Source organism: Bacillus cereus group sp. BfR-BA-01355, from assembly GCF_022663675.1.
Classification (GTDB): domain Bacteria; phylum Bacillota; class Bacilli; order Bacillales; family Bacillaceae_G; genus Bacillus_A; species Bacillus_A thuringiensis_S.
This window is the reverse complement of the sequence record NZ_JAKUFY010000030.1, coordinates 1-57,671: the sequence shown is the minus strand read 5'-3', so window position 1 is coordinate 57,671 and position 57,671 is coordinate 1. Positions and strand designations below refer to the sequence as shown.

Below are 57,671 nucleotides of genomic sequence, written 5' to 3'. Positions count from 1 at the left end.
CCAACACAAGAAGTTTGTGATGCATTTGTACATCGCATTGTAGAAGTTGTGAAAGCTGAAGTTGGCGCTGAATAATTAGCTGAATTTATATGAAAAAGGAGCACAATAAGTGCTCCTTTTTCATATGTTTTATAGACGATGAAAAAAATTTCATTGACGGTTTATCCATGTTTGTTATAAGATGGTCTTGTTCTTTTTCTCAAAGGAAATATTGTAAATTATAAAAGCGCCAGAACTACAAATAGTGTAGTTGACGAGGTGGGGTTTATCGAGATTTCGGCGGATGACTCCCGGTTGTTCATCACAACCGCAAACTTTTACTTAAATCATTAAGGTGACTTAGTGGACAAAGGTGAAAGTGTGATGAGAGAAGAGGAACGGATGAAAACTAGCTGTATAAGTATATACGGACTTAAACCCAATCGAGAGGAAGGTGAAAGCCGTTACAAGCTTACAGGGCTAGCAATATGTAATCCGTTTTTTAGTATAAATAAAAATGGTATCGGACTATGTCGTTACATGTTCGCAGAGCAGTGTAAGCATTTGTAACGGCGACTAAACATGTGTGGAATCGTAGGATTTATTGGAGAGCAAGATGCAAAGGAAATTTTATTAAAAGGTTTAGAAAAGCTAGAATATCGTGGATATGATTCAGCAGGTATTGCAGTACAAGCAGAGAACGGTGTTGTTGTATACAAAGAAAAAGGCCGTATCGCAAAACTTCGTGAAATCGTAGATGAGAACGTAGCAGCAAGCGTAGGTATCGGACATACACGCTGGGCTACACACGGTGTTCCAAGTAAAGTAAACGCGCATCCGCATCAAAGTACATCAAAACGCTTTACACTAGTTCATAACGGTGTAATTGAAAACTATGAATTAGTGAAAAAGGAATATTTACAAGATGTAACGTTCGTAAGTGAAACAGATACAGAGATTATCGTACAGCTTATGGAACAACAAGTGAGCACAGGATTAAGTGTAGAAGAAGCGTTCCGTAATACGCTATCTCTTTTACATGGCTCTTATGCAATCGGATTACTTGATGCTGAAAATCCAAACATGATTTATGTTGCTAAAAACAAAAGCCCGCTATTAGTAGGTGTTGGTGACAACTTTAATGTTGTGGCAAGCGACGCTATGGCGATGTTACAAGTTACAGATCAATTTATTGAGTTAATGGATAAAGAAATCGTAATCGTAACGAAAGAAAGTATTACAATTAAAAACTTACAAGGTGAAACGATTGAACGTGCACCTTTTACAGCGGAATTAGACGCAAGTGATATTGAAAAGGGAACATATCCTCACTTCATGCTTAAAGAAATCGATGAGCAACCACTTGTAATCCGTAATATAATTCAAAAGTATCAAGATGAAAATGGCGAAATTGAATTAAATCAAGACATCCGCAATGCGATTTTAGATAGCGATCGTATTTACATCATTGCATGTGGAACGAGTTATCATGCAGGTCTTGTTGGAAAACAATTTATCGAGAAGTTTGCAAAAATGCCAGTTGAAGTACATGTAGCAAGTGAATTCTCTTACAACATGCCATTATTAACAGAAAGACCATTCTTCATTTACATTTCACAAAGTGGTGAAACAGCTGATAGCCGTGCAGTACTTGTACAAACAAATGAAATGGGTCATAAAGCATTAACAATTACAAACGTGCCTGGTTCTACTCTTTCTCGTGAAGCTGATTATACACTTCCATTATACGCTGGACCAGAAATTGCAGTTGCATCAACGAAAGCTTACACAGCACAGCTTGCAGTACTTTCAATTTTAGCAGCTGATATTGCTAAAGCAAAAGGTGAAGTTCTTGATTTCGATTTAACACACGAACTAGGACTTGTAGCAAATGCAATGATAGAACTTTGTGATCAAAAAGAAGAAATGGACGCATTAGCAAAACAATTTTTAGCAACAACGCGTAACTGTTTCTTCATCGGACGTAGCGTAGACTTCTACGTAGGATTAGAAGGTGCGTTAAAACTAAAAGAAATCTCTTACATCCAAGCAGAAGGATTCGCTGGAGGAGAGTTAAAACACGGTACAATCGCTTTAATCGAAAATGGTACACCAGTTATCGCACTTGCTACACAAGAGCACGTAAACCTTGGAATTCGTGGTAACGTGAAAGAAGTAGTAGCACGCGGTGCTAACCCATGTATCATCTCAATGAAAGGCTTAGAAATGGAAGGTGACAGCTTCGTATTACCAGCTGTCCATGAAGCACTAGCACCGCTAGTAGCAGTTATTCCATTACAACTTATCTCATACTACGCAGCACTTCACCGCGAGTGTGACGTTGATAAGCCACGTAACTTAGCTAAATCTGTTACTGTTGAGTAGGAGATTGGTAGGTTAATAAATATAGTTATAGCTTTAAAATAAATTTACAAATTTGCACCCCTTTAGATATTTTATCTAAAGGGGTGTTTTTGTGCCGAAAAAGAACATCTAGAATTGGTAAGTGGATAGAACCCTATAGATTAATGTTTTACTTTTATTTATCTGAATTTTCCGTTATCGTTTTAAGTATCTGTGAAAAATCTCCTTTATTACGACAAAAAGAGACGAGAGATTTATGGACATTTCAAGGGGGGATATTGATGAAAGTGAATAAAAAAACATATCTAAGTATAGAAGAGATTATTTCATTACCAACCTTATCAAGTACAAACATAAGTGATGATGGTAAAAACGTAGCGTTTGTTAAGAAGACGGCTAACTGGAAAGACAATACATATAGGAATCATGTATGGATATATGGAAAAGAAAAGGGACAGAGTTGTTTATTGATAAATGGAGATATAGAAAGTATATGCCCATTATGGTCTCCAAATTCTAGGGATATAGCATATCTTAGCCCCGTTGGTAATGGGAAAAATCAGATCTTTGTTAAGTCACTAGATGGTTATGAAGGGGTTCAAATTACTGATGAGAAAGAAGGAGTCAGTACATTCAAATGGGGTCCTACTGGCAAGGGTCTTTATTATGTTACGCAGTCAAAAGAATGTGTGGAGATAAAGAAGCGTAGGGATCTATATGGAGAGTTTCAACATATAGGTAAGGAACACCAGAATAATTGTTTATATTACATTGAAATAGAAAAGGTGATACAAAGTGATACATATGAACACGAGAAAAGAGTTGTTTATCAATTAACTGATGGTAAGGATTTTCATATCCATGAATTTGATATTTCAAATGATGGGAAGAAGATTGTGTTTATGGCGACACCAAGCTCAAATATGGCGGATTATATAAATGGAGATTTATACATACTCCATACTAAAGCTGGAGAGCTACAAAAGCTGAATGTGGATAAGTTGTTGGGCGGTAGCGTCTGCTTTTCTCCTGAAGGCAGTAAAATATGTTACACAGCAAGCATAAGAGAGAAGGATTACTATAGAAACCATATACAAGACAGTACGTTAGAGGTATATGATATAAATACAGGAGAGGTAATTCAACCTGTAACAGATTTTGATAGTACTGTTATGCCATTACAGTGGACAGCTAAAGGAATTTTAATTAGATGGCAGGATAAAACGAATTATCGTATTGGATTACTAGCTGAAGATGGTACTGTAGAAGCATTAAGCGAAAAAGTAGATGGCTTTATAATGGATGCTTCTATAACAAAGGATGGAAAACATATATCCTATAATAAGGCTATAACAAATGAAACCTTTGAAATCTATTTAGACGATAAAAAAATAACGGATGAAAATAACTTTTTCAAAGGGAAACTTAAAAGTAACAGGGAAATCATCTCATGGAAAAGTAGTGATGGTCTTGAAATAGAAGGTGTTTTATCAACGCCAGTAGAGTTTGACGTAAATAAAAAATATCCTTTATTAGTAGTAATTCACGGCGGTCCGGCTTGGGCATCCTTTCCGATATTTTCAGACTGCTTCAATGAGAAATATCCGATTGAACAGTTTATCGAAAAAGGCTTTATCGTTTTAGAGCCAAACTACAGAGGAAGTTCTGGTTATGGTAATGAATTTTTAAAAGCAAACTATAGAAAACAGGGAATCGCTGACTATGATGATGTTATATCAGGGGTGGATAAACTAGTTGATCAAGGGATTGTAGATAATGATAAAGTAGGAGTTATGGGATGGAGTAACGGGGGATATATATCAGCTTTCTGTTCTACATTTAGTAGCAGGTTTAAAGCTATTTCAGTTGGAGGCGGAATCACGAACTGGAGTACTCATTATGTAAATACAGATATCCCTTATTTTATTAGAATGTATTTAGGAAATACCCCATGGAATGATCGAGAGATATATACGAAGACATCACCTATGACGTATATTAAATCAGCTTGTACGCCTACCTTAATTCAACATGGGGAAAAGGATGCAAGAATTCCAATTACAAATGCATATGATCTATATCAAGGATTAAAGGATATGGAAGTTGATACAGAATTAATTATATTTAAAGGAATGGCATATAGTCCTAATCAGCCGGGAATGAATGTAGCTATTATGAAGCAGAATTTGATGTGGTTTTCACACTATATTCTTGGAGAGAGTGTAGAGGGTTTTAGGACTTTATAATGGATGTTTGTAAAAGACATAAGGTTGAAACGCTCTTCATATTGAGATGATTTATTATAAAATATATACTTAAACTACTATCCGTACACATATCAGGGAGGATTAATATGACAGGAAATAAAAATGACTTACTAGTAGAAAAACGTGAAGAGTTATTGAAAGTATTGAAAGCTCGTTTTGAGAAAAACATGAACCGCCATGAAGGCCTTGAATGGGCTAAAGTTGAAGCGAAGCTGACTACTAATAATGAAAAATTGTGGTCACTTAATGAAATGGAAGTAACTGGTGGTGAGCCGGATGTTGTTGGTTATGATGAAGAAAAGGACGAGTATACTTTCTATGATTGTTCAAAGGAGAGTCCTAAAGGCCGCAGGAGTCTTTGTTATGATCTTGAAGCGTTAGAATCAAGAAAAAAACATAAACCAGAAAATAACGTTATTGATGTTGCAAATGCTATGGGCATTGAACTATTAACTGAAGAACAATATCGGGAATTGCAAAAACTTGGGGATTTCGACATGAAATCATCAAGCTGGGTACAAACACCTTCAGATATTCGAGAACTCGGTGGTGCTCTATTTTGCGATTATCGCTTCGGACATGTTTTCGTGTACCACAATGGAGCAGACTCTTACTATGCTGCCAGAGGTTTTCGTGGCTCGTTAAAAGTTTAAATTAGGATAAATAAGAAAAAGAGCCTATACTCAGGCTCTTTTTCTTATTTATATTTTAAAAGTAAACTGTTACTACGCAGTTTTACTTAATTTATATGTTCCGTGGTTGTTTTTATGGAAAAGTTTAGGGGAAATATAGCCATCTAATCCAATACGTCCAGCGTTCTGCCCTGCAACTAAAATGAATATAGTCAAAATAAGCAGGTTTGGGTTTACACTAACAGTTCCACTTAATAAAAATGAAAGATTCATTATGATTCCGAAAAATGCAGCTGTTTTTGTTAATCCGCCTAAAATTAAACCTAGACCTACTAAAATTTCTCCCCATTGAACTAAAAAGCTAAATAGGTCTGCGTTTGGAAGGACAAAATGTTGAAGAAAATCTGCCCACCAACTTTGTACTGCAGGGTGGTCACCTGATGCTTGAGCAATAGCACCCTTTAGAAAACCACTTGCGTCAAAAGATTGTCCGAAGACTTTGCCTATCCCAGCAGCGAGCCATGTATATCCTATGTAAAGACGTAAAAGTAATAATATGAAAGTAGCACGTTTATCAGTTCTTAAAAAATTGATAATCATTGAAATCCCTCCAATATTGTATTTACAAGTTTATTATATATTCAATGTGAAAAGATTCACAATGGAGAGAATGTGAACAAGGATAGGTTGTGAGTAATTGTTTTATTTTTTGTAACATTTTATCTGTTTTGGTAAACTAAGAATAGAGATATATGTAAAGGGGACAAAGACTTAATATGTGGATGAACTTGTAATGATTAGAAATTAGATAGATGAATTTTTCTCTCATAAGTGAGGGTTTATTTAGCTATCTGTAAATCATTCAAGGACTGCATATTTGGCTTGTACATCCCTTTTGTAAGGATAGATGCCTATTTTATGTATCTGTCTTTTTTTGTGGGAAATTTTATATCTCTTATATAAAGTATGCGCCCTTTAAACTTGGAGGAGTATATGATGAATCAATTAAAAAATAAAGTAGCAGTTGTTACAGGGGTAAGTCGTCTAGATGGTATTGGGGCAGCGATTTGTAAAGAATTAGCTGAAGCAGGATACGATATGTTTTTTACGTATTGGACAGCTTACGATAAAGAGATGCCTTGGGGCGTCGATAAAAATGAACAAATACAATTAAAAGAAGAGCTATTGCAAAACGGTGTTAGAGTATCGAGCATGGAGTTAGATTTAACTCGGAATGATGCACCGAAAGAGCTTATAAATAAAGTTACTGAACAATTAGGGTACCCTTATATATTAATTAATAATGCAGCGTACTCTACGAATAATGATTTCTCTACGTTGACTGCTGAAGAACTAGATAAGCATTACATGGTAAATATCCGTGCGACTACATTGTTAAGTAGTCAATTTGCCCGGAGATTTGATAAGAAATCTGGTGGTAGAATTGTTAATATTACTTCGGGGCAATTTCAAGGTCCTATGGCAGGAGAACTAGCTTATGCGACAACGAAGGGAGCTATTGATGCTCTTACTAGTACATTGTCAGCAGAGGTAGCTCATTTAGGAATAACAGTGAATGCAATTAATCCAGGACCAACCGATACAGGATGGATGACTGAAGAGATAACACAAGGGTTAAAGCCGATGTTTCCTTTTGGCAGAATTGGTGAGCCAAAGGATGCAGCTAGACTCATTAAATTTTTAGTAAGTGAAGAAGCTGAGTGGATTACTGGGCAAGTTATTCATTCAGAAGGTGGATTTAAAAGATAAAAAAAGAAGGCATCTCACCCTGGTGAGATGCCTTCTTTTTTTTAATCTTTCTTCAATCTTCGTGCAACACCATTCCCTAAAGACTGTAATCCTTGAACGAGGATAATTAAAATAAAGACTGTTGCATACATTACTTCAGGTTCATAGCGTAAATGTCCGAAGCGGTATGCCAAGTCCCCTAGCCCTCCAGCACCTACGAGTCCAGCCATTGCTGTTGCGCCAATTAAGCCAATTGTTGCAATTGTTAATCCAAGTACAAGGGAGGGACGAGCTTCTTTCACCATGACGTGCCAAATGATTTTAATAGTAGAGATACCCATTGCTTGATAGGCCTCAATAACACCGCGATCTACTTCTAGTAAGGCTGTCTCCATTAAACGTGCGATATAAGGAGCTGTGAAGACGACAAGCGGTACGATCACACCTTGCACGCCAATGGATGTTCCCATTAGAAACTTTGTAAAAGGTAAGATGAAGAATAATAGAATGATAAATGGAAGAGAGCGAATTATATTAATAATTGTATTAAGAATAGGATAAATGATTTTATTTTCGTGCTGTCCACCAGGTCTTGTTAAAACAAGTGTTACACTAAGTGGCAGTGCAATAAGGATCGAGATGAGTAATGAAATAGATGTCATTTGAAAGGTTTGGATTGTGGCTTCCCATATGACTTTACTCCATTCATCCAAAAAGGACTTGTTTTCCATAGTCTGTTTTCCCTCCCTCTACGATGATACCTTTCTCTTGTAAGAATGCTAAAGCACGGTTTACTTCATTTTTTTCACCTTGCATATGAACGACAAGTTTCCCATATGCCTCATGTTTTAACTGTGTAATATTACCAGATAAAATATTTGGATATACTTGGAAACGTTTTGTGGCGACAGCTAGTGCTGGTTCTCCTGAAGAACTTCCTATAAAAGAAAGTGTTACAATTTCTCCAGTACTTTGTAGTTCTTTCTGTACCTCTTCTGGAATTTTCGCTGCAAATGCGCTATTTACAAATTTCTTCGTTGTTACATGTTGTGGGTTTGTGAAAATATCTTTCACAGTCCCGCTTTCGACTACAGATCCATGTTCCATAACGGCAACGCGGTCGCATATACGTTGGATGACATTCATTTCATGTGTAATGAGTAAAATCGTAATTCCAATTTCTTCGTTAATCTTTAATAACAAATCAAGAATAGAATCAGTTGTTTCTGGATCTAAAGCGCTCGTTGCTTCGTCACTTAATAACACTTCAGGCTCATGTGATAGTGCACGTGCAATTGCAACGCGCTGTTTTTGACCGCCAGAAAGTTCGCTTGGATAAGCATCTTTACGGTTAAAAAGATCCACGATGCGTAAATATTTTTCTACTCTTTTTTCAATTTCCGCTTTTGGAATGCCAGCAAGCCGTAACGGTAATGCAATATTTTCATAGACGGTAACAGTTTTAAGTAAATTGAATCCTTGAAAGATCATTCCGATTTTTTGTCTCGCTTTTGCTAGTTCTTTTGTTGATAATGTTGTTAGGTCTTGTTCGTTTACAATGATATTTCCTGTCGTTGGTTTTTCTAATAGATTTACACATCGAATCAATGTGCTTTTACCAGCGCCACTATACCCAATGATTCCAAATACATCGCCTTTTTCTACTTTAAGGGAAGTAGACTTAAGAGCCTCAACATTCCCTTTTTTTGTTGTAAATACTTTGGATATGTTTTTTAATTCAATCATTATCGTCAGCTCCTACCAAGATGGTAAAACTGAACCATCAAATTTTTTCTCGATAAACTCTTTTACTTCTTTAGATTGATAAGCTTTCTTTAATTTGTTTACAACGGCATCATCTTTATTTTCAGTACGAACAACGACCCAGTTCACATATGGTGAATCTTTTCCTTCGCGGAAAATAGAATCTTTCGCTGGACTTAATTTTGCACCTAATGCAAAGTTTGTATTAATTGCAGCTGCTTTCACTTCACTTAGTTGCGTTGGTAATTGAGAAGCTTCTAATTCAACAATCTTTAAATTTTTCGGGTTTTCAATTACATCTTTCGCAGTCGCTTTTTCTGTAGCCTTCGGATCAACTTTTAAAACCCCTGCTTTTTCAAATAATTTTAAAGCTCGCAGTTCATTCGTTGGGTCATTTGGTACAGCAATTGCATCGCCCTCTTTTAAGTCTTTTACATCTTTTATGTTTTTAGAATATATGCCCATAGGGAATGTTACTGTTGAAAATACTTCAGCTAATTTCATATTGCGTTCAGCTTTAAATACATCTAAATACGATTTTGTTTGGTAGCTATTTACATCAAGGCTTTTTTCATCTAAAGATACGTTCGGCGCTACATAATCATTAAATACTTTTATATCAATTTCGAGACCATCTTTTGCTGCAACTTCTTTTACCTTTTCAAAAATTTGTTCATGTGGTCCACCTGTTACACCGACAGTAATCTTTTTCTCGTCTAATGCTTTTACCTCTTTATCTGAACTCACGCTACAGGCGCCTAATAATAATACTGCTCCGCTTACAATGCTTAATAATACCTTTTTCATCTATAAATCCCCCTTCATATACGTTCCAAAATAAAAAGCACCTCCCAAAAATAAGAGAGGTGCCGAATAGACGAAATAGATTCCTCTCTTATCTTCCAAAACGAAAACTCGTTTTGCAGGAATTAGCACCTTAGCTTATATGTTATAAGCTCGGTTGCCGGGCATCATCGGGCCAGTCCCTCCGCCACTCTTGATAAGAGTATGTGTATGTAGTTTTGAATATGGTACTAATAGTAAATCGTACAAAAAGAATTGTCAATGATATTTTCAGAATATATTTTATTTTAAGGTAATCGAAACATTTCCTTTCTTATGGCCCATTTCTACATACGTATGGGCTTCTACAACTTCTTCTAATCGGTAAGTTCTATCAATAACAGGTTTTAGCTTTTCTGTTTCAGCTAGTTGTTTTAGTAGGTTTATATCTTCTTTACTGACCTTTGCCATCATTCCATTCACAGATACATATTTTCCATTAGGCATTAATGCATCTGTACAAAGAGACTTTTTATATTTTCCAACTGCATCAAATATAATATCGTAGTGCTCGCCCTGCTTAGTAAAATCTTCTTTCATATAATCAATTACGTTGTCTGCCCCTAAGGCTGTAACTAAATCGAAATTCGAACTACTACAAATAGCTGTGACAGTCGCCCCGAAGTATTTAGCAAGTTGTACGGCAGCTGTCCCTACTGAACCAGAGGCGCCGTATATAAGTACTCGTTGCCCTTTTTTTATCTGTCCTTTTCTAAGGAAGTGCAATGCTGAAGTTCCGCCAAAAGGAATAACGGCAGCTTCTTCATATGTCACATTGGTAGGTTTTAATGCTATTAATCCACTTTCATGCACGCATGTGTATTCGGCATAACCACCAAGGTTTAGTTCTGTTAATGCAAAAACTGGATCTCCTTTTTTAAATTGTGTTACATCTGTTCCAATATCTTCGATTTCACCGGATAACTCTACGCCAAGTATAGGTTTCCTCGGTTTTCTGAAACCTAATATGATCCGCATAGGAATCCAAAATAAGAGGGGGCTATTAAAGCCACGTATTCTACAATCTCCAGTCGATACACTTGTTGCGTGAATTTTAACTAATACTTCATTTTTTTTAGGTTTAGGCTTTTCTACATTTTGAATCTGGAGAACATTAGGTGGTCCATACTTTGTGCAAATAATTGCTTTCATAATGACCTCCTGAAATGAGTTGTTATTATTTACATCATATTTAAACTTTTTCTCAAACATGTTGCTATATAGGAAAAAAATTAAAGAAGAATATTACGAATTATATAGATTTCATAGGAAAAGAGATGATATTATTTTTGGGAAGGAGGGGACGTTATGAAAAAACTTATTTTAATTTCAAGTTTAGTACTTGCAGTTGGTCTAGGAGTAGGGTGTAGTAATGAGGAAACAAAAAAGACTGATGAACCGAAAAAAGAAGCTGTGCAGAAAGAAAAGGAATTAACAGCGAAGGATGTTTTCAATAAAGCGAATGAAGCTTTTAAAAACGAAGAAAATGTAACGATGACATATGATGTGGGAATAAAGGCTGAAGGAACAGAGATGAATGTAATGAAGGCTAAAATGCAACTAGAGCCGAAGAAAAAAAACTCTCGTTCTGAAATGAATGTTTCTGGTACAGAGGTTATTGTTTATGATGTGGGTGGAAAAATTGCTGGTCAGGTGAAAAATCCTAATTCGGGTGAAGTTATGTCTGTACCAGAGGAACAATTAAATGCTAACGGAATGAATGCGACTCAAGGAATGGTAGATAATTTAGAGATTCCATCGGAAATTTTAAATAAAGTGAAGATGGAGAAAAGTGGAGATAATTATAAGCTGAAGTTTGCATTAAAAGGGAAAGAGACAGAGAGTATGCTAGCTAGTATGGATGAAAAGCAGAAACAAATGCTACAAGGCCAAAATGCAAAGATAGAAGAAATAGATGGGGAATATATTATTACAAAAGATTTTAAATATGAATCAGCAAAGATAGATATGGTTATGAGTAGCAATGGTGAAGATAAAGCGCACATTATTACGGATGCAAAGTTTACATCGTATGATAAATTTGATCCAATACAATTGCCAGCAGCAAAGTAATCACTGTCAAGAGAGGTACCTGAAAGAACGGGTATCTCTTTTTGTTGCTAATAAGGAGAGTGTCCTTTGAAAAAAAGAAAGATAGCAGTGGTCATTGCGGCATATACGGTTTTGCTTGCAACGTCTGTACATACGTATAAAAAACAAATTGATCATCCTATTATGAGTGATGTAGGTAAATTGCTTCCGACAAAAATAAAACGAGTTGAAAGTGCTACGGAAGAGCACTCGTTAATAAAATTAGTGCGAGATGCAAAAGTTTCAGGAGAGAAAATTTCCATTGCAGGTATGCAACATAGCCAAGGAGGACAGACATATTATCCGAATGGTACGATGCTCGATATGAAAGGATATAATAAAATATTAGAATTTGATCCAGAGAAGAAGCGGATTACAGTTCAAAGTGGTGTCACGTGGAATGATATTCAGAAGAAAATAAATCCATATGGCCTTGCGGTACAGGTCATGCAGTCTCAAAATATTTTTACTGTTGGTGGTTCATTAAGTGTAAATGTACACGGGCGTGATATTCGTCATGAGGCACTGATTGATACAATAGAGTCATTTAGATTGTTAATGGCAGATGGCACGGTACGTAATGTAAGTAGAGAAGAAAATGCAGCGTTATTTCCATATGTCATTGGTGGTTACGGTTTATTTGGAGTTATTTTAGATGTGACGCTGAAGTTAACAGATGATGAATTATATGAAATGCACACGAGAATGATAGATTATAAAGAATACGCATCTTATTTCAAAGAGAAAGTGAAAAGAGATGAGAATGTTCGTATGCACTTAGCACGTATTTCTGTTGCTCCAAATTCATTTTTAAAAGAGATGTATGTGACAGATTATACTTTGGCACAAAATCAAAATATGAGAGAAGAGTACAGTGAATTAAAGGAAGAAAATATTATAGCTGCACCGAAATTTTTACTTGGGTTATCACGTTATAGTGATTGGGGAAAGAATACATTTTGGAATATACAAAGAGGTTATTTTGAACGTACAGATGGAAAGTATGAGACGCGTAATAATGTTATGAGATCAGATAGTGCTTTTATGGAATATGAAAATCCAAATAGGACCGAAGTGTTACAAGAATACTTTGTGCCTATAGATGCTTTCACGGAGTATATAGATGATTTACGTAACGTATTAAATGAAGAAGAGTTTAATTTGCTCAACATTACGATTCGTTACGTGGAAAAGAATGAAAATGCAGTTTTGTCCTATGCGAAAGATGATATGTTTGCGCTGGTTCTTTTAATTAACCAGGGACGCTCAGATAGTGAGATAAAGAAAACAGAGGATGTCATTCGGAAGATGATTGATGTTACTTTAAAGCATAACGGTAGTTACTATTTGCCGTATTATTCTTATCCAACGAAAGAGCAGTTAAAGAAGGCATATCCTCGTATTGAAGAATTTCTCAAGAAAAAGAAGGAAGTAGATTCAGAAGAGAGATTTGTGAATTTATTTTATAGGGAGTATACGAAATGACATATAGAAGATTTGTAGCTTCGCAAAGTATCATCATGATGGCAGGAAGTATGGTATTTCCTTTTTATATATTATTGCTTCGAAACGTTGGAAATAGCTTCTCGCAATTTGGCTGGGCGTATGGCTTATTTGCTTTAACATCAGCACTTGTATATCCACTAGTGGGAAAGGTATCTGATCAAGTAGGTGATAAAAAATTATTAATAATATACGCTTGGTCCATGGCAATCTTAATGCTTTGTTTTCCGATTGCCACGGAAGTATGGCATGTGTATCTTCTTCAAATTGTAATGGGAGTTTTAGGTGCTGTGCAGCGTAATACTGAGAAGACTTCGTTAGCACGAAAGGTTGCGCAGGAAAAGGCTGGTTATGAGATTGGAAAATACCATGTGTGGACATCCATTGGCGGAGCAGTAGCGGTTATTGCCACGGGATATTTAGTAGATTTCTTTACGATTGGTACAATTTTTTATATTGCATCTATTCTATATGTAGTAAGCGGGATTGTATTAAGTAGTAAAAAAATATAACTATTCCTATTTTCACCTTAATACCCTTTATTTGTTATACTAAAAGGGAATACAAAAGAAAAGGGGACAGTGCCTTTGATGAAATTTGTAGTTTTAGCTATTCTTACTTTGTTTTTGATTCCATGGACAAGAAGTAGTAGTAAGCTTCGAGCAGTGGATAAGAAGGGAGATAAGAAGGTTGTAAAGGGTAAGAAATCATCTATTTTAGTTATTCCTGTTTTATTTTGGATAGGTATTGCAATCTATGAATACTTTTGGCTAATTGATGATCGAGTAGATTCGATTCTTACTCATTATTCTGTTGCAGTAGCAATTTTAATTGGGCTTGTTTTATTTTCACAAAATCAAATAGGTAAATTAGAAGGTACGTTAAAAGGACTTCTAATGTTTATTTTACTCGCAAGTTACGGTTACTTTGGTTATTTGCACGATATAGTAATCTCGCAAAAGAAATATGATTCTGTTGTTAAGGTAGAGAAAGATATTTCAGAGCCATTTACTGAAAATGACCAGCCGTTTACAGTGCCGCCAAAGACAGCGGAGAATAAGATGAAAAAAGTATTTGGTGATATTCCGAAAGTAGCTTATTTTGAGCTAGGAGAATTAACGCCACAAATGGTAAACGGCGAAGCTTTATATGTAGCGCCGATTGAAGTTTCAGGATTTTTTAAAGCGCGTAAAGCTGAGACAATTCCAGGGTATGTAACGATGTCAGGTACAAATCCTGATGCGGAAGCGAAACTGCACCTCGGTTATAAAATGAAATATGTGCCAAGCATGTTTTTTGGTAATAATTTAGAGCGTGTGGTAAGGCAAGCAGAACCAGATTTAATCTTTAAAGGAAAACCTAAATTTGAGGTTGATGATAAAGGGAAACCATATTATACAATGACGTATGGTGAATTTATTTCAGGAAGATCTGGATTTGAGGTAGAAGGTGTTGTCGTAGTAGACGCACAAACAGGTGAAGTGAAAAGGTATGATAAAGGAAAGGCGCCTAAATTTGTTGATGGTGTATTAAATCATGAGACTGCATCTACGTTAAATACGTACTTTGGTAAATATATTCACGGATTTTGGAATACGAAATTCTCGCAAACTGATATGAAGATTCCGACTGAGTGGGGAACGAAAGAAGGCGTGACCCCGATCTTTGGTAAAGATGGAACACTATATTATTTTACAGACTTTACTTCTCCAAAAGAAGGAGTAGATTCAGCCCTAGGCTATTCATTAGTAGATGCACGCACAGGCAAGCTATATTACTATAATGGAAAAGAAGTGAAGGGGATTATGGATGGTTCAGCAGCTACAGAAGTAGTGGATAATTCCTTTAAGAGAGAGAAATGGCATGGGACAATGCCTGTCATTTATAACGTATACGGTAAACCAGCTTGGATTATTCCGGTTGTTGATGATGGAGGCCTAGTACGTGCACATACAGTTGTATATGCTGCTAATGCAAAAATATTTGCGACAGGTTCTTCGCAGAAAGAAGCGCTTGAGAATTATAAAAACGTAATGAACGGTAATGGTGATACCTTTAGACCAACCTCAACAGGAAAAGAAGCGCAAAAAGAAGGTATTGTACAACGTGTATATAAAGAGAAATCAGGTGAAAATACAATCGTGTACGTACTTTTAGAGAATGAACAAAAGGTATTTATGATACCGGTGAAGAAATTCCCGTATGCTATGTTTACAGAAGTAGGAGACCCAATTCAAATTACATATTTAGATACAGGAGAGACGATGGCCTCAGTATCTAAATTTACGAATAGCAATGTGAAAAAGTAAAGCGATAGAATTTCTATCGCTTTTTTTACATTATGAAAGAGGAAAATGCGCTGTACTTGACGTATGTTTATGATGTAACTATAATTGTTACGATTCAGTGTGTATAGGAAAGGGTGAATTGAAAAAGTGAATGAAGTTAATCACGAAATATATAAACCTGTAAAGGCAAACAGGTTATGGATGATTCTTGTATTAGGAACACTTACGGCGATTGGGCCATTATCTATTGATATGTATTTGCCTTCATTACCGAAGTTAACGGATGACTTGCAAACAGGTGCATCCCTAGCGCAGCTTACATTAACAGCTTGTCTGCTTGGGCTGTCAGTAGGACAATTATTTGTTGGCTCAATTAGTGACATTTACGGAAGACGCAAACCACTTATTATTGCTCTTATTATTTATGTTGCTTCTTCTTTACTTTGTGCTGTTGCGCCATCTATTTGGACATTAGTGTTATTGCGCTTCCTACAAGGAGCTTCAGGATCAGCCGGGATTGTTATATCACGTGCGATGGTACGTGATATGTACTCAGGTTCTGAAATGACGAAGTTTTTCTCACTGCTTATGTTAGTAAACGGAGCAGCACCTATTTTGGCACCGATTATTGGGGGGCAATTATTACAGTTTACAACGTGGCGCGGTGTTTTCATCGTTCTTGGAGCAATTAGCGTATTCATGTTAATCTCAGCTACTTTTGTATTGCGTGAAACATTACCTCCTGAAGAAAGAGAAACGGGTGGTTTGTCAGGGACTTTGGCGACGTACGGAAAATTGTTAAAGGACCGTCTGTTTATGGGATATGCATTGTCACAAGGATTAGTAACAGCGGCAATGTTTGCATACATTTCGGGCTCACCATTTGTGTTGCAGAACATATACGGAGCATCACCACAGCAATTTAGTTTATTCTTTGCGATTAACGGCATCGGTATTATTATTGCTAGTCAGGTAACGGGTCGTTTAGCGGGGAAAGTGAATGAGAAGACATTATTTGTTGCTGGTATTATTATCGCAGCTGTTGGTGGCCTATCTTTACTACTGACAATCGTACTAGGAATAGGTTTAATCGGTGTTTTATGTTCGTTATTCCTTGTTGTATCAAGTGTCGGGGTTGTATCAACAACTGGGTTCTCATTAGCGATGAGAAATCAGAAGCAAGCTGCAGGAACAGCGTCAGCTTTATTAGGCTTATTACAGTTCATTTCAGGAGCGCTTGTCGCTCCGCTAGTAGGTATTGGTGGGAGTAATACAGCGTTACCGATGGGTGTTGTTATTGCGCTTTGTGAAGTAGGGGCAGTATTATGTTATCTATTTATGGCCAGAAGAAGTGAGAAGCAGTTTGAACTGCAACAAAGGCAAAATTTAGAGGCTTAACAAAAAAGAACTGATTCAAAGGGAATGTTTGAATCAGTTCTTTTTTTCATTTCTTTGAAATACCTCATACATATTATTCATGATCGTATCATATAAAACAGCAAGTTTATCCCACACCCAGCGATTACTATCGACTTCTTTTTCCCCACAGTCGATAATATCGGTATGGTCAGTAATTTTATACGCTTTTTTAACGATAATAGGAGCAATCTTCGGTATACGTGGGATTTCCTTTAAGGTATCTGCAAAGTTTCCAATGTAGACATGACCGATGATTTCGATTGTTAATGATTTATCCGATATATTTAGCACGGTATGAAATTGATTTGTATGTTGTTGTTTTAAATATTGAGCTAACTTAAATGGAGCATGCTTCTTCTTTAATACGCGGCGAAGGCTCTCTGTATTTTCGATATGAAGTGATTTTTCGCGAATAAGGACACGAATATCTTCTCCCATAAAAGGCATTGTGTTGTACATAGATGATTCTCCTTAAAACCTTACATATGTTTGCGTTATGCATATGTAAGTCTAGCATGGTTTGTTCTTTATGTGTGCTTACAGTTTTGTAAGGTGATGTAGTAAAGCATTGCAAAAGTTATTTGTATAAAGTGACGATACTGTGACAAACATGTTGGTATATATATTACGATGTCGTCTTAAGTGTAAAAAGTAGGGCGTTCTCGGTATAATAACAAGTGGAGATAAAAGAAACTATAATGAGTAATAGCTGTAGATAAAAGGAGAAGAAGAGATGAAGAAGGTTTTGGGTATTGCTGTAATGGGAAGTATGATCCTTCTAGCAGGATGTAATGGAAATAAAGATACGAAAGAACCGAAAGAACCGAAAGAAAAGGTAGAGCAATCTACTGAACAAACAGAAGAGATGAAAGAATACCTTGCAGTACATGAAAAATACGATATAAAAATGAATAAAGAAATTAATAAAGCGCTGCAGTTATTTGAAGTGGCAAAAGAAAAGGGCGGTAAGGAAATAACGAATGCAACATATAAAGAAGACGTGCAAAAGGTAACAACGAGCATGTTAGAAGATATTGATCATATACGTAAAGAAATTCGTGTTCCGAAGTCGAAAGAGCAAGAACATGAGGTATATGTTGGTTTCTTGAATGAATCAGAACAAGCGATGAAAAAATTACAGAAGTTAGCTAAAGAAGAAGATTCATCGTTGATTCGTGATATAGAAATTAACTTTGCAACAGCATCGACATACTATAAACGTTTTCAAGCAGAAACGAAAAAATAACCTTGCCTGTGCAAGGTTATTTTTTCTTCTTGCCATCTCCGTCTTCATCCTCAGATACTAATATTTTCTGTTCTTCGTGAAATTCGGAAATAGTTTGCCCGGTAATATTATCGAAAGGAGTATAAAAAGAAGTAATACGTTTCTTTTTAATAAAGAGTTTATAGGAGCCGATGATGACAAGTATAACGATTGTTAAGGGTAATCCTATAGTAGCAAGAAGTAAGGGGTCCATCTTATAACTCCTTTAACATCATTTCTTTTTATGATAAGCCGAAAACTGTAATTTCGATAAATGAATTAAAAACTGATTTTTCTAAATTTATCCAATTCGATTGACTTTTCAATTTTTCAGAATTATAATTCGAAATATACAATTTGAACCAAATAATAATATAGCAATTTACTTATCCAGAGAGGTAGAGGGACTGGCCCTATGACACCTCAGCAGCGGGTTCTGTAATAGGAACACCGTGCTAATTCCAGCAAGCAAGTCTTGAAAGATAAGTGATGGGCCTTTTTTTGTTAAGCCTTGATCTTATTTTTTAAGATCAAGGCTTTTTTTATTCTAAAAAGAGAAAAGGGAGTAATGGAAAAAGTACATTCATAAAACAAAGTAAATTCATGTGTTTAGGGGGTTATTGAAGTGTATGTAATTAAAAAATTATCGGTTATGGTGTTCACACTATGGGTTATTACGACAGTGACATTTCTAATTATGCATATTATTCCGGGAGATCCATTTTCATCAGATGCAAAAATCTTTCCTGAAGAAGTGATCCAAAACATGAGAGCGAAGTATCACCTTGATGAACCGTTATGGAATCAATATGTTGCTTATTTAGACGGTGTAGTTCATTTTGATTTTGGTGAATCGGTTCAATCGACCGGGCAAGGTGTATCAGAAATTATAACAACTGGCTTTGGTCCATCAGCAATTATTGGTCTACAAGCACTTGTTATTTCATTGTTAGTAGGAATTGCGGCAGGGACATTTGCTGCTCTATATCATGGGAGAGTAATTGACTATAGTGTGAGTTTGCTCGCAATTTTAGGTATTTCTATTCCAAGTTTTATTTTAGCACCACTATTTATACAAGTATTCGCTATCCAATTTGAGTTTTTACCAGTAGCCTCTTGGGGAACATTCGAACATACGGTATTGCCATCCTTTGCATTAGCGTTAGGGCCAATCGCAGTTATTACAAGGTTTGTTCGTTCTAATATGATCGAAGTACTGCAGAGTGATTATATTAAGCTAGCAAGAGCAAAAGGTATACCAATTAAGAAGATTATTATAAGACACGCTCTTCGAAATGCGATTGTTCCAGTACTTACATTTGTTGGACCGTTAATGGCTGGACTCTTAACAGGGACTTTTGTTATTGAAAAAATCTTTTCAATTCCTGGCCTAGGAAAATATTTTGTAGATAGTATTTTTAACCGAGACTATCCGGTGATTATGGGAACAACGATTTTCTATAGTGCGTTATTAATTGCTTGTATTTTCATTACAGATATTATTCATCGCATTGTTGATCCGCGTATTCGTTCTATTACATAAGGAGGGGGGATATTTAAATGGGAGCTTATGAGATTAATGAACAGTTATTAACGAAAGAAGAGAAAAAAGAATTAACGATAACTAAAAATCAGCAAACAATTAGCAGAAAGAAAGAAGTGTTTCGTAAGTTTATATCGAATCCAATCGCAGTTTTAGGAACAGTGACGTTATTGCTAATTATTGTTTTCTCGCTTATTGGCGAAAGTTTAACTTCATTTACTGCGAGTGAACAAGTAAAAGAGGCAACAAATTTACCGCCGAGTAGTGAACATTGGTTTGGAACAGATGATCTAGGGAGAGATATTTGGGCACGTACTTGGGCTGGTGGGAAGATTTCACTAACAGTTGGATTAGTAGCAGCTGCCCTCGATATAGGGCTTGGTGTACTGATTGGTGGATTTAGTGGATATGTGAGAGGGCGTAATCGTCTTGGAACGTTAATAGATGAATGGATTATACGAGGGATTGAAGTGTTATATGGTATCCCATATTTATTAATTGTTATTTTACTATTGATCGTGATGAAACCAGGACTTTTTACAATTATAATCGCTCTTGCGTTAACAGGATGGATTGGCATGGCACGTCTCGTTAGAGCGCAGGTCTTGTCTTTAAAACAAAGAGAATTTGTTATTGCAGCAGAGCGATTAGGTACATCGCATATGAAGATTATATACGGACATATCATTCCGAATTTAACAGGCATTATTATCGTAAATTTATCATTTACAATTCCAGCAGCTATTTTCTCAGAATCATTTCTAAGTTTTATCGGACTCGGAGTACAATCACCAGCAGCGAGCTGGGGAACGATGACGAACGATGCACTCGGGACACTACTAAGCGGAGAATGGTGGCAATTATTCTTCCCAGCAATCATGATTGCACTCATTATGTTTGCATTTAATGCAATTGGTGATGGTTTGCAAGATGCAATTGATCCGAAGATTGTAAAACGGAATCGAAAGGAGAAAAAACATGGCACAGCTCTTATCTTTAGAAAACGTAACATTGACCGTTGAAAAAGAGAATAGTAAGCAAGCAATTGTGAAGCATGTTTCCTTTTCTATTAATGAAGGTGAAATCGTTGCACTTGTAGGAGAAAGTGGTTCAGGAAAAAGTGTTACAGCACAATCTATTGTCGGATTAAATCAAGAATCTATTCATATCGATGATGGGAATATAGCTTTCCAAGCAAATGAATTAACGAATTTACAAGAGTCAGAATGGAATCAAATTCGCGGAAAAGATATTTCCTTTATATTTCAAGATCCGCTTTCATCTTTAAACCCAACGATGAAGGTAGGCAAACAAATTACAGAAGTAGTTTTGCAACATGGGAAAAAATCGAAAAGAGAAGCAAAGGAAATTGCGATTAACTTGTTAACGGGTTTAGGGATACATGAAGCAGAGAAACGCTTTGAACAGTACCCACATCAATTAAGCGGAGGTATGAGGCAGCGTATTTGTTTAGCAATTGCGTTTGCTTGTCACCCAAAGCTTGTAATTGCAGACGAGCCGACAACAGCGTTAGATGTAACGATTCAGAAACAAATTATGGGGCTATTAAAAGAAAGAAAAGAAAAACAAAATACGAGTATTTTATTAATAACACATGATTTGGCACTTGTACGTGAAGTAGCTGATCGAGTAGTTGTTATGTACGGGGGACGTGTTGTTGAAAAAGGAACGATACAGGAGGTAATAGGTTCTCCTAAACATCCATATACGAAAAGTTTATTACAAGCAATTCCGAATATGGATGATTCCGAAAAGGTATTACGTGCTATAGAAGGAACGACACCTTCCATTGAAACATTAAATAGCTTTGGTTGTCCTTTTGTAAATCGTTGTCCAGTAGCGATAAAAGAATGTATTCATCGTTTTCCAGAGAGAACCACATATTCTAAGGAGCATAGTTCACATTGTTGGCAACATGTTCTAGAGCATAATAAAGCGAAATCAAAAGAGAAGGTGAATGCCTCATGACGACAGATTTAATTACTATAAAGCAAGTAACGAAAACGTATGGAAGTAAAAGTAAAGAAATCACAGCGTTAAAAGACATATCACTTTCTATTCCGAAAGGAACAACACTTGGCATTATTGGTGAAAGTGGTTCAGGAAAAACAACACTTGGAAAGCTCATAGCAGGGATTGAGAGTCCAACGTCTGGTGAAATTGATTATAACGGTCAAGTCGTTCACAAGCTGAAATCAGCTCATAGGCGAGATTTTTTACAGAAAGTACAGTTCATTTTTCAAGATTCCACAGCAGCATTAAATCCGCGCTGGAAAGTACGCGATAGCGTAACGGAGGGTTATATTTCATTCGGTTTAGGTGATAAAGGATTAAAGGATAAAGTAGCAGGTGATGCGCTAGAACGTGTGGGATTAGATAGACGATATATCGATCGCTATCCGCACGAATTTAGCGGAGGACAACGTCAACGAATTGCTATTGCAAGAGCGTTATTGTGTGAGCCAGAAGTATTGATTCTTGATGAACCAATTTCAGCATTAGATGTTTCATTGCAAATTCAAATTGTACATCTGCTGCAAAAGATTCAAAAGGAACAAGGCTATACATATTTATTTATCGCACATGATTTGCCGATGGTTCACTATTTATGTGAAAAAGTGGCTGTCTTATATAAAGGAGAACTTGTTGAATTTGGAAATACGGACGAAGTGTTCTGTAATCCACAACATTCTTATACAAAAACACTATTGACATCAACACCAAAAATTTCAGGTTAAAGGAGAATGTAGGATGAAGAAGTTTTTACTGTTTGTCATTATGACTGTTTTAGCAATTACTTCTGTCGCTTGCGGTAAGAAAGAGACGCAAAAGGCGAGTGCTGGTAAGGGAGAAGGAGATCGATTAGTAACGAATATTGGTAGCGATCCATATACACTTGATTCCGCTATTGCGACAGATAGCACGTCAGGTTATGTAATTGGACATTTATTCTCAAGCTTATATACGCAAGATAGTGATGGGAAATATCAAAATGAATTAGCAGAGAAAGAAGAAGTAAATGCTGATGGAACTGAGTATACAATTCATTTAAAGAAAGATATTAAATGGTCAGATGGTTCTCCTATTACGGCAAATGATTTTGAATTTGCATGGAAGCGATTATTAAATCCGAAAACGGGTTCTATGAATGCGACAGAAATGTATTTCATTAAAGGGGCAGAGGCATACAATACTGGAAAAGGTGAAGAAGGACAAGTTGGTATTCAAGTCGTTGATCCTCAAACATTAAAGGTAACTCTTGAACATCCAGTTGCTTCTATTAAACAGAAATTAGCAAGCTCATTATTTATTCCATTAGCTAAAAAGTCGATTGATGATAATAATAAATTAAAAACAGATCCAAAAGAGTTAATTACGAACGGACCATTCACATTAAAAGAATGGAAGCATAATCAGGCTATTACAGTACAAAAAAATAAAGAATACTATGATAAAAAGGTAACATTAAAAGAAATTGAGTTTCGTATTATTCCAGATTCTAAAACAGCGTACCAATTATATAAATCAAAAGAATTAGATTTACTAAGCGGTTTACCGCAAGAAATGATTGAAAAAGAAAAAGGAAATAAAGAATATAAACGTGTTGCAGGATTTTCATCTTATATTTATTCGTTTAACGTAGAAAAAGAGCCATTCACAAATGCGAAAGTACGTAAAGCATTCTCATTAGCAGTTGATCGTAAGTTTATTGTTGAAAAACTGTATAAAAACAATGCACAAGAAGCAAATGCATTCGTTCCAGAAGGAGCAAAAACACAAAGTGGGCGTGATTTCCGTAAAGAAAAAGGTGGTTACGTTAAATTTGATCCAGCAGAAGCGAAAAAATTATTAGAAGAAGGCATGAAAGAACAAGGCTGGTCTACATTACCTGAAGTAACATTAAAATTCACTACAGATACACAACATAAAAAAGTAGCAGAAGCAATGCAAGAAATGTTTAAGAAAAATCTTGGCGTAGATATTAAATTAGAAAATAAAGAGTGGAAGAGTTACATCGACACATATAAGCAAAGTGATTTCCAATTGGCTTATATGGGATGGGGCGGTTCTTTATTAGATCCAATTACTAAATTAGATTTATATGCAGGTGATGGTCCAAACAATTATGCAAAATGGCATAATAAAGAATTTGATGCTTTAGTGAAGGAAGCAGAAGTTGAACAAAATGAAGATAAGCGTTTTGACTTATTGCATAAAGCGGAAGATATTATGTTTACAGATTCACCATTAATTCCAATTATATTCCCGTCGGATTCCTATTTACAAAAACAAACGGTATCTGGACTTCAATATTATGTTGGATCTAAACCAGATTTAAGATATGCAAAAATAAAGAAGTAGGCAATCGCCTACTTCTTTATTTTATTTCTCTTTTATATTCTTTTTTCGTTCCATCAGAGAAGACAACTTCTAAATCGAATTTTTGGTAGTCTTTATCAAGTTTGAACACGTTCACTACTTGATCGATTACTTCTTGGTCAGGAGTATCTTTATCAAATTTTAATTCTTGTAGAAGTGGGCTTAATTTTGTAATAGCCTCGTCACCTGTAAACTTTGCATTTGTTTTATGGTCTTCAAGCTTTGCTTCCATTTTCTTATCAGCGGCTACATTCTTATAATCAGCTTCGTAGTCTTTCTTCGTATCTTGATAGTCTGCATCTAAACTAAATTCATTAAAGTTTAGTTTTAAATCTGCAGGAGCCTCATTTTTTGCTTCTTCAGTCGTCTTTTTATTAGAAGTTGTGTCTTCTTTTGCAGGGGCTTTACATCCTGTTAATGCAGGTACTAGCATAAGAGCTAATAAAACTGATAGTAGAATTCTCATTATAAATTCCTCCTTATGTAAATTCGTTCTATACAAGTTTTTCCCAAAAACATGTAATTATGTATGTGTTGAAAATAAATTATTATCCTGCAGTCACAAGGGCTCATCCGCAATTTAAATCAAAAATGATTTGTATGTATATGGTAAATTGAAGTTGTGAGGAGGTACTGAAATGCTTTCTAAAACGTATCAAACGATCGGTGAATTATTTCAAGCAACATATGCAGCAAATGGCTATTATACAATAATATTCGGAGGAGTTAGTTTAGAGAGAAATATTATTTCATTATTAGTTATTGTATTGGTTACACAATTAGTAGCAGTGACGACTTTAGCTATAAAAGGAATGGTAAAGGGAAGAGGAAGCTCTGTAGTTAAAGTTGTATAAAAGTAAAAAGGTATCCTTCGTAGGATACCTTTTTACTTTTGTTATTTTGCAACTTCTGTCCACTTATAGTTAAATTCACCGCCGAAGTCAGTCGTTACAAGTCCTTTAATGAAAGAGCGTTGTAAGTAAGAACGACCTTGTTGGTATAAAGGAGCGACAGCGCCGTCTTGTAATAGAATTATTTCAGCTTGCTTCATTGCTTCAAAGCGTGCTTTTTCATCGCCAGCTAAATCTGTTTTCACTTTATGAATGAGCTCATCGTACTCTTTGTTAGAGTATTTATCGAAGTTATAAGCACTATCTGTTGTAAATAAATCTAAGAATGTAATTGGATCAGCGAAGTCAGGGCCCCAGCCATCAATACCAATTTCATAGTCACCACTTAATAGTAGTTTCAACTGTTGTTTACGTGGTTGCGGTTTTAAATTCACTGTTAATCCATCTAAGTTCTTTTCTAACTCACCTTTTAAATATTCACCAGTCTTTTTAGCTAAAGCATTGTCACTTGTTAATAGTTCGATTGTTACTTTGTCAGTACCAAGTTCTTGTTTTGCTTTTTTCCAGTTTTCTTTCGCTGTTTTCACATCATCCTTGACTAGATTTCCATTTTCTTTACGGAAGTCATTGCCTTCTGGACTTTTTGCAAATTTCGCAGGAACCATTCCTTCAGCTGGAACAGCACCGTTATTTAAAATTGTTTCTACGTATGCTTTTTTATTCATTGCGCCGTTAATAGCAAGGCGTGCATGTTGATTTTTTAATGTTTCATTTTTCTGATTTAGTCGTAAGAATTGAATGCCGACTTCAGCGCGTTCCTTGAAGTTTGGATCGCTCTTATATTTATCAACAAACTCTGCAGTTAAAGCAACGCGATCAATTTGTCCTGAATCATATAAATTCACTTCTGTAGACTTATCTTTAACGACATTGAAGTTGATTTCTTCTAATTTTACCGTTTTAGCATCCCAATAGTTAGGGTTTTTCTTCAATTGGAAACTTTGTTCGTGTTTCCAGTTATCTAATGTGAAAGCACCGTTGTAAATTAAATGATTTGTTTCTAAACCGTATTTATCGCCCTGAGACTTTAAGTACTCTTCATTAATTGGCAAGAATGTTGAGAATGTCGTTAAGCTTAAGAAGTAAGGAACAGGACGGTCTAGTTGTACTTCTAACGTTTTGTCATCAACAGCTTTGACCCCTAGTTGATCAATTGGTAATTGTTTTTGGTTTATTTGTTTCGCATTCTGTACATCGAAGAATAAGAATGCGTATTCAGCTGCTGTATCAGGATTTACGGCACGTTGCCAAGCAAAGACGAAGTCCTTTGCTGTAACAGGAGTACCGTTTGACCATTTTGAATCACGCAGATGGAATGTATATTTTGTTTTATCGGGACTAATGTCAACCGACTCAGCAACACCAGGAATCGGTTTATTATCTTCTCCCATTGCATATAAACCTTCAAAAACATTGCGCATTACATTCATGGATTCCCCATCCGTTGCTTTTGCAACATCCATTGTTGGAATTTCTGAAGCGAATGATAAGTTAATTGCTTGTTTATCAGGTACTTTATCGTTTGCTTTCGCTCCGCCTGCATTATCTTTATTTCCCCCGCAAGCAGTTAGTAATAGACTTGCCCCTAAAACAGATGCAACAACAGGTACAACTTTTTTCTTCATTGTTCGTTCCTCCCTAAATGTGTTGTTCGTAACGTCATAATGTCCATGTCTTGAAGTAGCTATAGAAGGAGATAGAACCTATTATAAATATTTGTTTATAGGTAATCAGGTGTTCTATATGTATATACATGTTGAGCTATAATCTATCGTTATATGTTTCAACGTAGTAGACATTATATTTTGATGGTGAAATATTTTGTTTCTTTGATTATTTAGAATATTAACACTGGAAAGAACTATATGTCAATAATAAAAATAGAATGTTAATTTCTTAGAATAATATATTAAAAAAGTAGATTCTCTTGTGTGAGAGAACCTGCTTTTAATATATTTTGCTAAAAAAACAATTGGTGTGGGCTAATAATAAGTGGGGATGAAGAACCCTCACTTATTACGGTTTTACTTTATTTTTCAATTTTTGCCCACTTGAAATTTAATTGACCCGCAAAGTCTACTTGCACAATTCCTTTCACATAAGAACGTTCTAAATAAGATTCGCCTTTTTGGTAAAGAGGAGCGATAACAGAGTCTTTAAATAATATTTTCTCGGATGCTAGTAATGCTTCCCAGCGAGCTTTTTCATCACCAGCTAAAGTTGTTTTCACTTTTGCTATTGTTTCATCGAATTCCTTATTAGAGTAATGATCTAAGTTATAAGGGTTATTCGTTGTAAATAGCTCAAGGAATGTAATTGGATCCGCAAAGTCAGGGCTCCAGCCGTCAATTCCGATTTCGTAGTCACCTTTTAATAAAAGCGAAACTTGTTGCTTACGCGGTTGCGGTTTTATATTTACTGTTAATCCATCTAAATTCTTTTCTAGTTGCCCTTTTAAGAATTCACCAGTTTTCTTATCAAGGTCAGCATCACTCGTTAATAATTCTAATGTTATCTTTTCAGAACCAAGCTCTTGTTTAGCTTTTTTCCATAACTTTTGTGCAGATTTTGTATCAACTTTTGTTAAATCGCCGTTTGCAGTACGGAAGTCTTTTCCTTCAGGTCCTTTTGCAAAGTTTTTTGGAACGAGACCAAATGTTGGTGTAGATCCATCATTTAATAACGTATTTACAAAGGATTTTCTATCAATTGTTTGATCAATTGCTTGGCGTGCAGAAACATTTTGAAGCACTTTGTTTTGTTGATTCATACGTAAAAATTGTACGCCTACGTTTGGACGTTCTTTAAAGTTAGCATCCTTTTTATATTTATCGACAAAGTCAGATGTTAGTTTTATACGATCTAATTGTTTTGACTCGAATAAATTTACTTCTGTTGATTTTTCTTTTACGACGTTAAAATTGATTTCTTCTAGTTTGACAGTATCTTTATCCCAATAGGTAGGGTTTTTCTTGAATTTAAAGCTTTGTTCGTGCTTCCAATCGCTTAGTGTAAAAGCTCCATTGTACAAGATTGTATGATCTTCTAAAGCGTACTTATCACCTTGTGCTTTAAAGAATTCCTCGTTAATTGGTAGAAATGTTGGGAACGCTGTTAAGCTAATAAAATACGGAACAGGACGCTCCAATTCTACCTCAAACGTATGGTCATCAACTGCTTTTACACCAAGTTGGTCGGCTGGAAGTTCTTTGTTGTTAATTTTTGTTGCATTTTTAATATCAAAGAATAGAAATGCATATTCAGAGGCTGTTGCTGGATCTACGGCTCTCTGCCAAGCGAACACAAAATCTTTCGCTGTAACAGGAGTGCCGTTTGACCATTTTGAATCTCGCAGGTGGAATGTGTATTTTGTTTTATCGCCACTTACTTCATGAGATTTTGCAACGCCAGGGAAAGGTTTGTTACCTTCACCAAGATTATACAAACCTTCAAATACGTTTCTCATTACTTGACCAGAATCAGTATCTGTAGCACGGGCTGTATCCATTGTTCGTATTTCAGTAGGTGAAGATAAATTTAAAACCTGTTTGCTAGGTGCCTCGTCTTTTGCATTTGCTCCGCTTGCTTCGTTTTTATAACTACCGCAACCAGTTAATAAAATACTTACTCCTACAACTGATGCAATAACGGGTACAAACTTCTTTTTCATTTGATTTTCCTCCTAAATAATTAAGTTTGGATGATGATGAGGGAAATGAAAAATAAAAAATCCCTCTTTTCATATTGAGAAAGAGGGATTTTTACGTACAAGTTATGCACCCGTATATAAACTAAGTCCCTCATTCTATCTTTCAAGCATAAAGCTTGCAGGAAGTGGCACAGTATTCAAAATGAACCTGCTGCCGAGGTTTCAAAGGGCCAGTCCCTCCACCTCTCTTGATACAATGAGTAAACGAATAAATTTTATTAATTTTTGCGTTTCTTTGATAATTCAAAATCTTACACCTTGAACAATGAAGTGTCAACCAAATGAAATATAGTTTAAATTTTCAGTTTTATTAAATGAAAAAAACACTGCATATGGCAGTGGTTTTTCGCTTAGAAGTTAAAGTTATCTGGATCTGGACCAACGCGACGATCTTCATTTAAAGCTTGAATTGCTTTCATATCATCAGCACTTAATTCAAAGTCGAAGATGTTTGCATTTTCAATAATGCGATGTTCTTTAATTGATTTAGGGATTGTTACAACTTCGTTTTGTAAATCCCAGCGTAAAATAATTTGCGCAGTTGATTTATTATATTTTGTCGCAATTTCTTGTAACGTTGGATTATCTAGTAGTTGTCCTTGCATTAATGGTGACCAAGCTTCAAGCTGGATATTATGTTCTTTACAAAAAGCGTGTAACTCTTCTTGTGCTAAACGTGGGTGGTATTCCACTTGGTTGACCATTGGCTTAATTTCAGCAATTTCAAATACGTCTTGTAAGTGGTGAATGTGGAAATTACTCACACCGATAGCGCGAACACGGCCATCTTTATAAAGCTTTTCTAATGCTTTCCATGATTCGGTATATTTCCCTTTTACAGGCCAATGTACTAAATATAAATCTAAATATTCTAGACCTAATTTCTCTAATGTAGTTTCAAATGCTTGAAGTGTTGTTTCATATCCTTGATCGCTATTCCATACTTTTGAGGTAATAAATAATTCTTCACGTGAAACACCGGATTCACGAATCGCTTGTCCAACGCCTTCTTCATTTTGATAGATTGCTGCAGTATCGATGCTGCGGTAGCCATTTTTAATTGCTGCTTTTACAGAATCAATTACTTCTGAACCATCTTCTACTTTAAAAACACCTAAACCAAACCAAGGCATTTTTACACCGTTATGTAATGTTGTATAGTCCTTTAAACTTGTTAAAGTCATATTATTTCCCCCTAGCTTTTTTGTTTGTTGCTTCTACTGCTTTTTGAATTGCCTCTGAAAAATTATATTCATATAAAGTTTTGAGACCCTCAGCTGTGGAACCACCTGGCGTTGTTACTTGTTCGCGGAGGTTAGCTGGATCTTGCGTTTGTTCGAGCATAGAAGCAGAGCCAGAAATCATTTGAATGACAAGATGTTTTGCGGTTTCTTCATCGACTCCATAACTTTTTGTTGCTTCAATTAAGCTTTCAGCAAAGTAATAAAGGAAGGCTGGTGCACTTCCAGTAACTGCAGTAAGCTGATGAACTTCTTCCTCAGTACAAAGTTGCGAAGTACCAATACCTCTTAAAAGCAGTTGCAGGGTTTCTTGATGCATCTCTTTTATTGATTGTCCCATTGTATATAAGGAGATAGACTTTCCAATTTCAGCAGCTGTATTAGGCATAATCCAAGCAACAGGCGTGCCTTTTGGGAGTCTAGCTTCTAAATAAGATGGTCCAATGCCAGCTGCTACTGTTACGACAAGTTGATTTGATATTAACGGAGATAGCTCAGCTAATAACTCTTCATGAGCAGAAGGTGGCATTGCTAAAACAACCGTATCGACAGATGTAACATGCTGCTTCCAATCTGTTGCAGTAGACACATTATATCGATGTTGTAACTGTTTTAGTTTTTCTGCGTTGCTTCGGTTAGAGACGATAATTTCTTCGATGTACTCTTTGCTTGTTTTAAGTAATCCGGAAAATATAGCTTCGGCCATACGACCGGCACCAATAAATAAAATTCGATGTTTAGTTAGCATATCCTTTATTCCTTTCTAGTAGAGATATGTTATAAAAACGATATCATCTTTAAGAGAATTTTGTAAAAAGAAAAGACTTACCGTAGATGGAATGGATAATGAGAAGGCGGAAATTCATGGTAAAGGAAAGGGCTATTACTTATACTGGTTTCTACGTCATACTAATATTAGCTGTTATTAATCTCTTTATATGTGTAGCTGGTTTGCTAGAGTGGAAGAGCAATTATAAGGGGCAAGAACATACAAATAATTATATCTAGAAAATAATTAGAATTGAAAAACCCCTGAAGCATATATGCTTCAGGGGTTTACTAATAGAATATAAGATTATGCTTTTGTCATACCAAGTAATACAGCACCGCCGATAATTAAAACACTGCCTAGTGCAATAAAGATCAATTGACGTTTTGTTTTCTTTTCACCTAAGAAGACAATTGCACCGAATGTTGAGATAACGATTCCAGTTTGAGATAATGGGAAGCTTGTTGCTACTCCGACACGTGGTAATGAAAGAAGTAAGAATAAGTTTCCCGTTCCCCATAGTAAACCGGATAAAGCATTACGAATTGCATATTTGTTAAATGGTTTATGTTTAGACGTCAGTACAACCGCACCAACAAACATACCAACTGCTTGTGGTAAAATAGCAGACCAACCATCGATATTATACCAACGAATAATAATTACATATACAAGATAGCCGAAAGTAGAAACAATTAAAGTAAGAAGTCCTTTTTTCAATTGTCCTGGTGGCTGAGCATTTTCTTTATCATCTAGTGATGTGAATACAACACCAACTACGATTAATAGGATTGCAATCGTTCCCAGAACAATTGTTGTCGTAGTAGTCCATTCACGGAAAGCGATAACCCCAAAGATAGAAGTTGCAACAAGTTGCATACCAGTAGAAATTGTTACGGTAGTTGAAACACCTAGTTTTTCAACTGTTTTTAATTGGTTTACTTGTCCTAAAGCCCAGAATAAACCTGAAATAAAACCAACAATTAAGACTGTCATTGTTAAAGCTGGTTGAGTAAATACATACATAATTGTTGCGAAGAATAGAGCACCGATTGTCATACCTACCGTTTGGCTATATGCACCACCGCCCATTTTTACGCTTACTAATAAGATGTTTCCCCATGCAATTGCAGGAAGAAGCGCTAATAAAATGTCCATTACAAGACTCCCTTCGGTTTCCTATACCAATATAATTACATATCGTTCTAACGATCGGTAATGCCCCACTAATAGAGTAGAAGATTACCGATCGCTAAAACAGGATGAAGAATTCACGATATAAATGCGTTTTCATTTCTTCATTTTTTGAAACACCTCCATATAATAACAGGAAATTGCCTATTTTAGAAAGTGAATTCAAATAAAATGTATATTTCAATAAGAGGTAAAATTCAGTTATTTCCCAACGACTTATTTATTTCCTAAGAAATAAATAAGCAGCTTCCAAAAAAGCTGCTTTAAAGGTTAGTAATTCTTTTGTTAATAAGCTGAATACATAGCAGAAATAGGAGTGACATACTAATAGTGATAACCACAAGTGTCCAGGCGAGTTGCATATTACTTGCGTCAATGGCCATGTAAATTGCAGTTGGGATTGTCTGTGTTTTACCAGGAATGTTCCCGGCAAACATGAGTGTAGCACCAAACTCACCGAGCGCGCGGACAAAGCTCAAAATCATCCCGCTTAGTAATGCAGGAAATGCGAGCGGAAGTGTAACGTGCAGAAAAACTTGATATTCACTTGCGCCAAGGTCACGAGCACTTTCTTCAATTTGTACATTTGCGATAGAAAATCCCGTTTTCGCTGATTGGTACATAAGCGGAAATGCAACAACTGTAGAAGCGATGATCGCAGCGGTAGATGTGAACATAATAGACTGCTGAAATAATGATTCAACCCACCTTCCGATCGGGCTGTTGTTTCCAAAGATGATAATGAGAAAGAAGCCGATAACAGTTGGTGGAAGTACCATTGGTAATAAAAATATGGTTTCTAATAGTACTTTATATCGCCATGAGGAGCGAGCTAGTGCTCGCCCGACAATCGTCCCTAAAATTGTAACGAGAATAGTGGCACACGCAGCTACTCTTAAAGATAGAAAGACAGGCGATATAATAGCATCAATGCTCATAGTAATTACGACAGGACTGTAAATCCATATTTCTTAAAGATAGATTGTGCATCTTTTGACTGCAAATACTCATAAAATGAAGTCGCCTCTTTCTTATGTTTAGATTCCTTTATAACACCTAAAGGATAGTGGATTGGCTCATGAGAAGTAGCTGCTGCTGTTTCACCAATCTTTACTTTATCTGAAATGAGAGCATCTGTTTTGTATACGATACCAGCATCGATATTCCCTGTTTCTACATATGTTAACACTTGGCGAACATCTTTTGTAAATACGACTTTATTTTGAACATCATTCCAAAGGTTTTCGTGTGTTAGAGAAGCCTTTGCATATTTTCCAGCAGGTACAGATTCAGGTGTACCAAGTGCAATTTTTTTGATTTTCTCATCTTTTAAATCTTGAAATTTTGTAAGAGAACTATCTTTAGGGATGACTAGAACTAGTTCATTTCCAAGAAGATTTTTCCCTTCTTTTTCATTAATGAATCCTTTCTTTACAAGGGTTTGGAATTTATCTTCTGCTGCAGAGAAGAATAAATCAGCAGGTGCACCTTGTTCAATTTGTTGTTGAAGTGCTCCAGAAGCACCGAAGTTAAAAGAAAGTTTGATATTTGGCTCTTTTTCTTTATATTGTTTTTCAATTTCTTTTAATGCATCTTGTAAGCTTGCAGCAGCTGAGATAGTCAGTTCAACTGTTTTATCTTCTTTAGCAGCTGACTTTGTATTCTTTTCCCCACTTGTACAAGCAGCACTAAATATAAGAAGGAAAGAAAGTATAAGTGCCCCAATAGAACGTAATGTAAATTTATTCATAAAAAAATCCCCTTTCGTTTTGATATAACTAATTATAACTAAGTATAACTAAATATAACTAGTTATAATTGAATATAATTTGAACATATATCTATTTTTAAAAAATAGGAGAAATATTCTTTTCTTTGTTACAATGAAAGGAGAAAGTGAGGAATCGTCTATGGATCATCATTCCTACACAACGGAAGAAGTAGCAAAGCGATTAAAGGTATCAAAATTAACTGTATACGACTTAATTAAAAAAGGAGAACTTCCTTCTTATAGAGTTGGTAGACAGATGCGCATTGATGCAGTGGATTTAGATCAATATATAAAACAAATGAAAACAGGAAAGGTACAAGTTACTCCTGTGAAAAACGATGGTAGTAGTATCTTGAACACGTGTATTATTAGTGGTCAAGAACTAACGTTAGATATGTTAGCTAAACGTATAGAAAATCGTTTGCCAAGTTCTAATGTTTTAAGAGCGTATCAAGGTAGCTTAACAAGTTTAGTGAAAATGTATCAAGGAGAAGGAAGTATCGTTAGTTTGCATTTGTTTGATGGTGAAACGGGTACATATAATGTTCCTTACGTAAAACGCATTTTAGTAGGTCAACCATGTATTATGATTAATTTATTGTCCAGAAATGTAGGGTTTTATGTCCAAAAAGGAAATCCGAAGAAAATAAAGACATGGGCTGACATATCCGGATCCACTATAAAGTTTGTAAATCGAGAAAAGGGTTCTGGTATTAGAGTGTTAGTGGATGAACAATTACGAATCCAAAAATTAAATAAATCCGATATTAGTGGATATGAATGGGAAGAATCGAATCATCTTGGTGTTGCCACGCAAGTTGCAAATGGAAAAGCTGATGTAGGAGTAGGTTCAGAAAAGTTTTCGCAAATTGTAAATGTGGACTTTATTCCAATCATGAAAGAACAGTATGATTTAGTAATTTTGAAGAATAAAGAAAATGAAGAGCTGGTTGAAGTCGTGAAAGATATTCTGCAATCGGAAGGATTTTATAATGAATTAAATGCGATTGGCGGATATGATATTAAGAAAACAGGTCAAATTATATATGAAACAAACTAAAAAGCTGCTTGTCTATAAGACGAACAGCTTTTTCTATATATAAAGGGGTTTGGGGAAACAAAGTATTAAATAAGACCTTGAGCAAGTGTGTAAATGAAAGCTGTAAGAAGAGTAGCTCCACTTGCAAGTCCGATAAAATGAAACTTTAATCAGTGAGGGCGGGGTATCCCTCGCTGATTATTAGTTGAACCAATCGGGCTTTTACGGGCAGTTGAACCTAAACCTAACTTCTTTGATTTCGCTGAATTTTGAAGTGGGAGTCTTACTGCCCGTTAATGCGGGGTAAAGTCTGATTTTTTGAAAGTAATGTTGTTCATTATAATCTCTCCTTATTTGTTTAATGTAGTTGCAACAGCTTTTGCATCGATAAGTGCGGATAGCACCATGCCCATTGTATGTAAAAATTTATTTGATTTCATATTGTTCATCATGCGTATCCGCTCCTTTTCGAATTGTTGTTGCCCTGCTTATGTCTTAATTATAGGAAATATGTCCACTTGCAACTATCGAATTAGCTTACGAAAGACTTACACTTTTGTAAGAAAAAAAGACATTCATGTAAGAATGTCTTTCACAGCATATTAATATGATGATGTTCTTCAATTGTTTTTAAAAAACTACGCATTGAATTCGTCATATAGCTATCTTTGCGGCGTATGAAAACCGTTGAAATACTGCCGTATTTTTCAGGGATTGCATGACAATGTACCTTACCTGCTTTAGAAAGATGATGGACAGCAGACTGTGGTACGAGTGTAATTCCGAGGCCAAGTGCAACGCTGTTTAATATTGTCTCTAATATATTGAATTCCATAATTCTTTTTGGTAGCAAACCTTCGTCTTTCAGCCATCGTTCTAATTTGGAACGGTATCCACATCCTTGGTTAAAAACGAGTAGAGGTGTTGTTGTAAATTCTTCTATATGAAAGGCTTTATTTTGTGTTATAAGCATTAATTTCTCTGTACTAACATCGTATTGTTCGATGAGTGGATGTTTAATAGGACCTGATATAAAGGCGCCATCTAATTGATGATCAAGTACTTCTCTAATTAATTCTTCTGTTAGACCCGCTTGTAATGATAAATCGACATTCGGATAGCTTTTATAGTAAGAAGATAAAATGGTAGGTAATGTACTTACTGTTTCTACTGTACCGATTTTTAATATACCGGAGGGTGTTTCACTATCTAAAAATACTTGTTTTAGTTCGTCGACATCTTGCAAAATTTTATTAACATAAACGAGCATTTTTCTTCCTTCAGCTGTTAAAGTCATCCCTCGTTTATGGCGGTAAAAGAGCGGGGTTTTTAATTCGTTTTCTAGTTGTTTAATACGTGCAGTTACATTTGATTGTACATAATTTAATTCCTTTGCTGCGTTACTTACACTACCCTGGTCGGCAACGCTTTTAAAGATTTGTAAGTCTCTTAATTCCATTTTGTAATCCTCCTTGATGTTAACTATCATTATAAATGATAGTTAACATCATTTTGAATCATTTTACGTGATATATTTTTTCTTTTACAATTCTCTTTGTGCAAATAGAAAGAAACGGGGGATTGCGGTGAGAAGAGGTCAAATGATAATAGGGGCTTTAGCTTGTTTAATTGCGAGTATGTCATGGGGAGCGATGTTTCCAGTTGCTGATCATGCGCTAGAATACATAGATCCATTTTATTTTTCGCTTATTCGCTATGGAGCGGTGGCGATAATGCTGATTGTATTGTTGTTAATGAAAGAAGGAAAACAGGCATTTCGTTTAGAGGGAAGAGGAAAGTTACTCGTCTTTTTTGGAACGATGGCATTTACAGTATATAATGTCCTCATATTTTTAGGGCAAATGTTAATGGGTAAGTCGGGTGTAATGGTAGCTTCCATTATGGAGGCACTTATGCCGATGATTTCTATTTGTATTTTATGGGGATATAAGCATATAAAACCGAAGAAGTATATGATAACGAGTATGGTTATTGCTTTTGTAGGAGCTGTGTTTGTTATTACAAAAGGTGACATGAGTTTCTTTGTAACATTGAAAGATAATATGTTCTCATTAGCATTTATATTTATTGGTGTTGTAGGCTGGGTTATTTATACGATGGGTGGTCAAACTTGTAGTGATTGGTCAACATTACGTTATTCTACGTTGACGTGTGTATTCGGTACGACTGTTACAGGAATTATAACGGTAATTATTACGTCGCTTGGATATATTTCAGTTCCGAGTATGGGAACGATTTCTATTGTAAAATATGATTTGTTATTTATGATGACATTGCCAGGTATTGTAGCGCTACTTGCTTGGAACTACGGTGTGAAAATTTTATCATCCATTAATGGGATTTTATTTATTAATTTTGTACCAATTACGACTTTAGCTATTATGATGATGCAAGGGTATCAAATCACAATGTTTGATATTATAGGGACTGTACTTGTTATTGCAGCGCTTATTCGCAATAACGTTTGTCAGAGAAAAGAAGAAAATATAAATAAGAGAGTTTTACAAGAAGAGCAATTACGTCAAGCTGTTTAATAGGCAAATGGAGGATTTCACATGTTAGAAAGTTTATTGTTTTTCTTCGCCGTCGGAGTTGCCTGTGAGCTTGCAGCAATTAATCGAAATGGTCGTAAAAAGATAAAACAACAAGCTGAGCTGATACAGCTTTTAAAAGAATTGAAAGAAAGAAAAAATTAAAAAGACGACCGGGCATAGACGGTCGTCTTTTTCTATATAAAGGGGAAAGGGGACACAAAGTTATACAAGCGTAGCAGCGTAAATGAAAGCAGTAAGAAGAAGAGAGCCGCTAGCTAATCCTAAAAAATCTAATTTGTTAAAAGCAATGTTATTCATAATACATTCTCCTTACTTGTTTAATGTAGAAGCAACAGCTTTTGCATCGAAAAGAGCTGATAATACCATGCCCATTGTATTTAAGAAATTGTTCGTTTTCATTTTGTTCATCATATTGATCCACTCCTTTTCGAATAATTGTTGCCCTGTTTCTGACTTAATTGTATGAAATATAGTAAGAAGTAACTATCGAATTAGCTTACAAGAAAATTACACTTTTGTAAGAATTGAAATTTAACAATTCATCCTTAATTTTATTACCAACTCCTAAAACTTAGTGTTATAATTATTATAAGAATATGATTATACTTCGGATGTTTAGAAAGGAACGAAACAAATGTATAAACCAATTACATTTTTGTTGAAATATATATTTAAAACAGCTGGGAAAGTAGAAGTACAAGGAAGAGAAAAGCTACCAGAAGGTGGACCGTATGTTGTTGCGTGTACACATACAAGTTTTATGGATGTATTAATGTTAGCTACAGGGATGTATCCAACTCAAATTCATTACATGGCAAAAAAAGAGTTATTTGAAGGTAAATTCAAAAATTGGTTCTTTAAAAATGTAAATGCATTCCCTGTAGATCGTGCGAATCCGGGACCAAGTACACTTAAAATACCATCACGTTTATTAAAAGAAGGAAAGGTAGTAGGAATTTTTCCGAGTGGAACGAGATCAGCGGAAGATGTTTCATTAAAAGCGGGTGCTGTGACAATTGCGATGCGTTCTAATGTTCCGTTAGTACCAGCAGCTTATGTTGGTCCATCAAGTGTAAAAGAATTAATAAAGGGGAAAAAGGCACAATTGATTTTTGGAGATCCAATTCAAATTGAGGCTGGAGAACAAATAGATCGAAAAACCGCTATGAAAATGATGACAGATCAATTAAATGAGAAGTTTGAGGAGTTAAAAGAAGCTTTGCAATCAAATCAAAAATAAGAAAAGACGACCGGGCATAGACGGTCGTCTTTTCTATTACTATTTATAATAAAGGGGAAAGGGGACACGAAGTTATACAAGCGTAGCGGCGTAAATAAAAGCAGTAAGAAGAATCGAGCCACTAGCTAGTCCTAAAAAATCTAATTTGTTAAAAGTGATGTTATTCATAATACATTCTCCTTACTTGTTTAATGTAGAAGCAACAGCTTTTGCATCAATAAGAGCGGAAAATACCATGCCCATTGTATTTAAGAAATTGTTTGTTTTCATTTTGTTCATCATATTAATCCGCTCCTTTTCGAATAGTTGTTACCCTGTTTCTGACTTAATTGTATGAAATGTTGCGGAAAGTCACTATCGAATTAGCTTACAGAAAAATTACACTTTTGTAAGAGAAACGAATGAAGGTGTAATGATAAGAAGATTTGACATATGTTCATGAGATTCATTAAGTTAAAGGTAGAGGTGAGTGTATGGCTAATATTAAAGATATTGCAAAGATGGCGGGAGTTTCAGTTACGACTGTTTCGAGAGTGTTGAATGATCACCCATATGTAAGTGAAGAAAAAAGAAAAGCGGTTATAGAGATAGTTGAGAAATTGAATTACTCGCAAAACGCAAATGCTGTTCATTTATCAAAAGGAAAAACGAATATTGTTGGTGTGATTTTACCGTATATTAATCATCCGTGTTTTGATGCGATGGTGAGCGGAATGATGGAGACTGCGTTAGCGCATAATTACAGGGTGCTACTTTGCCAAACGAATTATAATAAAAAAGAAGAAATGAAAAGTTTACATATGTTAAAAACAAAACAATTGGATGGTCTTATTATTTGTTCACGTGCAAATGATTGGGAAACGATAGAACCGTATGCTTCTTACGGCGCAATAATTGCTTGTGAAGACAATGATATTTCAAACATCTCAAGTGTATATACGAATCATTCAGCGGCCTTTCAATTAGGAATGGATTATTTGATTGAGAAAGGTTATAAAAAAATTGGTTATTGTACGGGAAGAAAATTAGGGCCGAGTAGTCAAAAGCGTTTTGATGTTTATAAACAGCAATTGCAATCTATAGACGAAGATGTTAATGAAGAATGGATTTTTACAGAATGTTTTACACTAGAAGATGGTGTGAAAGTAGCTCATAAGTTAAAAGAGATGCAGGATCTTCCTGAAGCATTAATAGTAGCAGGTGATGAGGTTGCGATTGGTGTTATGACAGAGGTTGAAAAATTAGGCATTCAAGTTCCTGAGGATTTAGCAATTATTGGCTTTGATAATCAACCTATCTCACAAGTGTTACAACTGACAACTATTGATCAAAATTTAAAGGAGATAGGGAAAACTGCTTTTGAAATGTTGCATAGAAAAGTGAATGACGAGAGTTCTGAACAAGAAAAGCTGGAAATTCCATACGAACTTGTGGAACGCTCTACAGTTTAATTTTAATCCGTTATGTGTATAATCGCATAACGGATTATTTTTTTTGAAATATCTTTGACAGGAAACGCGTTTCATACTTTATAAAGGAGTTAAACCGGTTTGTAATAATCCATGGATTCTTTTCAAGTGTTAATGCAATGAATAGAATTTGGAGGAATATGCATGAATGAACTTTTATCGAGTATGAAAAAGTATGTAGATGATGATGAAAAGATTCTGGCTTTTGTGGTAGGGATATTTGAGAAGGATAATTTTATATTATCGTATCAACATGGGGTTTTTGTTGCCACTACTAGACGTCTCCTTTTTTACGGGAAATTTCCGTACTATTCTTCAACATTTAAAGAGTATTCATATTTGCATATAGATAGCATAGATTTTCATCCGTATTTTGAATTTACTTGTAATCATGAAACCATTCGCGCTAAGTATATTCAGAAAGGGAATGTGGAGCAATTTGTCCGTGCAGTTAGAGTAAATATGAATAATTAATCACCCCTATGTTTAAACATAATATTTCAATTTTTAACAGGGAAAAAGCGGAATAAAAACCACTTCTAAACCTCTAGGAGATAGTGATACAATGTCAAATGGGGGGAGGGTATGAACTATGGTTAATCAACGTATAAAGGAAATAACACTAATTACAATTGGTTCATTATTATTCGCAATTGGTATTAATTACTTTGCAATTCCAAACCGTTTATCGGAAGGTGGAATTATTGGTTTAACGGTTGTTACGTACTACTTATTTGATTGGTCACCAGGAATTGTGAACTTTGCTATAAATGCAATTTTACTAGCTGTTGGTTATAAATTTTTTGATAAGAAAACAATGATTTATACAATTTTAGGGATTGTAGAAACATCTTTGTTTTTATACGTTACAGAACATATTGAATATCATGTAAATAGTGATACATTATTAGCAGCTTTATTTGCTGGCTTATTTGTGGGTATTGGATTAGGCTGTATGTTCAAAGCCGGAGGTACATCGGGAGGATCAGCAATCTTAGCTCAGTTAGCAAATCAATATTTAGGTTGGAGCGTAGGTAAAGGCGTACTAATTATTGATATTGTTGTAATTGCTGGTTCTGTATTTATAATAGGGCAAGAAAAGGCGATGTATACACTTGTGGCTGTGTTCATTGGAGCGAAGGTGATTGATTTCATTGTAGAAGGAATGGACACAAAAACGGCTGTTACGATTATTTCGAATCAACCAGATTTAATTCGTGAAGCTATTACGAAAAATATGACACGCGGTGTTACTGTATTAGAAGGGCGCGGCGGATATACTGGTAAAAATAAAGAAGTTTTATATGTTGTTATTAATAAACAAGAGCTTGTTAAGTTAAAACAAGTTATTAGCCGGGTAGATGAAGATGCTTTCGTTGTTATACATGATGTACGTGATGTACTTGGCGGTGGCTTTAAAGCAAGCTAAAAGGTGAACGAGTAAATTCGTTCACCTTTTTTAATTCTTACAAAAATGTAAGTGTAATGTAATGAGATTCAATAGTAGATTTTATTCCCCCTTTTTAAAATGGATGTATATATATCCTGCAGAGGAGGAATGTTTATTATGAAGAAAAAAATGATCACTACTATAATAGCGATGATAGTGATAGTAGTAATGTTACTGCCTACGAAACTTGGACCGGTTATCGATAAATATAATCCACTGTATAAGACGAAAGAATACTATACGGTTGTGAATACAATTGGTCAGCATATCGGTGATGAGTGGTATGAATATGAATTTATTGCATTCGATGAACGTGGTAGAGAGCAGAAAATAAAGAAAACGGTTAAGCATATGTTAAAGAGAGATGAAGCATTAAAGGTTTTTGCAAAAGGGCGTTACGGTGAGTCCATTGAAGAGATTGAGGTTGCAAATATTCCTATAAATGCGAAGAGTAAACTTTTAACGGTGAGATAGCGAAATATACCCCCAGCTATTTTTTGTCGAAAATAAAAATACTGGGTAAGGGTATTTTTAAGGTTAACAAAAAAGCCTTAGTCCATATAGACTAAGGCTTTTTTGTTATATAAAGGGGAAGGGGGTACATTGTAGTAGCATGGGTGAAAGGTATAAGAAGAGTAGCTACTAGCAATGTAATTTGGTTATGTGATTGTTCTTCTTATTTGGCTTACTTTCTAACTTTATTGTACGAAATATAAGTAAGGAGAACTATCGAATTACATTACACATAACTTACAAACATGTAAGCCTTCTGTAATGTAATTCGATAGTTAAAAGATAGTAATTTTCATATAGTGTAACTAGAAAGTCTCAATGTATTACTTTCTGTTTGTAATGAAGAATGAAAAACCAACTAATTTTTAATAATCCTCATCTGAATAAAGATGGGGATCTTTTTTAAACCTTACAACATTGTAAGGTTTACGTAAGTTAATTCGATAGTAAATTTGTCATATTTTTTGCATAATAGATACAGATAGAAAAATAATTAGGGATCTAGTAAGAAGGGAGAAAAATGGGATGCGTAAAGAAGAAGTAGTGAAGTTACCAATTAAAGATTTCTGTAGCTACTTTACTGTTGCCGTAGTGTGTATTGGATTATTTGATATCATAACAAACTTAATTGTTAAATAATATAGATGCTAAAACAAGAAAGGAAGTCCTTTCTTGTTTTTTTTATGGGGGCATAAAGATGAAATGGATTGATAGTCATATACATGTTGATCAATATAAGGATGAAGAGAAGAGCAGATTACTAAAAGAGGTGGAAAATAGTAATGAAATAAAGGGGCTTATTGCGGTATCTATGAATTATCAATCTTGTAAGGAAACGTTATCTTTAGCGAAGAAGTATCCCTTTATATATCCAGCGATAGGGTTTCATCCAGAACAACAGATTCATAAAGAAGAGTGTGAACAGATTTATCAACTTATTGAACAGAACGCAGAGGAAATTGTTGCGATTGGTGAAGTAGGTTTGCCCTATTATTTGAGAAAAGAAGATGAAAGAATTGCTGCAGATCCATACATAGCTGTATTGAAAAAATTTATAGAACTAGCTAGTAAGTATAATTTGCCGATTGTATTACACGCAGTTTATGAAGATGCTGACATTGTATGTGATTTGCTAGAGAAATATAAAGTTTCACGTGCACACTTCCATTGGTTTAAAGGAAGCGATGAAACAATGAAACGGATGATGAGAAATGGTTATTATATTTCGATTACACCGGATGTTTTACATAAGGAGAAGATTAGAGAAATCGTTTCGTATTATCCGCTTGAATATATGATGGTAGAAACAGATGGACCGTGGGAATTTCAAGAGGATGTTATAACGCACCCAAGAATGATTCGAGAGGTATTAAAGGAAATTAGTTCTATAAAAAACATATCCATTGATAAGGTCGCAGAAACAATATATGAAAATACAAGTCGATTTTATTTGAAAGGATAGGAGAATTATAGTTTTAATCATGTAACGGAAAAAGTAAAAGTTGAATTTATTTAGTAAAATACCACGGTTTGATATATGACAAAAAACCACCAAGCGTTCCGCTCGGTGGTTTTGTATTAGGATTCTAATTTTTTCGCACGTTTTAATAATAAAAGAAAGACAATGATAACGAACCCTAGTATAAGGAAGAAGCCATATTGCTTTATATAATCAATTATGTCATTCGCACTGGTTGGTTTTTCAACGTGAATGCCATCTTTATTCGTCGTAATATGAATATCTTTCATTTTTACTTCATTCTTTTCCTTTTGTAAATCAATCCATTCTATATTTGGAATACTCTCTAGATCCTTTAACACTTCTTTTAATGGTTTCACACCTAAGTAAGGATGATAGAATGCTCCAATAACCCCATCGGATAATTTAGCAACAGATAAAGCATTTTCTTTCATTTTAGCAATAGCTTGTGGCTTATCTTCTTCAATAAAACCGACTGTTTCAGGCATTAATTTCATTCCATGTAGAAATGATGGTGTACTTCTATATGCTGGAGAGTGCATGGATTTCCAAGTTGTATCACTTAACTGTAGTTGTCCTACATAAGTTGAAAAGTATCTTGATAATATTTCATACCCTTTTTGAGACATTGTGTAATGAGGTGCTTCAAAGGCGACAGGATATAGTTTAGCATCTACAAGTTCTTGAATCCCCTTTTCGATATGATCTGTCGTATATTTTTCCTCAAACTCTTCCCCTTTTTTTACATATTGGTTATATGCCTCTATATTTGGAAAGTCATCTTTTGTCTTCGGTTTTTCATGTTTCGGTTGGCGAATTGGTTGATCTGTCTTTACGTCCCAAAATTCAAAACCTTCCCCAGTTTCACTATCATAAAATTGATGAGTGTAACCATGCATAATAATCGCTGCACCATCATCTTGCATAGAGCGTAAAAGATCGACTAGTTCGGGTTTATCTTTTAAATGTAGTGTTTTACCTGTATCTGGATCTGTATATACAGGAATAACAGTGATCATGTAAGGAATCTTTTTCTCTTTTAGTAATTCAGCAATTTCTTTTAATTGATATGTATCTGCGGCTGGGTGAACATCCTCAAGACGTAAATAAGCTAATTTTTTATTAGTTTCGGGTTTTTGCTGAAAATAAGAAAATAGGCTTTCGCCAATATAATAAGATATCCAATCAAAGAGGTTAGAAGTTGCTACATAATAAGAATTGTTTTGCTGTACAATTAATGGATAAGTATTATTTCCTCTTAAAGCATGGGCGAGAATTGTTCCATTTGTGTCAAGTTGTTTAATTGTTCTTTCTTCTTCTAATATATTCTTTAGTTTACGTGTTGGATATTCAATTGTATCAGAGTTTATATCTTCATTTTTAAGTGTGATAAATGAAAAACGATTAGATAACTGTTCTATATTTTGACCTAAAACTAGTAATGGTCCTGGGAATCCTTCTAGAAATTTCTTTGCTTCAGTAGAAAGTTCTTCTTGTTTTTCACTCATGTAAATAACATGTGTATACGAAGATTTATCAGTTATTTCAGCTAACTGTTTTATGTTTTTAATTGTTATATTATTAGTGAAATGTCCTACTTGTGTATTAAGTATTTGGATATCACTTGTAATTTGATCATCGTTTGAACTGTATAAAATAAGGGTTTTTGGTTGTTCGGTTTTTTGTGCGGAAATAGGGACAGGAATTAATAGTAGTAAACTAAATAAGAGTAACAGCCATTTTTTCATATTATTATTCTCCTAGTTTATATTTAGAATTCAATTTACAATTATATACAATAAATGCGTTATAGTCTATGAAAGTTACATTTTTGCACGTATTTACCAGATTTTTTTCACAAAATCGGTCTAAAGCATGATGATAATATGTATAGTTATTTGCTATGATAAAAGAGTAGTAGAATGTAGGTAATTGTAAAGGGAAGGCTGAAAGGGGACAAATTTCAGCGGAGAAAGAGGTAGAGGTAGTGAAGAAATTCTTTGTAGGATTTTTAGTTGTTCTTGGAGTATATTTATATTTCCAAGGAAAGTCTGAAGGAATGGATAAGCTAGTGAATGGAACAAGCTATGTTGATTCAGAAGAAGCAAAACAGATGAAACAAATCATTATAGAGGAAGCGAAGAAAGTAAATCTTCCGGAATGGATACCTCTTGCAATTGCTGAGCATGAAAGTCGATTAAATCCAAGAAGTGTTGGAGATAATGGAACTTCATTCGGATTGTTTCAACTACACCGCGGCGGCGGGCTTGCACCAGAACATTTAACTGATGATGAGCTGAAAGATCCACGTACAAATGCGCAAATTGCAATGCCGCATTTAATGAAAGGATATAAGCGTGGGGTGCAAAAAGGTTTGACTGATTTTGCATTACTGAAATATATAGCGAATACATCTGGATGGCCAGGGAATTTAGGGCCAGAGTGGACGGATAATAACATGAAGTATAACATCGGATTAGAAGATGTGTACTATCGAAATAAAGGTGTAATTAAAGAGTAGGTTTTGATACCTACTCTATTTTTTTTTGATAATCGTTTCATTTTGTGAAATACTCCGCTAGTTGTATTTTTACGTATTCTAGTTTTGTGGAAACTTGAGGTATTTTATATCCTACATACAGCGGTGAAACGACAAACCTAGGAACAACTTTACAAATGATTTTTCCATTTAAGTAATAGAAGAATAAGTTATAACTACTGCATCCTTTATGGAAATCTGTCAGTATGTAACGTACAGTTTGCTGAATGTAATTTGCCATGTCATCTATATATGAAATATTATCAATGATTATATTGAATTCAGTGAAGCCAATAATGGGACGCTCTGAAATATTAAGCTCAATGCGTTCGTTTTTTTGAACAATTACCCCTTGGAAATTTTCTTCTTCAATATTTTCAAGATAATCTACATATTTCATTCCGATAATTTGCATGTGTGCATGATGCAAACTTCCACCTGAAAATGGACCGTGATTTTTGTATAAAATTACAGATGCGAACTCTTCTTTCTTCTGTAAGTGTAACCAATGTTGAATAGAAAATTGCATTAATTTCCGCATATGTTCTTCTGTATATGTTGCGATATGATCTTCGCAATTATCGGTTTCAATTAACACTGTTTGAAATGTATCTTGTAATGTAGGAAATTTATTTTTTAACCAAATAATAGAACCATCAGTTGCTAAAATATCCGTTAAATGTTCTGTATCGCAAAATGGACATGCAGCGCTTCTATTCCGAATACTTTCTGGTTTTTGTTTACCGATATCGTTTAAAAAATATAGTTGTTGTGTATCCATTTATATATATGCCCCTTTAAAATATGTGTAAAAATCCCGCTTAATACATTCGGGAAAAGGAGAAGGAAATCCTCTAAAGGAATAAGGGGAAAAATAAAAGACAAGATATCCTCATTACGATAGGGTACCTTGTCTTTTATTTTTTCTCTAATAGTGTGTATGGATAATATAGAACATTTTCAGTATTTTTCTTTTTTCTATTTTTTATTGTGTATAAGGTAATTGCTGTGCTTGCAATTATAATAATGGCTTTCTTCATATTCATATACCCCTTTTTATTGTTGGTTTAATTCTTGGCTAACTGCTTTTGCATCGACCAAAGCGTGTAAAATCATTTTTACCATGTTCATCATATTTCTTCACTCCTTTTTATAGTTCATTTAGTTCTTTTACAACTGCTTGTCCGTTCACTAATACCTCAAAGATTGCTTTTACGATTTCTTTTATCATGTTTGTTTCCTCCTTTTGTTTGTCTCTCTTGTTTACATCTTTATTGTATAGGGAGGCATCTTTTCGTACTATCGCTTTCTATTACGTGAACATAACAGTTTTGTAAGATTTGATGTCACTCATTGAAATGTTTAGTCTATCTTCATTATTTTCAGAAAAATGACTATTCAAACATGAAATAGGGAAGTATAATAAAGAAGTAAGTATTAAATTCCGTACGAAAGGGGTGAATGAGATGAAACGTTCTTTAGCTGCACGTGCCAAATTTTTAGATTTTATCTATTTTTGTCGTGCGATTTTTCATGATGTAGTTGTTAACGGGATACGTATGCCCTTTTTTAACAATTGCATAGTGACTATTGAACGATAGGAATCTCTTCACCCATTTTTAATAAACGTGTGAAAAGGGAGCTATTTGGCTTCCTTTTTCTATGCCGAAAACCATGGGGAATGTTTCTTTCTCATGGTTTTTTATATTGAAAGGAGTACGGAAAATGACTATTTGTAGTGTAAATAATGTAACGAAATCTTTTGGTGGAAACATCATATTTGAAAATATATCGCTTGAAATAAAGAATGGTGAACGTGTTGGGTTAGTTGGTCGTAACGGTAGTGGGAAGACAACAATCTTTGGGCTTCTAACGGGAATGGAGAGTTTGGATACAGGAGTTATTCATATGAAGAAAGGTACACGTATTGGTCATGTCGCACAAATTCCGAAGTTCGATGAGGCCATGACTGTATATGATGTATTGAGTTCCGCTTTTAAAGTAGAAAAGGAATTAGAAAAAGAAATGCATACTCTAGAAAAAAATATGGCAGAAGAGCAGGAACAATCTTCTTTGCAAAAGCTAATGGAGAGGTACGGAGTAATTCAAGAAAAATTTGCATTTCTCGGTGGTTATGAAATAGAGGCAAATATAATGAAGGTAGCAAATGGCTTACAAGTGACAAACTTATTTTCAAGAGTATTTACGGAATTAAGTGGAGGAGAACAGACGAAAGTAAGCCTTGCATATATGCTATTGCAGAAACCAGATTTACTTCTATTAGATGAACCAACAAATCATTTAGATTTGTTTGCAGTTGAATGGTTAGAGCAATTTTTAAAAGAATATAATGGAACAGTTATGGTTATTTCACATGATCGCTATTTCCTTGATGAAGTTGTAACGAAAATTTTTGATTTGGAAGATGGAGAGATTCACGTGTACCATACGAATTATTCTCAGTTCGTTGAGGAGAAGGAAGAAAGATTACTTCAAGAGTTTCAAGCTTATCAGGAGCAACAAAAGAAAATAAAGAAAATGAAAGAAGCAATTAAGCGTCTACGTGAATGGGCAAATCAAGCGAACCCTCCGAATGAAGGATTGCATAAAAGAGCGAGAAATATGGAACGTGCGTTAGAACGTATAGAGAAATTAAAGAGGCCGATTTTAGAACGAAAACAGATGGGTCTTCAGTTTGAAGGGCAAGAGAGAAGCGGTAAAGATGTTGTTGTAATGAAAGAAGTGAGCAAAGGTTTTGCTGGCCGACCTTTATTTGAACAAGCGAATTTACATGTGCGTTTTCAAGAGCGTGCGGCTATCGTTGGTCGTAATGGCACAGGAAAGACTACATTATTAAAACTACTATTAGAAGAAATAAATCCAGACGTTGGTGAAATTCGAATTGGTAGTAGTGTCAAAATTGGTTATTTATCACAGCATACGTATGGCAATTTGAAGAGTAATGTCTTGGAAGCGTTTAGAGAGTATGTAGCTGTAACGGAAGGAGAAGCAAGACATATATTGGCTAAGTTTTTATTTTATGGTCCAGCAGTATTTAAGAAAGTAACGCAACTGAGCGGTGGAGAAAAAATGAGGTTAAGACTTGCGCAACTTATGTATCAAGACATCAATTTTCTAATTTTAGATGAGCCGACAAACCATCTTGATATTGAATCAAGGGAAGTTTTAGAGGAAGCCCTTGAGCAATATAACGGGACGATTTTAGCTGTTTCACATGATCGTTATTTTTTAAATAAGTTATTTGAAAAGACGTACTGGATTGATGAATGTAAATTATTTGAGTTTGCAGGAAACTATGCATGGGCTCGTCAAAAATGGGAAGAAAAGCTTGAGAAGCAAGTAATAAAGCAGAAACGCCAAGGGAGAAAGAGTGTTGAAATGGTTCCAGTAAAAGAGAAAAAGGCTAGGAATCTTGAAGAGATTGAAAATGAGTTAATGCATGTAGAAGAAGATATATATGCAATAGAATGTGAAATGGAACATGTAGCTGATGTTGAAAGACTTGAAAAATTATATGAGGAAAAAACGATGAAAGAGTTGTTACGAGCGAAGTTATATAGTGAGTTAGAGAATATTGTGGAGTAAAGAGTAGAAAGCCACTTCCTTTCAGTTTTGCTGGAGGAAGTGGCTTTTTCATAATGATATTTTGCTTTAAAGATTAAATGAAGCGATGTGTTTCACGTGAAACAGTAACTTAGATAAATCCGTGTTCCTCAATTTGCATAGCTTGTGAAGCATATGAAATGATAAGGTGAAAAATAAATGTCATTAGTGGCTTTTCAATAGGAGTAATCACAAAAACAAAGACTAATTATTTCCCGAGAGATAAAGTGAGACTTTAATCAGTCCTCACGAATCGGGCTTTTACGGGCAGCACGCCCCCCACCTAACTTCTTTGCTTTCGCTGAATTTTGAGGTGAGGGTCTTACTGACTGGAAAATAGTGGGATAAATATGTGTAAAAGAGACTAGTGAATGAAAATGAAAAGAGAGCAAAGTTACAGCTTTACGCGCTGAACTCTGCTCTCTTTTTGCGTGGTATCTTCTCTCGTTGAAATTATAATAGCGATCCCGAGCATGATAAAAAAAGCTAAAAAGAGGACGAACTTTGGGAAGAACGGGAATAGTAATAGCGCCCCGACTATCATAATTGTTAATAATACGTAGTGCAGGACGTATTGGAATAGGTTGTCCATATTTTCGCCCCCTTTTTGGTAATTGGTTATTAGTATTCTATGTTTCATGCTGAAGAAATAGAAGTAGATTTTTAAGTTTTTAATACGAATTATAGCTGAGTTTTCTTAAAGTATAAATGTAGAGATAAAATTTTGGAAAAATTCTAAAAATATTTATTTAGAAAGAATTGACAAAACATAATGAACGATATAAGCTAATAACCATAAAGTCTACCGGAAAGGTCGGAATAAGATTGTTACCCCTCAAAAACATCTATTTTTTTACGATTAAAACCGACTTTTCCGATTGGCTATAAGTGTTGCTGTGGGAGGCATACATAAGCTAATAAGTTCAAAGGGTATAACTATTAAACAGTTAGGGTGGGGACAATGAAGAAAAAAACAAAAAAATGGGCTGGTGTATTTTCAGTATTACTGAGTAGTTCGCTTGTGTTATCTGCTTGTGGGGGACAGGAGGATACGGCTTCTACAGAACCAGTAAAAAAGCAGGATTTAAAAGACTCTAAGATTGAATCAATTCCAGCTACAGATAAAAAGAAAAGTCCAGAGAAAGCAAATCAACGAAAAGATACTTTTATTACAGCCATTTCTAAGCCAGGGGGAGTTTTCCTTCCGTATTTCCAAGATAATGGTTGGGATGGAAATGTAACGTCTGTTATTTTTGCGTCATTAGTAACAACAGACAAACAAAGTAAACCTGTTCCGGACCTTGCAGAAAAATGGGATATTTCTGCTGACCAGTTAACATATACATTCCACTTACGTAAAAACTTAAAATTTAGTGACGGGTCGCCTTTAACAGCGGATGACGTAGCATTTACATTAACACTACTTCATGATAAAGCGTATGAAGGTGGATTGGATATTGCTCAGTATGCTGTTAAAGGTGGGAAAGAATATAAAGAAGGAAAAGCAACTTCTATTGAAGGAATCCAAGTTGTTGATCCACAGACAATTAAAATTACAACTGAAAAAGTTAATTCACAGGCGCTAACGAATTTAGGTGGCCCAGTGCTATCAAAAGCTTATTATGGAAAAGATTATAAACAAAATACAAGTTTAGACTATTTAAAAGCATTATATGGGCAACCAATTGCAGCGGGTCCATATAAATTTGAAAAATATGTTCCAGGTCAAGAAGTCCGCTTTGTTGCTAACGAAAATTATTATGCAGGTAAACCAAAAATTAAAAACTTTATTTACAAAATCACATCAGGTGATACTGGATTCCAATTATTCCAAACAGGTGAACTGGACTATAGTGGGTTTAGAGCGAACCCTGAAAATATAGACCAATTAAAAGGATTAGAGTTTGCAAATATTAATCTTGAATCATCAAGTGATATTGCTTATATCTATGTAAATAATAAGAAGTCGTATTTGAAAGATAAAAAGGTACGCCAAGCACTTACTTATGGATTAGACCGTAAGAAGTATGTGGATACAGCTTTACAAGGCTATGGCTCTGTCGCTAACGTACCAATTGCTCCAGTTTCATGGGCATATACAGAAGAAGGTATTAATAAATATCCGCATGACGTAGAAAAGGCTAAAAAATTATTGGATGAGGCTGGTTGGAAAGTAGGTTCTGACGGGGTTCGTGAAAAAGATGGTCAAAAATTAAAATTAACATACTACGCATCAAATACAGGTAAAACAAATGATATCTTTATTCCGATTGCAAAAGAAAGTTACAAAGAAATTGGTGTTGAATTAAATCCAGAGTTGATGGACTTTAATACGATGCTTTCAAAAGTAGGAAAAGGTGACTACGATTTAGCGGCAGTTTCAACACCAGGAATTAGTGATCCAAGTGAAGTTGTAAGTGAGTACTTATCAACTAATCCAAAAAGTGATACGGGTTATAATAATCCGAAAGTAGATGATTTGATTGTAAAAGGTATAGGAACGACAGATATTGAAAAACGTAAAGCGATTTATAAAGAGCTGTATAAAGAGTTAAGTGATGATCCACCAGTTATTTTATTAAACTATCGTAAACTACTTTATGCTCATAATGCACGTATAAAAGGAATTGATCCAGAAAAGTACGATAGCATCAGTTCCAACTTACCAGTGTTATCTATTGAACAATAAGGGTTGACCTAAATAATAGAAGACGTTTTTTCACACAGCAATGGAATGGTAGCTGTTTTGAAAAAATGTTCTTCTATTTTTAAGTAAATAGGATTGGGGAGACAAAAGGTGAAAACATATATCATTCGTAGGTTTCTACAAATGATTCCTACATTGTTTGGTACGTCTATTATTATCTTTTTCTTATTTGCACTCTTACCGGGTGATTATATCGATTCAAATCCAAAATTAACACCAGAGAGGGCTCAAGAATTAAGAGAGTTGTACGGTTTAAATAAACCGATTATTGAAAGGTATTTTCATTGGTTAGTGAATGCTTTGCATGGTGATTTTGGATTTTCTTTACAGTATCAAGAACCGGTAACTTCATTACTTAATAAATTCATTTGGAATACATTTATTGTTGCTGCTGCAGCTTTATTTTTCACTTGGATTATTGCTCTTATTATTGGGGTTATTTCTGCAACAAAGCAGCATTCTTGGTTTGATAGATTGGTAACAATCGGTGTCTTTGCAGCAATGTCATTTCCATCATTCTTTATCGGACTATTTTTAATTAAATTATTAGCAGTTGATTTAAAGTTATTACCTATTGGTGGCATGATTGATATTGGGAGTAACTCAACAGGGATAGCATACATATTAGAAGTATTACGTCATATGATTCTACCTGTATTTATTTTAACGCTTCTTGGTGTAGGATCGTTAACACGCTATTTTAGAACGGGCATGTTGGATGTTATTAGGCAAGATTATATTCGTACTGCTCGTGCAAAAGGTTTAAAAGAAAGAACCGTTATTTATAAACATGCATTGAAAAATGCAATTTTGCCAGCAATTACATTACTCGCTTTTGAATTACCGGGTTTATTTTCAGGAGCTATTATTATTGAACAGATTTTTAATTGGCCAGGGATTGGGAGTATTCAATTAGAAGCATTAAACTTCCGTGATTATACGGTATTAATGGCCTTTACAATGTTTCTTTCTTGTTTAACGATTATGGCTAATTTCTTAGCTGATATTGTATATGCGTTTGTTGATCCAAGAATTCGATTGAAGTAAGGGGGGAAAGATATGGAGACTATTACACCCATAATAGAGAAAAAGAAAGAACGGAAAAAGAGAAATGAATCATCACCATGGCGCCAAGCGTATAAAAAAATCAAGAAAAATAAGATGGCACTGTGTGGCTTATACGTTTTAATATTTATGTTTTTATTTAGTTTTATCGGTCCAATCTTTTCACCGTATGCTGATGGGAAAGTACAAGTAACACAAATTAATAAACCACCCAGCCTGTCACATTGGCTTGGAACAGACCAGTTGGGACGGGATATTTTAACTAGACTTATGCAAGCAGGGCGTATTTCATTAACAATTGGTTTAGCGTCGATGCTACTATCCGTTATACTAGGTGCTCTATTAGGAGCCATTGCTGGTTTTTATCGAGGAGTTGTAGATCATTTAATTATGCGTGTTGCAGATGTCTTAATGTCCATTCCAGGATTACCGCTACTTATTATAATGGGAGCAATTTTATCAGAATGGAAATTACCATCGGAGTACCGTTTATATGTTGTAATGATTATTTTAAGTTTAGTAGGATGGCCAGGACTTGCCCGTCTTGTGAGAGGACAAATTTTAACATTGCGGGAGCAAGCCTTTATGCAAGCGGCAGATGTATTAGGATTAAAAGATTCTCGAAAAATCATTCATCATCTAATTCCTAACGTCTTTCCGTTACTTATTGTTGTAGCAACTTTGGGTGTGGCTGGATCTATTTTAAGTGAGTCCGCGCTAAGCTACTTAGGTCTCGGCGTCGTCCCACCTACACCATCATGGGGGAACATGATTAGCGCAGCTAACTCATTAATTGATTTCCAAAAGCGTCCGTGGTTATGGATTCCGCCTGGTTTTGCAATCTTTATAACAGTTGTATCAATTAATTTACTTGGTGATGCACTTCGTGATGCGTTAGATCCAAAGATGAGACGGTAGGTGAGAAGGTATGAGTAGAGCGGTAGTAGAGCTAAAAGACTTACAAACACACTTTCAAACGGAGGAAGGGACAGTGAAGGCTGTAAACCATGTTAGCTTTGCTGTTCGAGAAGGTGAAACGGTTTGTGTAGTAGGAGAATCAGGTTGCGGGAAGAGTGTAACGGCTTTATCTATTATGGGGCTTATTGCTGAATCTGGCAGTGTAGTGGGTGGAGATATTTTATATGAAGGAAAAAGTCTTTTAGGAATGAAAGAGAAAGAACTTCGTAGTTTACGAGGCAATGATATTGCAATGATTTTCCAAGAACCGATGACATCTCTAAATCCCGTCTTCACTGTAGGTGAGCAAATTGTAGAAACGCTAAGGGAGCATGAATTACTTAGTAAAAATGAAGCGTATAAGAAAGCAATTGAGTTAATTCGTAAAGTTGGCATAGCTCGTGCTGATGAAATTGTCCATTCTTATCCGCATGAACTGAGCGGCGGGATGTTACAACGTATTATGATTGCTGTTGCGCTTAGTTGTAATCCTAAGTTATTAATTGCAGATGAACCAACAACAGCTCTTGATGTTACGATTCAAGCCCAAATATTAGATTTACTAAGACAAGTGAAAGAAGAATTTAAAACGTCGATCTTATTAATTACACATGATTTAGGTGTCGTAGCAGAAATGGCTGATTACGTTGTCGTTATGTATGGCGGGAAAGTTATTGAAGAAGCTCCGGTATTAGAGATATTCCAAAATCCAAAACATCCTTATACGAAAGGATTATTGAAATCAAAACCAGTAATGGGAAAACGAATAGATAAACTATATTCTATTCCAGGGCAAGTTCCAAATTTAGTTGGTTTAGGTGAGTTTTGTTACTTTAGTGGGCGTTGTGAGCATTGTATGGAAATATGTGAAAAAGAAGCCCCAAATCTAAATGTAAATGATGAAAATCATAAAGTAGCTTGCTGGTTATATGAGGAGCGTGCGGAGCAATGAGTGAACCATTATTAGAGGTAAAAAACCTAAAGACATATTTTCCAATTAAAGGTGGCATATTTAGTAGAACGATCGGACATGTAAAAGCAGTTGATGGAGTAAGTTTTACTATTAATAAAGGCGAAGTGTTTGGTCTCGTTGGCGAATCAGGGAGCGGAAAAACAACGATAGGAAAAACAATTTTACGTCTCGTTCAAAAAACAGAGGGGGAAGTGAAGTTTAAAGGGAAAGATGTTCATTCTTTATCCAAGGATGAATTGAGAAAACATCGCCCTAATATGCAGCTCGTTTTCCAAGATCCATTTAGCTCATTAAATCCGAGAATGAGAATTGGAGAAGCACTTGGAGAGCCGATGTTGGCCCACGGATTAGCGACGAAAGAAAATGTTCGTGAAAAGGTAATTGAAGTATTGGAGTTATGTGGCTTAGCTCCTTATCATATTGACAGGTATCCCCATGAGTTTTCTGGTGGACAACGTCAACGTATCGTAATAGCAAGAGCTATGGTATTAAATCCAGAATTCATTGTAGCTGATGAACCTGTGGCGGCACTAGATGTATCTATCCAAGCACAAATTATTAATTTATTTAGTGAGTTACAGGAGAAAAAGGGATTATCTTATTTATTCATTTCACATGATTTAAGTGTAGTAGAACATTTATGTACGAAAATCGGAATTATGTATTTAGGTACGATTGTGGAGACGGCGCCGCGTGATGAGTTATTTACCAATCCGCTACATCCTTATACAAAAGCATTGTTATCAGCCGTTCCAATACCAGATCCAACAGTGAAGCGAGAGCGAATTATACTAGAAGGGGATATTCCAAGTCCAGCAAATCCACCTTCAGGTTGTCGTTTTCATACACGTTGCCCGTTTGCAACAGATGTTTGTAAAAAAACAATACCAGAATTTCGTAATGTTGGTGATGATCATTTTGTTTCTTGTCATCATGTATAAAAAAAGGACTCTTTCAAATGGAAAGAGTCCTTTTTTTATTTACTAGATGAAGTTTGTTTCAATACAAATTGCTCGATTGCGTGAGCAACACCATGTTCATTGTTTGTTAATGTTACAACATCACATAGTTTTTTTACATCTTCTTCAGCGTTGCCCATTGCAACAGATAAGCCTGCTACTTCTAACATTGGTACATCATTAAAATTATCACCAATAGCAACTGTATCTTCAATAGGAATATTAAAATGAGCTGCCATCTGCTGTAGCCCGTTTCCTTTATGTCCATTCTTATCCATAATTTCTAAGTTAGTAGGAGCTGATGCTGTAACCATAATATCAGCGTCTTCTTGTAACACGCTTAATAGCTGTGCGCGATGCGCTGCATTAAATGTTGAAATGAAGAATTTAGATATTTCTAGTTCTTGGTTATTTACAACATCTTCTATTTTTTTGAAATCAGTAATTAAGTTCGATTTCTTTTGCTTTTCTGTAATTCGTTCAAGTTCCTCTAATGTAACATCGAGCGCCTGCTTATTTTCTTCGAACGCTTGCATCACTTGATCTTGCCATGTATATGGAGAATAAACTCCTTTATTTGTATATAACTTATATGGGAAACTTTCAGATTCTAGTAATTTTGCAAGTTTGTACACTTTGTCGTTTTGTATACAACGCGAGTTAATTACTTTTCCATCCACATAAACAATAGCCCCATTGCTTGCTCCGACTGGAAGAGATAATTTATATTCTTCCAATAGCTTTAAAGCATCCTCTTTCGCACGACCAGAACAAATCATTACAATATGACCAGCTTCTTGTGCAGTTTGGATTGCTTGTAGGTTTTCTTTGGAGATTTCAAGATTAGATGATAGTAGTGTACCATCCATATCTAATGCGATTAATTTCAAAATGACCACCTCTTTGTTTTTATTATACATAGTTATATAGAGGAAACATATAAACTTATCTTGGAAAGACGGTATTTTATCTCATATTAAAAGTAAGTAAAGATTAGATAGGTTTAGTGTCACTAAATAAACTGTTTGTAACAAAAATAGAGAGGAGTATGACTATATTTCACTTTATGACTGTAATATTACATGAATGTTACAAACGTGAGCTTAGTGAAAAGTGCATTAAATAAAGATTTTTGGGGATTATTATAAAAAAACGTAAAAAAAGTGTAATAAATTTCACGTTATTATATTGCAACGTAACAATAGTTATGTTACATTAATGTTACAAACGTTACGTTATCAAATTTAATGTAACGTTAACATAAAAACTATGAAATAAACATTTCTTAGAAATTACATATAGATAACTTATGAAAAGGGAGGATAAATGATATGAAAGAGCAAGTATTACAAGTAACAAAAGGTGACTTCGTAGGATC

The 57,671-nt window shown here is 35.1% G+C and carries 59 protein-coding genes, 1 pseudogene and 3 riboswitches (1 of these 63 running past the window's edge); of the genes and pseudogenes, 36 read left to right on the top strand and 24 right to left on the bottom strand.

What is annotated here, in order from left to right; genetic code table 11:
* From glmM to MR167_RS12750, 5 genes are all read left to right on the top strand, one after another.
* Nucleotides 1-75, top strand: the 3' portion of a protein-coding gene (gene glmM, locus MR167_RS12770) for a phosphoglucosamine mutase (protein WP_000521478.1). Its footprint begins 1,272 nt before the window's first position; the window shows 75 of its 1,347 coding nt (coding positions 1,273-1,347); its start codon lies off the left edge, out of view; its stop codon occupies nt 73-75.
* Between the two features lie 288 nt (nt 76-363).
* A complete protein-coding gene (locus MR167_RS12765) occupies nt 364-549 on the top strand; it encodes a hypothetical protein (RefSeq protein ID WP_001206405.1) in 186 nt (61 codons plus the stop codon).
* Nucleotides 550-561: 12 nt separating this feature from the next.
* The gene (glmS, locus tag MR167_RS12760; RefSeq protein ID WP_000334155.1) at nt 562-2,364 is read left to right on the top strand and encodes a glutamine--fructose-6-phosphate transaminase (isomerizing); all 1,803 of its coding nucleotides are present in this window, start codon (nt 562-564) and stop codon (nt 2,362-2,364) included.
* A gap of 260 nt (nt 2,365-2,624) precedes the next feature.
* Nucleotides 2,625-4,589, top strand: a complete 1,965-nt coding sequence (locus MR167_RS12755; protein WP_142399160.1) for a S9 family peptidase — start codon at nt 2,625-2,627, stop codon at nt 4,587-4,589.
* Nucleotides 4,590-4,696: 107 nt separating this feature from the next.
* Nucleotides 4,697-5,263, top strand: a complete 567-nt coding sequence (locus tag MR167_RS12750; protein WP_000147385.1) for a DUF4256 domain-containing protein — start codon at nt 4,697-4,699, stop codon at nt 5,261-5,263.
* Between the two features lie 72 nt (nt 5,264-5,335).
* Here MR167_RS12750 and MR167_RS12745 read toward each other — a convergent pair whose 3' ends face one another.
* A complete protein-coding gene (locus tag MR167_RS12745; RefSeq protein WP_000586149.1) occupies nt 5,336-5,842 on the bottom strand; it encodes a DoxX family membrane protein in 507 nt (168 codons plus the stop codon).
* Nucleotides 5,843-6,235: 393 nt separating this feature from the next.
* Here MR167_RS12745 and MR167_RS12740 point away from each other — a divergent pair, with 393 nt between their 5' ends.
* Entirely contained in the window at nt 6,236-7,012 is a 777-nt protein-coding gene (locus MR167_RS12740) for an SDR family oxidoreductase (RefSeq protein ID WP_002162955.1), read from the top strand.
* A gap of 41 nt (nt 7,013-7,053) precedes the next feature.
* Here MR167_RS12740 and MR167_RS12735 read toward each other — a convergent pair whose 3' ends face one another.
* The 4 genes from MR167_RS12735 to MR167_RS12720 all read right to left on the bottom strand — a co-directional run bounded on the left by MR167_RS12735 (nt 7,054) and on the right by MR167_RS12720 (nt 10,750).
* Complete coding sequence (locus MR167_RS12735; RefSeq protein WP_000428878.1) at nt 7,054-7,722, bottom strand: methionine ABC transporter permease; 669 nt, start codon at nt 7,720-7,722, stop codon at nt 7,054-7,056.
* The gene (locus MR167_RS12730; RefSeq protein WP_000571305.1) at nt 7,697-8,737 is read right to left on the bottom strand and encodes a methionine ABC transporter ATP-binding protein; all 1,041 of its coding nucleotides are present in this window, start codon (nt 8,735-8,737) and stop codon (nt 7,697-7,699) included. Before MR167_RS12730 ends, MR167_RS12735 begins: the two co-directional genes overlap by 26 nt.
* 12 nt (nt 8,738-8,749) lie before the next feature.
* Nucleotides 8,750-9,562, bottom strand: a complete 813-nt coding sequence (locus MR167_RS12725; protein WP_000756989.1) for a MetQ/NlpA family ABC transporter substrate-binding protein — start codon at nt 9,560-9,562, stop codon at nt 8,750-8,752.
* Nucleotides 9,563-9,647: 85 nt separating this feature from the next.
* Nucleotides 9,648-9,762, bottom strand: a riboswitch (SAM riboswitch).
* Between the two features lie 79 nt (nt 9,763-9,841).
* Entirely contained in the window at nt 9,842-10,750 is a 909-nt protein-coding gene (locus MR167_RS12720) for an NAD(P)-dependent alcohol dehydrogenase (RefSeq protein ID WP_242314774.1), read from the bottom strand.
* A 156-nt stretch (nt 10,751-10,906) separates the two neighbouring features.
* On the opposite strand from MR167_RS12720, the gene MR167_RS12715 reads away from it, so the two are divergent.
* The 5 genes from MR167_RS12715 (at nt 10,907) to MR167_RS12695 (ending at nt 16,878) form a co-directional block, all read left to right on the top strand.
* On the top strand, nt 10,907-11,671 hold the full coding sequence (locus tag MR167_RS12715; protein ID WP_000733608.1) for a DUF6612 family protein: 765 nt from the start codon (nt 10,907-10,909) through the stop codon (nt 11,669-11,671).
* A gap of 66 nt (nt 11,672-11,737) precedes the next feature.
* Entirely contained in the window at nt 11,738-13,174 is a 1,437-nt protein-coding gene (locus MR167_RS12710) for an FAD-binding oxidoreductase (RefSeq protein WP_000746278.1), read from the top strand.
* The gene (locus MR167_RS12705) at nt 13,171-13,704 is read left to right on the top strand and encodes an MFS transporter (protein WP_000222368.1); all 534 of its coding nucleotides are present in this window, start codon (nt 13,171-13,173) and stop codon (nt 13,702-13,704) included. Before MR167_RS12710 ends, MR167_RS12705 begins: the two co-directional genes overlap by 4 nt.
* A gap of 78 nt (nt 13,705-13,782) precedes the next feature.
* Nucleotides 13,783-15,501: a DUF3981 domain-containing protein gene (locus MR167_RS12700; RefSeq protein ID WP_242314780.1), complete on the top strand. Its 1,719-nt coding sequence runs from the start codon at nt 13,783-13,785 to the stop codon at nt 15,499-15,501.
* Between the two features lie 117 nt (nt 15,502-15,618).
* On the top strand, nt 15,619-16,878 hold the full coding sequence (locus MR167_RS12695; protein ID WP_223266695.1) for a multidrug effflux MFS transporter: 1,260 nt from the start codon (nt 15,619-15,621) through the stop codon (nt 16,876-16,878).
* A gap of 33 nt (nt 16,879-16,911) precedes the next feature.
* Here the strand turns inward: MR167_RS12695 and MR167_RS12690 are convergent, their stop codons facing one another.
* Nucleotides 16,912-17,358, bottom strand: coding sequence for a hypothetical protein (locus MR167_RS12690; protein WP_000282869.1), 447 nt, complete (start codon nt 17,356-17,358; stop codon nt 16,912-16,914).
* Nucleotides 17,359-17,632: 274 nt separating this feature from the next.
* Between MR167_RS12690 and MR167_RS12685 the strand changes: the two genes are divergently transcribed.
* Nucleotides 17,633-18,145 (top strand): hypothetical protein, encoded by a 513-nt coding sequence (locus MR167_RS12685; RefSeq protein ID WP_071731290.1) that lies wholly within the window; start codon nt 17,633-17,635, stop codon nt 18,143-18,145.
* A gap of 16 nt (nt 18,146-18,161) precedes the next feature.
* Here the strand turns inward: MR167_RS12685 and MR167_RS12680 are convergent, their stop codons facing one another.
* On the bottom strand, nt 18,162-18,377 hold the full coding sequence (locus tag MR167_RS12680) for a DUF3951 domain-containing protein (RefSeq protein ID WP_000371395.1): 216 nt from the start codon (nt 18,375-18,377) through the stop codon (nt 18,162-18,164).
* A 169-nt stretch (nt 18,378-18,546) separates the two neighbouring features.
* A riboswitch (SAM riboswitch) is annotated at nt 18,547-18,652 on the top strand.
* 136 nt (nt 18,653-18,788) lie between these two features.
* Between MR167_RS12680 and MR167_RS12675 the strand changes: the two genes are divergently transcribed.
* From MR167_RS12675 to MR167_RS12655, 5 genes are read left to right on the top strand one after another with little or no spacing between them, the layout of a single operon-like run.
* Nucleotides 18,789-19,706 carry an ABC transporter permease gene (locus tag MR167_RS12675; RefSeq protein ID WP_000289326.1) on the top strand — a complete coding sequence of 306 codons (918 nt, stop codon included), beginning with the start codon at nt 18,789-18,791 and terminating at the stop codon, nt 19,704-19,706.
* A gap of 17 nt (nt 19,707-19,723) precedes the next feature.
* Entirely contained in the window at nt 19,724-20,728 is a 1,005-nt protein-coding gene (locus MR167_RS12670) for an ABC transporter permease (protein WP_242314772.1), read from the top strand.
* Nucleotides 20,685-21,695: an ABC transporter ATP-binding protein gene (locus MR167_RS12665; RefSeq protein WP_000057892.1), complete on the top strand. Its 1,011-nt coding sequence runs from the start codon at nt 20,685-20,687 to the stop codon at nt 21,693-21,695. Before MR167_RS12670 ends, MR167_RS12665 begins: the two co-directional genes overlap by 44 nt.
* Nucleotides 21,692-22,465, top strand: coding sequence for an ABC transporter ATP-binding protein (locus MR167_RS12660; protein ID WP_242314770.1), 774 nt, complete (start codon nt 21,692-21,694; stop codon nt 22,463-22,465). Before MR167_RS12665 ends, MR167_RS12660 begins: the two co-directional genes overlap by 4 nt.
* Nucleotides 22,466-22,478: 13 nt before the next feature.
* On the top strand, nt 22,479-24,089 hold the full coding sequence (locus tag MR167_RS12655; RefSeq protein WP_242314768.1) for a peptide ABC transporter substrate-binding protein: 1,611 nt from the start codon (nt 22,479-22,481) through the stop codon (nt 24,087-24,089).
* Between the two features lie 16 nt (nt 24,090-24,105).
* On the opposite strand, the gene MR167_RS12650 is transcribed toward MR167_RS12655, so the two are convergent.
* Nucleotides 24,106-24,573, bottom strand: a complete 468-nt coding sequence (locus tag MR167_RS12650; RefSeq protein ID WP_001221557.1) for a YusW family protein — start codon at nt 24,571-24,573, stop codon at nt 24,106-24,108.
* Between the two features lie 172 nt (nt 24,574-24,745).
* On the opposite strand from MR167_RS12650, the gene MR167_RS12645 reads away from it, so the two are divergent.
* On the top strand, nt 24,746-24,961 hold the full coding sequence (locus MR167_RS12645; RefSeq protein WP_000949587.1) for a hypothetical protein: 216 nt from the start codon (nt 24,746-24,748) through the stop codon (nt 24,959-24,961).
* Between the two features lie 41 nt (nt 24,962-25,002).
* Here MR167_RS12645 and MR167_RS12640 read toward each other — a convergent pair whose 3' ends face one another.
* The 7 genes from MR167_RS12640 to modA all read right to left on the bottom strand — a co-directional run bounded on the left by MR167_RS12640 (nt 25,003) and on the right by modA (nt 33,681).
* Nucleotides 25,003-26,643, bottom strand: coding sequence for a peptide ABC transporter substrate-binding protein (locus MR167_RS12640; RefSeq protein ID WP_242314765.1), 1,641 nt, complete (start codon nt 26,641-26,643; stop codon nt 25,003-25,005).
* Between the two features lie 404 nt (nt 26,644-27,047).
* Nucleotides 27,048-28,688, bottom strand: coding sequence for a peptide ABC transporter substrate-binding protein (locus MR167_RS12635; protein WP_242314763.1), 1,641 nt, complete (start codon nt 28,686-28,688; stop codon nt 27,048-27,050).
* A 132-nt stretch (nt 28,689-28,820) separates the two neighbouring features.
* A riboswitch (SAM riboswitch) is annotated at nt 28,821-28,925 on the bottom strand.
* 152 nt (nt 28,926-29,077) lie between these two features.
* The gene (locus MR167_RS12630) at nt 29,078-29,911 is read right to left on the bottom strand and encodes an aldo/keto reductase (protein ID WP_000176912.1); all 834 of its coding nucleotides are present in this window, start codon (nt 29,909-29,911) and stop codon (nt 29,078-29,080) included.
* A 1-nt stretch (nt 29,912) separates the two neighbouring features.
* Nucleotides 29,913-30,716 carry a pyrroline-5-carboxylate reductase gene (gene proC, locus MR167_RS12625; protein ID WP_000956241.1) on the bottom strand — a complete coding sequence of 268 codons (804 nt, stop codon included), beginning with the start codon at nt 30,714-30,716 and terminating at the stop codon, nt 29,913-29,915.
* A gap of 327 nt (nt 30,717-31,043) precedes the next feature.
* A complete protein-coding gene (locus MR167_RS12620; protein ID WP_000353549.1) occupies nt 31,044-31,895 on the bottom strand; it encodes a GRP family sugar transporter in 852 nt (283 codons plus the stop codon).
* Between the two features lie 299 nt (nt 31,896-32,194).
* A complete protein-coding gene (gene modB, locus MR167_RS12615; RefSeq protein ID WP_000020519.1) occupies nt 32,195-32,869 on the bottom strand; it encodes a molybdate ABC transporter permease subunit in 675 nt (224 codons plus the stop codon).
* 5 nt (nt 32,870-32,874) lie between these two features.
* Nucleotides 32,875-33,681, bottom strand: a complete 807-nt coding sequence (gene modA / locus MR167_RS12610) for a molybdate ABC transporter substrate-binding protein (protein WP_001032237.1) — start codon at nt 33,679-33,681, stop codon at nt 32,875-32,877.
* A gap of 160 nt (nt 33,682-33,841) precedes the next feature.
* Here modA and MR167_RS12605 point away from each other — a divergent pair, with 160 nt between their 5' ends.
* On the top strand, nt 33,842-34,762 hold the full coding sequence (locus MR167_RS12605; protein WP_016078966.1) for a substrate-binding domain-containing protein: 921 nt from the start codon (nt 33,842-33,844) through the stop codon (nt 34,760-34,762).
* Between the two features lie 65 nt (nt 34,763-34,827).
* Here the strand turns inward: MR167_RS12605 and MR167_RS12600 are convergent.
* Both MR167_RS12600 and MR167_RS12595 read right to left on the bottom strand, forming a co-directional pair.
* Nucleotides 34,828-34,908, bottom strand: a pseudogene (locus MR167_RS12600) (DUF3948 family protein); the annotation flags it as partial.
* 425 nt (nt 34,909-35,333) lie between these two features.
* Nucleotides 35,334-36,200, bottom strand: a complete 867-nt coding sequence (locus tag MR167_RS12595) for a LysR family transcriptional regulator (RefSeq protein ID WP_106082484.1) — start codon at nt 36,198-36,200, stop codon at nt 35,334-35,336.
* Between the two features lie 127 nt (nt 36,201-36,327).
* Here MR167_RS12595 and MR167_RS12590 point away from each other — a divergent pair, with 127 nt between their 5' ends.
* Together MR167_RS12590 and MR167_RS12585 are read left to right on the top strand one after the other, a co-directional pair.
* On the top strand, nt 36,328-37,296 hold the full coding sequence (locus MR167_RS12590; protein WP_002083994.1) for a DMT family transporter: 969 nt from the start codon (nt 36,328-36,330) through the stop codon (nt 37,294-37,296).
* A 21-nt stretch (nt 37,297-37,317) separates the two neighbouring features.
* A complete protein-coding gene (locus tag MR167_RS12585) occupies nt 37,318-37,458 on the top strand; it encodes a YrzO family protein (protein WP_000894065.1) in 141 nt (46 codons plus the stop codon).
* A gap of 60 nt (nt 37,459-37,518) precedes the next feature.
* On the opposite strand, the gene MR167_RS12580 is transcribed toward MR167_RS12585, so the two are convergent.
* Nucleotides 37,519-37,614, bottom strand: a complete 96-nt coding sequence (locus MR167_RS12580) for a DUF3948 family protein (protein ID WP_001059387.1) — start codon at nt 37,612-37,614, stop codon at nt 37,519-37,521.
* Nucleotides 37,615-37,951: 337 nt separating this feature from the next.
* On the opposite strand from MR167_RS12580, the gene MR167_RS12575 reads away from it, so the two are divergent.
* Nucleotides 37,952-38,557, top strand: a complete 606-nt coding sequence (locus MR167_RS12575) for a lysophospholipid acyltransferase family protein (protein ID WP_000277778.1) — start codon at nt 37,952-37,954, stop codon at nt 38,555-38,557.
* A gap of 72 nt (nt 38,558-38,629) precedes the next feature.
* Here the strand turns inward: MR167_RS12575 and MR167_RS12570 are convergent, their stop codons facing one another.
* Nucleotides 38,630-38,725 carry a DUF3948 family protein gene (locus MR167_RS12570; RefSeq protein WP_001059999.1) on the bottom strand — a complete coding sequence of 32 codons (96 nt, stop codon included), beginning with the start codon at nt 38,723-38,725 and terminating at the stop codon, nt 38,630-38,632.
* Between the two features lie 305 nt (nt 38,726-39,030).
* On the opposite strand from MR167_RS12570, the gene MR167_RS12565 reads away from it, so the two are divergent.
* From MR167_RS12565 to MR167_RS12545, 5 genes are all read left to right on the top strand, one after another.
* Entirely contained in the window at nt 39,031-40,008 is a 978-nt protein-coding gene (locus MR167_RS12565; RefSeq protein ID WP_001273902.1) for a LacI family DNA-binding transcriptional regulator, read from the top strand.
* 162 nt (nt 40,009-40,170) lie between these two features.
* Nucleotides 40,171-40,500 carry a PH domain-containing protein gene (locus MR167_RS12560; RefSeq protein ID WP_001004243.1) on the top strand — a complete coding sequence of 110 codons (330 nt, stop codon included), beginning with the start codon at nt 40,171-40,173 and terminating at the stop codon, nt 40,498-40,500.
* Nucleotides 40,501-40,618: 118 nt separating this feature from the next.
* Nucleotides 40,619-41,455, top strand: a complete 837-nt coding sequence (locus MR167_RS12555; protein WP_000248045.1) for a YitT family protein — start codon at nt 40,619-40,621, stop codon at nt 41,453-41,455.
* A 138-nt stretch (nt 41,456-41,593) separates the two neighbouring features.
* Nucleotides 41,594-41,950, top strand: a complete 357-nt coding sequence (locus MR167_RS12550) for a YxeA family protein (RefSeq protein WP_000728426.1) — start codon at nt 41,594-41,596, stop codon at nt 41,948-41,950.
* A gap of 736 nt (nt 41,951-42,686) precedes the next feature.
* A complete protein-coding gene (locus MR167_RS12545; RefSeq protein WP_098901805.1) occupies nt 42,687-43,451 on the top strand; it encodes a TatD family hydrolase in 765 nt (254 codons plus the stop codon).
* Nucleotides 43,452-43,567: 116 nt separating this feature from the next.
* On the opposite strand, the gene MR167_RS12540 is transcribed toward MR167_RS12545, so the two are convergent.
* Nucleotides 43,568-45,217, bottom strand: coding sequence for a DUF2334 domain-containing protein (locus MR167_RS12540; RefSeq protein WP_242314761.1), 1,650 nt, complete (start codon nt 45,215-45,217; stop codon nt 43,568-43,570).
* Between the two features lie 239 nt (nt 45,218-45,456).
* On the opposite strand from MR167_RS12540, the gene MR167_RS12535 reads away from it, so the two are divergent.
* On the top strand, nt 45,457-45,990 hold the full coding sequence (locus MR167_RS12535; RefSeq protein WP_000713249.1) for a transglycosylase SLT domain-containing protein: 534 nt from the start codon (nt 45,457-45,459) through the stop codon (nt 45,988-45,990).
* A gap of 37 nt (nt 45,991-46,027) precedes the next feature.
* Here the strand turns inward: MR167_RS12535 and MR167_RS12530 are convergent, their stop codons facing one another.
* Entirely contained in the window at nt 46,028-46,789 is a 762-nt protein-coding gene (locus MR167_RS12530) for a DUF4931 domain-containing protein (protein ID WP_002162952.1), read from the bottom strand.
* 136 nt (nt 46,790-46,925) lie between these two features.
* A complete protein-coding gene (locus tag MR167_RS12525) occupies nt 46,926-47,054 on the bottom strand; it encodes a hypothetical protein (protein WP_002083998.1) in 129 nt (42 codons plus the stop codon).
* Nucleotides 47,055-47,474: 420 nt separating this feature from the next.
* Here MR167_RS12525 and MR167_RS33335 point away from each other — a divergent pair, with 420 nt between their 5' ends.
* Together MR167_RS33335 and abc-f are read left to right on the top strand one after the other, a co-directional pair.
* Complete coding sequence (locus MR167_RS33335) at nt 47,475-47,609, top strand: RAxF-45 family protein (RefSeq protein WP_000830643.1); 135 nt, start codon at nt 47,475-47,477, stop codon at nt 47,607-47,609.
* A gap of 73 nt (nt 47,610-47,682) precedes the next feature.
* Nucleotides 47,683-49,614 (top strand): ribosomal protection-like ABC-F family protein, encoded by a 1,932-nt coding sequence (abc-f, locus tag MR167_RS12515; protein WP_242314778.1) that lies wholly within the window; start codon nt 47,683-47,685, stop codon nt 49,612-49,614.
* A 412-nt stretch (nt 49,615-50,026) separates the two neighbouring features.
* On the opposite strand, the gene MR167_RS12510 is transcribed toward abc-f, so the two are convergent.
* Nucleotides 50,027-50,224: a hypothetical protein gene (locus MR167_RS12510; protein ID WP_000369259.1), complete on the bottom strand. Its 198-nt coding sequence runs from the start codon at nt 50,222-50,224 to the stop codon at nt 50,027-50,029.
* Nucleotides 50,225-50,593: 369 nt separating this feature from the next.
* On the opposite strand from MR167_RS12510, the gene MR167_RS12505 reads away from it, so the two are divergent.
* From MR167_RS12505 to MR167_RS12485, 5 genes are all read left to right on the top strand, one after another.
* The gene (locus MR167_RS12505; RefSeq protein WP_000730676.1) at nt 50,594-52,321 is read left to right on the top strand and encodes an ABC transporter substrate-binding protein; all 1,728 of its coding nucleotides are present in this window, start codon (nt 50,594-50,596) and stop codon (nt 52,319-52,321) included.
* Between the two features lie 108 nt (nt 52,322-52,429).
* Entirely contained in the window at nt 52,430-53,386 is a 957-nt protein-coding gene (locus tag MR167_RS12500) for an ABC transporter permease (protein ID WP_000860687.1), read from the top strand.
* 12 nt (nt 53,387-53,398) lie between these two features.
* Nucleotides 53,399-54,322, top strand: coding sequence for an oligopeptide ABC transporter permease (opp4C, locus tag MR167_RS12495; RefSeq protein WP_000447957.1), 924 nt, complete (start codon nt 53,399-53,401; stop codon nt 54,320-54,322).
* Between the two features lie 10 nt (nt 54,323-54,332).
* Nucleotides 54,333-55,313, top strand: coding sequence for an ABC transporter ATP-binding protein (locus MR167_RS12490; protein ID WP_000085614.1), 981 nt, complete (start codon nt 54,333-54,335; stop codon nt 55,311-55,313).
* Nucleotides 55,310-56,275, top strand: coding sequence for an ABC transporter ATP-binding protein (locus MR167_RS12485; RefSeq protein WP_001294500.1), 966 nt, complete (start codon nt 55,310-55,312; stop codon nt 56,273-56,275). Before MR167_RS12490 ends, MR167_RS12485 begins: the two co-directional genes overlap by 4 nt.
* A 35-nt stretch (nt 56,276-56,310) precedes the next feature.
* Here the strand turns inward: MR167_RS12485 and MR167_RS12480 are convergent, their stop codons facing one another.
* The gene (locus MR167_RS12480; protein ID WP_000766426.1) at nt 56,311-57,183 is read right to left on the bottom strand and encodes a Cof-type HAD-IIB family hydrolase; all 873 of its coding nucleotides are present in this window, start codon (nt 57,181-57,183) and stop codon (nt 56,311-56,313) included.
* A 441-nt stretch (nt 57,184-57,624) separates the two neighbouring features.
* Between MR167_RS12480 and MR167_RS33675 the strand changes: the two genes are divergently transcribed.
* Nucleotides 57,625-57,671: DUF3948 family protein (locus MR167_RS33675; protein WP_134819041.1), on the top strand; the 47-nt coding region annotated here is incomplete at its 3' end.

Bases quoted from the DNA above. Each gene is read 5' to 3' on its own strand.
- MR167_RS12765 (WP_001206405.1), top strand. From the start codon at position 364: ATGAGAGAAGAGGAACGGATGAAAACTAGCTGTATAAGTATATACGGA.
- glmS (WP_000334155.1), top strand. From the start codon at position 562: ATGTGTGGAATCGTAGGATTTATTGGAGAGCAAGATGCAAAGGAAATT.
- MR167_RS12755 (WP_142399160.1), top strand. From the start codon at position 2,625: ATGAAAGTGAATAAAAAAACATATCTAAGTATAGAAGAGATTATTTCA.
- MR167_RS12750 (WP_000147385.1), top strand. From the start codon at position 4,697: ATGACAGGAAATAAAAATGACTTACTAGTAGAAAAACGTGAAGAGTTA.
- MR167_RS12745 (WP_000586149.1), bottom strand. From the start codon at position 5,842: ATGATTATCAATTTTTTAAGAACTGATAAACGTGCTACTTTCATATTA.
- MR167_RS12740 (WP_002162955.1), top strand. From the start codon at position 6,236: ATGATGAATCAATTAAAAAATAAAGTAGCAGTTGTTACAGGGGTAAGT.
- MR167_RS12735 (WP_000428878.1), bottom strand. From the start codon at position 7,722: ATGGAAAACAAGTCCTTTTTGGATGAATGGAGTAAAGTCATATGGGAA.
- MR167_RS12730 (WP_000571305.1), bottom strand. From the start codon at position 8,737: ATGATTGAATTAAAAAACATATCCAAAGTATTTACAACAAAAAAAGGG.
- MR167_RS12725 (WP_000756989.1), bottom strand. From the start codon at position 9,562: ATGAAAAAGGTATTATTAAGCATTGTAAGCGGAGCAGTATTATTATTA.
- MR167_RS12720 (WP_242314774.1), bottom strand. From the start codon at position 10,750: ATGAAAGCAATTATTTGCACAAAGTATGGACCACCTAATGTTCTCCAG.
- MR167_RS12715 (WP_000733608.1), top strand. From the start codon at position 10,907: ATGAAAAAACTTATTTTAATTTCAAGTTTAGTACTTGCAGTTGGTCTA.
- MR167_RS12705 (WP_000222368.1), top strand. From the start codon at position 13,171: ATGACATATAGAAGATTTGTAGCTTCGCAAAGTATCATCATGATGGCA.
- MR167_RS12700 (WP_242314780.1), top strand. From the start codon at position 13,783: ATGAAATTTGTAGTTTTAGCTATTCTTACTTTGTTTTTGATTCCATGG.
- MR167_RS12690 (WP_000282869.1), bottom strand. From the start codon at position 17,358: ATGTACAACACAATGCCTTTTATGGGAGAAGATATTCGTGTCCTTATT.
- MR167_RS12685 (WP_071731290.1), top strand. From the start codon at position 17,633: ATGAAGAAGGTTTTGGGTATTGCTGTAATGGGAAGTATGATCCTTCTA.
- MR167_RS12680 (WP_000371395.1), bottom strand. From the start codon at position 18,377: ATGGACCCCTTACTTCTTGCTACTATAGGATTACCCTTAACAATCGTT.
- MR167_RS12670 (WP_242314772.1), top strand. From the start codon at position 19,724: ATGGGAGCTTATGAGATTAATGAACAGTTATTAACGAAAGAAGAGAAA.
- MR167_RS12665 (WP_000057892.1), top strand. From the start codon at position 20,685: ATGGCACAGCTCTTATCTTTAGAAAACGTAACATTGACCGTTGAAAAA.
- MR167_RS12660 (WP_242314770.1), top strand. From the start codon at position 21,692: ATGACGACAGATTTAATTACTATAAAGCAAGTAACGAAAACGTATGGA.
- MR167_RS12655 (WP_242314768.1), top strand. From the start codon at position 22,479: ATGAAGAAGTTTTTACTGTTTGTCATTATGACTGTTTTAGCAATTACT.
- MR167_RS12650 (WP_001221557.1), bottom strand. From the start codon at position 24,573: ATGAGAATTCTACTATCAGTTTTATTAGCTCTTATGCTAGTACCTGCA.
- MR167_RS12645 (WP_000949587.1), top strand. From the start codon at position 24,746: ATGCTTTCTAAAACGTATCAAACGATCGGTGAATTATTTCAAGCAACA.
- MR167_RS12640 (WP_242314765.1), bottom strand. From the start codon at position 26,643: ATGAAGAAAAAAGTTGTACCTGTTGTTGCATCTGTTTTAGGGGCAAGT.
- MR167_RS12635 (WP_242314763.1), bottom strand. From the start codon at position 28,688: ATGAAAAAGAAGTTTGTACCCGTTATTGCATCAGTTGTAGGAGTAAGT.
- MR167_RS12630 (WP_000176912.1), bottom strand. From the start codon at position 29,911: ATGACTTTAACAAGTTTAAAGGACTATACAACATTACATAACGGTGTA.
- proC (WP_000956241.1), bottom strand. From the start codon at position 30,716: ATGCTAACTAAACATCGAATTTTATTTATTGGTGCCGGTCGTATGGCC.
- MR167_RS12620 (WP_000353549.1), bottom strand. From the start codon at position 31,895: ATGGACATTTTATTAGCGCTTCTTCCTGCAATTGCATGGGGAAACATC.
- modB (WP_000020519.1), bottom strand. From the start codon at position 32,869: ATGAGCATTGATGCTATTATATCGCCTGTCTTTCTATCTTTAAGAGTA.
- modA (WP_001032237.1), bottom strand. From the start codon at position 33,681: ATGAATAAATTTACATTACGTTCTATTGGGGCACTTATACTTTCTTTC.
- MR167_RS12605 (WP_016078966.1), top strand. From the start codon at position 33,842: ATGGATCATCATTCCTACACAACGGAAGAAGTAGCAAAGCGATTAAAG.
- MR167_RS12595 (WP_106082484.1), bottom strand. From the start codon at position 36,200: ATGGAATTAAGAGACTTACAAATCTTTAAAAGCGTTGCCGACCAGGGT.
- MR167_RS12585 (WP_000894065.1), top strand. From the start codon at position 37,318: ATGTTAGAAAGTTTATTGTTTTTCTTCGCCGTCGGAGTTGCCTGTGAG.
- MR167_RS12580 (WP_001059387.1), bottom strand. From the start codon at position 37,614: ATGAATAACATTGCTTTTAACAAATTAGATTTTTTAGGATTAGCTAGC.
- MR167_RS12575 (WP_000277778.1), top strand. From the start codon at position 37,952: ATGTATAAACCAATTACATTTTTGTTGAAATATATATTTAAAACAGCT.
- MR167_RS12570 (WP_001059999.1), bottom strand. From the start codon at position 38,725: ATGAATAACATCACTTTTAACAAATTAGATTTTTTAGGACTAGCTAGT.
- MR167_RS12565 (WP_001273902.1), top strand. From the start codon at position 39,031: ATGGCTAATATTAAAGATATTGCAAAGATGGCGGGAGTTTCAGTTACG.
- MR167_RS12560 (WP_001004243.1), top strand. From the start codon at position 40,171: ATGAATGAACTTTTATCGAGTATGAAAAAGTATGTAGATGATGATGAA.
- MR167_RS12555 (WP_000248045.1), top strand. From the start codon at position 40,619: ATGGTTAATCAACGTATAAAGGAAATAACACTAATTACAATTGGTTCA.
- MR167_RS12550 (WP_000728426.1), top strand. From the start codon at position 41,594: ATGAAGAAAAAAATGATCACTACTATAATAGCGATGATAGTGATAGTA.
- MR167_RS12545 (WP_098901805.1), top strand. From the start codon at position 42,687: ATGAAATGGATTGATAGTCATATACATGTTGATCAATATAAGGATGAA.
- MR167_RS12540 (WP_242314761.1), bottom strand. From the start codon at position 45,217: ATGAAAAAATGGCTGTTACTCTTATTTAGTTTACTACTATTAATTCCT.
- MR167_RS12530 (WP_002162952.1), bottom strand. From the start codon at position 46,789: ATGGATACACAACAACTATATTTTTTAAACGATATCGGTAAACAAAAA.
- MR167_RS12525 (WP_002083998.1), bottom strand. From the start codon at position 47,054: ATGAATATGAAGAAAGCCATTATTATAATTGCAAGCACAGCAATTACC.
- MR167_RS33335 (WP_000830643.1), top strand. From the start codon at position 47,475: ATGAAACGTTCTTTAGCTGCACGTGCCAAATTTTTAGATTTTATCTAT.
- abc-f (WP_242314778.1), top strand. From the start codon at position 47,683: ATGGGGAATGTTTCTTTCTCATGGTTTTTTATATTGAAAGGAGTACGG.
- MR167_RS12510 (WP_000369259.1), bottom strand. From the start codon at position 50,224: ATGGACAACCTATTCCAATACGTCCTGCACTACGTATTATTAACAATT.
- MR167_RS12505 (WP_000730676.1), top strand. From the start codon at position 50,594: ATGAAGAAAAAAACAAAAAAATGGGCTGGTGTATTTTCAGTATTACTG.
- opp4C (WP_000447957.1), top strand. From the start codon at position 53,399: ATGGAGACTATTACACCCATAATAGAGAAAAAGAAAGAACGGAAAAAG.
- MR167_RS12490 (WP_000085614.1), top strand. From the start codon at position 54,333: ATGAGTAGAGCGGTAGTAGAGCTAAAAGACTTACAAACACACTTTCAA.
- MR167_RS12485 (WP_001294500.1), top strand. From the start codon at position 55,310: ATGAGTGAACCATTATTAGAGGTAAAAAACCTAAAGACATATTTTCCA.